Annotated in this window: 57 protein-coding genes (2 of these 57 only partly in view); 36 read left to right on the forward strand and 21 right to left on the reverse strand. The window is 68.1% G+C overall.

Annotation, left to right across the window (positions count from 1 at the left end; all coding sequences use genetic code 11):
• The 11 genes from prmA to AC07V5_RS11560 all read right to left on the reverse strand — a co-directional run.
• Nucleotides 1-483 carry the 5' portion of a 50S ribosomal protein L11 methyltransferase gene (prmA, locus tag AC07V5_RS11510; protein WP_495117054.1) on the reverse strand. It extends 405 nt beyond the left edge of the window, so 483 of the gene's 888 nt are visible here — the first part of the coding sequence; the start codon lies at nucleotides 481-483; its stop codon lies off the left edge, out of view.
• Nucleotides 484-488: 5 nt separating this feature from the next.
• Nucleotides 489-1,838, reverse strand: a complete 1,350-nt coding sequence (gene accC / locus AC07V5_RS11515; protein WP_495115815.1) for an acetyl-CoA carboxylase biotin carboxylase subunit — start codon at nucleotides 1,836-1,838, stop codon at nucleotides 489-491.
• Between the two features lie 9 nt (nucleotides 1,839-1,847).
• The gene (gene accB, locus AC07V5_RS11520; protein ID WP_495115816.1) at nucleotides 1,848-2,303 is read right to left on the reverse strand and encodes an acetyl-CoA carboxylase biotin carboxyl carrier protein; all 456 of its coding nucleotides are present in this window, start codon (nucleotides 2,301-2,303) and stop codon (nucleotides 1,848-1,850) included.
• A gap of 61 nt (nucleotides 2,304-2,364) precedes the next feature.
• Nucleotides 2,365-2,811: a type II 3-dehydroquinate dehydratase gene (gene aroQ / locus AC07V5_RS11525; protein ID WP_495115817.1), complete on the reverse strand. Its 447-nt coding sequence runs from the start codon at nucleotides 2,809-2,811 to the stop codon at nucleotides 2,365-2,367.
• Nucleotides 2,812-2,918: 107 nt separating this feature from the next.
• On the reverse strand, nucleotides 2,919-3,440 hold the full coding sequence (locus AC07V5_RS11530; RefSeq protein ID WP_495115818.1) for a TlpA disulfide reductase family protein: 522 nt from the start codon (nucleotides 3,438-3,440) through the stop codon (nucleotides 2,919-2,921).
• Nucleotides 3,437-4,033, reverse strand: coding sequence for a hypothetical protein (locus AC07V5_RS11535; protein ID WP_495115819.1), 597 nt, complete (start codon nucleotides 4,031-4,033; stop codon nucleotides 3,437-3,439). Before AC07V5_RS11535 ends, AC07V5_RS11530 begins: the two co-directional genes overlap by 4 nt.
• Nucleotides 4,030-4,743, reverse strand: a complete 714-nt coding sequence (mtgA, locus tag AC07V5_RS11540) for a monofunctional biosynthetic peptidoglycan transglycosylase (RefSeq protein ID WP_495117055.1) — start codon at nucleotides 4,741-4,743, stop codon at nucleotides 4,030-4,032. Before mtgA ends, AC07V5_RS11535 begins: the two co-directional genes overlap by 4 nt.
• Complete coding sequence (gene aroE / locus AC07V5_RS11545; RefSeq protein WP_495115820.1) at nucleotides 4,743-5,558, reverse strand: shikimate dehydrogenase; 816 nt, start codon at nucleotides 5,556-5,558, stop codon at nucleotides 4,743-4,745. The genes mtgA and aroE overlap by 1 nt, the downstream gene beginning before the upstream one ends.
• Entirely contained in the window at nucleotides 5,555-6,406 is an 852-nt protein-coding gene (locus AC07V5_RS11550) for a cell envelope integrity TolA family protein (protein WP_495115821.1), read from the reverse strand. The genes aroE and AC07V5_RS11550 overlap by 4 nt, the downstream gene beginning before the upstream one ends.
• A 3-nt stretch (nucleotides 6,407-6,409) precedes the next feature.
• On the reverse strand, nucleotides 6,410-8,437 hold the full coding sequence (locus AC07V5_RS11555; RefSeq protein WP_495115822.1) for a ribonuclease catalytic domain-containing protein: 2,028 nt from the start codon (nucleotides 8,435-8,437) through the stop codon (nucleotides 6,410-6,412).
• 18 nt (nucleotides 8,438-8,455) lie between these two features.
• Entirely contained in the window at nucleotides 8,456-9,046 is a 591-nt protein-coding gene (locus AC07V5_RS11560) for a YqiA/YcfP family alpha/beta fold hydrolase (protein ID WP_495115823.1), read from the reverse strand.
• A gap of 125 nt (nucleotides 9,047-9,171) precedes the next feature.
• Between AC07V5_RS11560 and AC07V5_RS11565 the strand changes: the two genes are divergently transcribed.
• Together AC07V5_RS11565 and AC07V5_RS11570 are read left to right on the forward strand one after the other, a co-directional pair.
• A complete protein-coding gene (locus AC07V5_RS11565; RefSeq protein ID WP_495115824.1) occupies nucleotides 9,172-11,832 on the forward strand; it encodes a zinc-dependent metalloprotease in 2,661 nt (886 codons plus the stop codon).
• An 84-nt stretch (nucleotides 11,833-11,916) separates the two neighbouring features.
• A complete protein-coding gene (locus AC07V5_RS11570) occupies nucleotides 11,917-12,327 on the forward strand; it encodes a PaaI family thioesterase (protein ID WP_495115825.1) in 411 nt (136 codons plus the stop codon).
• Between the two features lie 85 nt (nucleotides 12,328-12,412).
• Here AC07V5_RS11570 and mpl read toward each other — a convergent pair whose 3' ends face one another.
• The 3 genes from mpl to thiD are packed head-to-tail and all read right to left on the reverse strand — an operon-like array spanning nucleotide 12,413 to nucleotide 16,056.
• Entirely contained in the window at nucleotides 12,413-13,774 is a 1,362-nt protein-coding gene (gene mpl / locus AC07V5_RS11575; protein ID WP_495115826.1) for a UDP-N-acetylmuramate:L-alanyl-gamma-D-glutamyl-meso-diaminopimelate ligase, read from the reverse strand.
• Between the two features lie 29 nt (nucleotides 13,775-13,803).
• Entirely contained in the window at nucleotides 13,804-15,090 is a 1,287-nt protein-coding gene (gene hemL, locus AC07V5_RS11580; protein WP_495115827.1) for a glutamate-1-semialdehyde 2,1-aminomutase, read from the reverse strand.
• Nucleotides 15,091-15,108: 18 nt separating this feature from the next.
• Nucleotides 15,109-16,056: a bifunctional hydroxymethylpyrimidine kinase/phosphomethylpyrimidine kinase gene (gene thiD / locus AC07V5_RS11585; protein WP_495115828.1), complete on the reverse strand. Its 948-nt coding sequence runs from the start codon at nucleotides 16,054-16,056 to the stop codon at nucleotides 15,109-15,111.
• 182 nt (nucleotides 16,057-16,238) lie between these two features.
• Here thiD and AC07V5_RS11590 point away from each other — a divergent pair, with 182 nt between their 5' ends.
• The 11 genes from AC07V5_RS11590 to AC07V5_RS11640 all read left to right on the forward strand — a co-directional run bounded on the left by AC07V5_RS11590 (nucleotide 16,239) and on the right by AC07V5_RS11640 (nucleotide 31,289).
• The gene (locus AC07V5_RS11590) at nucleotides 16,239-16,391 is read left to right on the forward strand and encodes a rubredoxin (RefSeq protein ID WP_119043521.1); all 153 of its coding nucleotides are present in this window, start codon (nucleotides 16,239-16,241) and stop codon (nucleotides 16,389-16,391) included.
• Between the two features lie 61 nt (nucleotides 16,392-16,452).
• Complete coding sequence (locus AC07V5_RS11595; RefSeq protein WP_495115829.1) at nucleotides 16,453-16,857, forward strand: response regulator; 405 nt, start codon at nucleotides 16,453-16,455, stop codon at nucleotides 16,855-16,857.
• Between the two features lie 13 nt (nucleotides 16,858-16,870).
• Complete coding sequence (locus AC07V5_RS11600) at nucleotides 16,871-17,236, forward strand: response regulator transcription factor (RefSeq protein WP_495115830.1); 366 nt, start codon at nucleotides 16,871-16,873, stop codon at nucleotides 17,234-17,236.
• 6 nt (nucleotides 17,237-17,242) lie between these two features.
• Nucleotides 17,243-17,773 (forward strand): chemotaxis protein CheW, encoded by a 531-nt coding sequence (locus AC07V5_RS11605; protein WP_495115831.1) that lies wholly within the window; start codon nucleotides 17,243-17,245, stop codon nucleotides 17,771-17,773.
• A 72-nt stretch (nucleotides 17,774-17,845) separates the two neighbouring features.
• Entirely contained in the window at nucleotides 17,846-20,218 is a 2,373-nt protein-coding gene (locus AC07V5_RS11610) for a methyl-accepting chemotaxis protein (RefSeq protein ID WP_495115832.1), read from the forward strand.
• A gap of 38 nt (nucleotides 20,219-20,256) precedes the next feature.
• Nucleotides 20,257-26,211 carry a hybrid sensor histidine kinase/response regulator gene (locus AC07V5_RS11615; RefSeq protein ID WP_495115833.1) on the forward strand — a complete coding sequence of 1,985 codons (5,955 nt, stop codon included), beginning with the start codon at nucleotides 20,257-20,259 and terminating at the stop codon, nucleotides 26,209-26,211.
• Between the two features lie 8 nt (nucleotides 26,212-26,219).
• On the forward strand, nucleotides 26,220-27,257 hold the full coding sequence (locus AC07V5_RS11620) for a GGDEF domain-containing protein (protein WP_495115834.1): 1,038 nt from the start codon (nucleotides 26,220-26,222) through the stop codon (nucleotides 27,255-27,257).
• 239 nt (nucleotides 27,258-27,496) lie between these two features.
• The gene (locus AC07V5_RS11625) at nucleotides 27,497-28,876 is read left to right on the forward strand and encodes a CHASE3 domain-containing protein (RefSeq protein WP_495115835.1); all 1,380 of its coding nucleotides are present in this window, start codon (nucleotides 27,497-27,499) and stop codon (nucleotides 28,874-28,876) included.
• Complete coding sequence (locus AC07V5_RS11630; RefSeq protein WP_495115836.1) at nucleotides 28,873-29,508, forward strand: response regulator; 636 nt, start codon at nucleotides 28,873-28,875, stop codon at nucleotides 29,506-29,508. The genes AC07V5_RS11625 and AC07V5_RS11630 overlap by 4 nt, the downstream gene beginning before the upstream one ends.
• A gap of 114 nt (nucleotides 29,509-29,622) precedes the next feature.
• Nucleotides 29,623-30,462, forward strand: coding sequence for a response regulator (locus AC07V5_RS11635; protein ID WP_495115837.1), 840 nt, complete (start codon nucleotides 29,623-29,625; stop codon nucleotides 30,460-30,462).
• 38 nt (nucleotides 30,463-30,500) lie between these two features.
• A complete protein-coding gene (locus AC07V5_RS11640; protein WP_495115838.1) occupies nucleotides 30,501-31,289 on the forward strand; it encodes a hypothetical protein in 789 nt (262 codons plus the stop codon).
• On the opposite strand, the gene AC07V5_RS11645 is transcribed toward AC07V5_RS11640, so the two are convergent.
• Entirely contained in the window at nucleotides 31,270-32,703 is a 1,434-nt protein-coding gene (locus tag AC07V5_RS11645; protein WP_495115839.1) for a cryptochrome/photolyase family protein, read from the reverse strand. The genes AC07V5_RS11640 and AC07V5_RS11645 overlap by 20 nt on opposite strands.
• A 23-nt stretch (nucleotides 32,704-32,726) precedes the next feature.
• On the opposite strand from AC07V5_RS11645, the gene AC07V5_RS11650 reads away from it, so the two are divergent.
• Genes AC07V5_RS11650 through AC07V5_RS11675 form a run of 6 tightly spaced genes read left to right on the forward strand, consistent with a single transcriptional unit; the run spans nucleotide 32,727 to nucleotide 37,167 of the window.
• Nucleotides 32,727-33,305 (forward strand): YqgE/AlgH family protein, encoded by a 579-nt coding sequence (locus AC07V5_RS11650; RefSeq protein ID WP_495115840.1) that lies wholly within the window; start codon nucleotides 32,727-32,729, stop codon nucleotides 33,303-33,305.
• Complete coding sequence (gene ruvX, locus AC07V5_RS11655) at nucleotides 33,305-33,703, forward strand: Holliday junction resolvase RuvX (protein ID WP_495115841.1); 399 nt, start codon at nucleotides 33,305-33,307, stop codon at nucleotides 33,701-33,703. Before AC07V5_RS11650 ends, ruvX begins: the two co-directional genes overlap by 1 nt.
• Nucleotides 33,700-34,188 (forward strand): bifunctional pyr operon transcriptional regulator/uracil phosphoribosyltransferase PyrR, encoded by a 489-nt coding sequence (gene pyrR / locus AC07V5_RS11660; protein WP_495115842.1) that lies wholly within the window; start codon nucleotides 33,700-33,702, stop codon nucleotides 34,186-34,188. Before ruvX ends, pyrR begins: the two co-directional genes overlap by 4 nt.
• Nucleotides 34,188-35,150, forward strand: coding sequence for an aspartate carbamoyltransferase catalytic subunit (locus AC07V5_RS11665; protein ID WP_495115843.1), 963 nt, complete (start codon nucleotides 34,188-34,190; stop codon nucleotides 35,148-35,150). The genes pyrR and AC07V5_RS11665 overlap by 1 nt, the downstream gene beginning before the upstream one ends.
• Entirely contained in the window at nucleotides 35,147-36,451 is a 1,305-nt protein-coding gene (locus tag AC07V5_RS11670; RefSeq protein WP_495115844.1) for a dihydroorotase, read from the forward strand. The genes AC07V5_RS11665 and AC07V5_RS11670 overlap by 4 nt, the downstream gene beginning before the upstream one ends.
• Nucleotides 36,448-37,167: a lysophospholipid acyltransferase family protein gene (locus tag AC07V5_RS11675; RefSeq protein WP_495115845.1), complete on the forward strand. Its 720-nt coding sequence runs from the start codon at nucleotides 36,448-36,450 to the stop codon at nucleotides 37,165-37,167. The genes AC07V5_RS11670 and AC07V5_RS11675 overlap by 4 nt, the downstream gene beginning before the upstream one ends.
• Here the strand turns inward: AC07V5_RS11675 and AC07V5_RS11680 are convergent.
• Nucleotides 37,151-37,924 (reverse strand): hydroxypyruvate isomerase family protein, encoded by a 774-nt coding sequence (locus AC07V5_RS11680; protein ID WP_495115846.1) that lies wholly within the window; start codon nucleotides 37,922-37,924, stop codon nucleotides 37,151-37,153. The two genes, AC07V5_RS11675 and AC07V5_RS11680, sit on opposite strands and share 17 nt — an antisense overlap.
• On the reverse strand, nucleotides 37,921-38,535 hold the full coding sequence (locus AC07V5_RS11685) for a DUF4254 domain-containing protein (RefSeq protein ID WP_495115847.1): 615 nt from the start codon (nucleotides 38,533-38,535) through the stop codon (nucleotides 37,921-37,923). The genes AC07V5_RS11680 and AC07V5_RS11685 overlap by 4 nt, the downstream gene beginning before the upstream one ends.
• 51 nt (nucleotides 38,536-38,586) lie before the next feature.
• Here AC07V5_RS11685 and AC07V5_RS11690 point away from each other — a divergent pair, with 51 nt between their 5' ends.
• The gene (locus AC07V5_RS11690; protein ID WP_495115848.1) at nucleotides 38,587-39,549 is read left to right on the forward strand and encodes a glycosyltransferase family 9 protein; all 963 of its coding nucleotides are present in this window, start codon (nucleotides 38,587-38,589) and stop codon (nucleotides 39,547-39,549) included.
• On the opposite strand, the gene gpmA is transcribed toward AC07V5_RS11690, so the two are convergent.
• Nucleotides 39,534-40,277, reverse strand: coding sequence for a 2,3-diphosphoglycerate-dependent phosphoglycerate mutase (gene gpmA / locus AC07V5_RS11695; protein WP_495115849.1), 744 nt, complete (start codon nucleotides 40,275-40,277; stop codon nucleotides 39,534-39,536). The two genes, AC07V5_RS11690 and gpmA, sit on opposite strands and share 16 nt — an antisense overlap.
• Nucleotides 40,278-40,442: 165 nt before the next feature.
• Here gpmA and AC07V5_RS11700 point away from each other — a divergent pair, with 165 nt between their 5' ends.
• The 4 genes from AC07V5_RS11700 (at nucleotide 40,443) to AC07V5_RS11715 (ending at nucleotide 42,781) form a co-directional block, all read left to right on the forward strand.
• Nucleotides 40,443-40,781 carry a rhodanese-like domain-containing protein gene (locus AC07V5_RS11700; RefSeq protein ID WP_495117056.1) on the forward strand — a complete coding sequence of 113 codons (339 nt, stop codon included), beginning with the start codon at nucleotides 40,443-40,445 and terminating at the stop codon, nucleotides 40,779-40,781.
• A gap of 68 nt (nucleotides 40,782-40,849) precedes the next feature.
• A complete protein-coding gene (grxC, locus tag AC07V5_RS11705; protein ID WP_495115850.1) occupies nucleotides 40,850-41,110 on the forward strand; it encodes a glutaredoxin 3 in 261 nt (86 codons plus the stop codon).
• A gap of 116 nt (nucleotides 41,111-41,226) precedes the next feature.
• On the forward strand, nucleotides 41,227-41,706 hold the full coding sequence (gene secB / locus AC07V5_RS11710) for a protein-export chaperone SecB (RefSeq protein ID WP_495115851.1): 480 nt from the start codon (nucleotides 41,227-41,229) through the stop codon (nucleotides 41,704-41,706).
• 76 nt (nucleotides 41,707-41,782) lie between these two features.
• Nucleotides 41,783-42,781: an NAD(P)H-dependent glycerol-3-phosphate dehydrogenase gene (locus tag AC07V5_RS11715; RefSeq protein WP_495115852.1), complete on the forward strand. Its 999-nt coding sequence runs from the start codon at nucleotides 41,783-41,785 to the stop codon at nucleotides 42,779-42,781.
• A 2-nt stretch (nucleotides 42,782-42,783) separates the two neighbouring features.
• On the opposite strand, the gene trmL is transcribed toward AC07V5_RS11715, so the two are convergent.
• Both trmL and AC07V5_RS11725 read right to left on the reverse strand, forming a co-directional pair.
• Nucleotides 42,784-43,254, reverse strand: coding sequence for a tRNA (uridine(34)/cytosine(34)/5-carboxymethylaminomethyluridine(34)-2'-O)-methyltransferase TrmL (gene trmL, locus AC07V5_RS11720; RefSeq protein ID WP_495115853.1), 471 nt, complete (start codon nucleotides 43,252-43,254; stop codon nucleotides 42,784-42,786).
• 26 nt (nucleotides 43,255-43,280) lie between these two features.
• Nucleotides 43,281-44,036 carry a ComF family protein gene (locus AC07V5_RS11725; protein ID WP_495115854.1) on the reverse strand — a complete coding sequence of 252 codons (756 nt, stop codon included), beginning with the start codon at nucleotides 44,034-44,036 and terminating at the stop codon, nucleotides 43,281-43,283.
• Nucleotides 44,037-44,059: 23 nt separating this feature from the next.
• Here AC07V5_RS11725 and AC07V5_RS11730 point away from each other — a divergent pair, with 23 nt between their 5' ends.
• The 7 genes from AC07V5_RS11730 (at nucleotide 44,060) to AC07V5_RS11760 (ending at nucleotide 49,934) form a co-directional block, all read left to right on the forward strand.
• On the forward strand, nucleotides 44,060-44,983 hold the full coding sequence (locus AC07V5_RS11730) for a class I SAM-dependent methyltransferase (RefSeq protein ID WP_495115855.1): 924 nt from the start codon (nucleotides 44,060-44,062) through the stop codon (nucleotides 44,981-44,983).
• Between the two features lie 174 nt (nucleotides 44,984-45,157).
• Nucleotides 45,158-46,342 carry a cytochrome c oxidase subunit II gene (gene coxB, locus AC07V5_RS11735; protein ID WP_495115856.1) on the forward strand — a complete coding sequence of 395 codons (1,185 nt, stop codon included), beginning with the start codon at nucleotides 45,158-45,160 and terminating at the stop codon, nucleotides 46,340-46,342.
• 28 nt (nucleotides 46,343-46,370) lie between these two features.
• Nucleotides 46,371-48,029 (forward strand): cytochrome c oxidase subunit I, encoded by a 1,659-nt coding sequence (ctaD, locus tag AC07V5_RS11740; protein ID WP_495115857.1) that lies wholly within the window; start codon nucleotides 46,371-46,373, stop codon nucleotides 48,027-48,029.
• Between the two features lie 5 nt (nucleotides 48,030-48,034).
• On the forward strand, nucleotides 48,035-48,145 hold the full coding sequence (locus tag AC07V5_RS11745; RefSeq protein WP_235537733.1) for a cytochrome oxidase small assembly protein: 111 nt from the start codon (nucleotides 48,035-48,037) through the stop codon (nucleotides 48,143-48,145).
• 1 nt (nucleotide 48,146) lies between these two features.
• A complete protein-coding gene (locus AC07V5_RS11750) occupies nucleotides 48,147-48,761 on the forward strand; it encodes a cytochrome c oxidase assembly protein (protein WP_495115858.1) in 615 nt (204 codons plus the stop codon).
• Between the two features lie 17 nt (nucleotides 48,762-48,778).
• The gene (locus AC07V5_RS11755) at nucleotides 48,779-49,000 is read left to right on the forward strand and encodes a DUF2970 domain-containing protein (RefSeq protein ID WP_495117057.1); all 222 of its coding nucleotides are present in this window, start codon (nucleotides 48,779-48,781) and stop codon (nucleotides 48,998-49,000) included.
• Nucleotides 49,001-49,049: 49 nt separating this feature from the next.
• Nucleotides 49,050-49,934 (forward strand): cytochrome c oxidase subunit 3, encoded by an 885-nt coding sequence (locus AC07V5_RS11760; RefSeq protein ID WP_495115859.1) that lies wholly within the window; start codon nucleotides 49,050-49,052, stop codon nucleotides 49,932-49,934.
• A gap of 67 nt (nucleotides 49,935-50,001) precedes the next feature.
• Here the strand turns inward: AC07V5_RS11760 and AC07V5_RS11765 are convergent, their stop codons facing one another.
• Complete coding sequence (locus AC07V5_RS11765) at nucleotides 50,002-50,220, reverse strand: DUF2909 domain-containing protein (RefSeq protein ID WP_495115860.1); 219 nt, start codon at nucleotides 50,218-50,220, stop codon at nucleotides 50,002-50,004.
• 30 nt (nucleotides 50,221-50,250) lie between these two features.
• On the opposite strand from AC07V5_RS11765, the gene AC07V5_RS11770 reads away from it, so the two are divergent.
• The 5 genes from AC07V5_RS11770 to AC07V5_RS11790 all read left to right on the forward strand — a co-directional run.
• On the forward strand, nucleotides 50,251-50,961 hold the full coding sequence (locus AC07V5_RS11770) for an SURF1 family protein (protein ID WP_495115861.1): 711 nt from the start codon (nucleotides 50,251-50,253) through the stop codon (nucleotides 50,959-50,961).
• Complete coding sequence (locus AC07V5_RS11775; protein WP_495115862.1) at nucleotides 50,909-51,610, forward strand: SCO family protein; 702 nt, start codon at nucleotides 50,909-50,911, stop codon at nucleotides 51,608-51,610. Before AC07V5_RS11770 ends, AC07V5_RS11775 begins: the two co-directional genes overlap by 53 nt.
• Nucleotides 51,611-51,683: 73 nt before the next feature.
• The gene (locus tag AC07V5_RS11780) at nucleotides 51,684-52,772 is read left to right on the forward strand and encodes a COX15/CtaA family protein (RefSeq protein WP_495115863.1); all 1,089 of its coding nucleotides are present in this window, start codon (nucleotides 51,684-51,686) and stop codon (nucleotides 52,770-52,772) included.
• Nucleotides 52,773-52,774: 2 nt separating this feature from the next.
• Nucleotides 52,775-53,680: a heme o synthase gene (gene cyoE, locus AC07V5_RS11785; RefSeq protein WP_495115864.1), complete on the forward strand. Its 906-nt coding sequence runs from the start codon at nucleotides 52,775-52,777 to the stop codon at nucleotides 53,678-53,680.
• On the forward strand, nucleotides 53,677-54,239 hold the 5' portion of the coding sequence (locus AC07V5_RS11790; RefSeq protein WP_495115865.1) for an SCO family protein. It continues 52 nt past the right edge of the window; the window shows 563 of its 615 coding nt (coding positions 1-563); its start codon is at nucleotides 53,677-53,679; its stop codon lies off the right edge, out of view. Before cyoE ends, AC07V5_RS11790 begins: the two co-directional genes overlap by 4 nt.

A 54,239-nucleotide genomic window follows, 5' to 3' on the forward strand; every position in this document is an offset into this window, starting at 1 on the left:
GTTGCGGGTCGCGATCCAGCGCAGGCACATCCGCGTCGTCGGATGCGTACCGGTGCCGAAGGCCAGGCCCGGGTCGAGGCGCATGACTCGCTGCGCTTGTGGCGGCGCCTGGTGCCAGCTCGGCACGATCCAGAACTCGGGCGTGATCTCGACCGGCGCGAACTGGCTTTGCGTGAGGCGCACCCAGTCCTGCTCGGGCACGGCCTGGATGGCCTGGACATGCACGTCCGTCGCCCAGTCCTGCGCCAGGATCAGCGTCGCGGCCTCGGTGGCCTCGGGCTCCGACGGGAAGAGCGCCTTGACGACCGAGCGCTCCCAGCCGGCCTTGGGGGCTGGCATGCCGGGCTCGCCGAACAGGGCCTGCTCGGCGTCGGTGTCGGCGTCGGCATCTTCAACGGACACCGCGAGCGCGTCGATCTCCATCAGCGCATCGCTGACGATCTCGACGTCGGCCTCGCGGCACACCAGTGCCAGTTCAAACAGGTTGCTCATCGCTTGTGGGCAGCCATCCAGCCTTCAAGATAGTGGATGGACGTGCCGCCTTCGATGAACTTGGCGTCCGCCATCAGCTCGCGGTGCAGCGGGATGTTGGTCTGGATGCCTTCGACGACCGTCTCGCTCAGCGCGATGCGCATGCGGGCCAGGGCCTGCTCGCGGGTGTCGCCGTGCACGATGATCTTGCCGATCATGGAGTCGTAGTTGGGCGGCACGAAGTAGTTCGTGTACGCATGCGAGTCCACGCGCACGCCGGGGCCGCCGGGTGCGTGCCACATGGTGATGCGGCCAGGCGAGGGCACGAACTTGACCGGGTCTTCCGCGTTGATGCGGCATTCGATGGCGTGGCCGCGCATCTCGATCTGGCGTTGCGTGAACGGCAGCTTCTCGCCGGCCGCGATCTTGATCTGCTGCTGCACGATGTCGATGCCGGTGACCATCTCGGTGACCGGGTGCTCCACCTGCACCCGCGTGTTCATCTCGATAAAGAAGAACTCGCCGTTTTCGTAGAGGAACTCGAAGGTGCCGGCGCCGCGGTAGCCCATCTTCTTGCAGGCCGCGGCGCAGCGGTCGCCGACCTTCTCGATGTTGCGACGCGGGATGCCCGGTGCCGGCGCTTCTTCGATGATCTTCTGGTGGCGGCGCTGCATGGAGCAATCGCGCTCGCCCAGCCACACGGCGTTCTTGAACGTGTCGGCCAGGATCTGGATCTCCACATGGCGCGGGTTCTCGAGGAACTTCTCCATGTAGACCTCGGGGTTGCCGAAGGCTGCCCCCGCCTCGGCGCGCGTCGTCTGCACCGCGTGCACCAGGGCCGCTTCGGTGTGCACGACACGCATGCCGCGCCCGCCACCGCCGCCCGCCGCTTTGATGATGACCGGGTAGCCCACCGAGCGGGCGATCTTGATGATCTCCTTCGGATCCTCGGGCAGGGCGCCCTCGGAGCCGGGCACGCAGGGCACGCCGGCGCGGATCATGGCCTGCTTGGCCGACACCTTGTCGCCCATCATGCGGATGGACTCAGGGCTCGGGCCGATGAAGGTGAAGCCGCTGCGCTCGACGCGTTCGGCGAAGTCGGCGTTCTCGCTCAGGAAGCCGTAGCCGGGGTGGATGGCCTCGGCGTCGGTGACCTCGGCCGTCGCGATGATGGCCGGCATGGACAAATAGCTTTGCGCGGACGGTGCGGGGCCGATGCAGACGGCCTCGTCGGCCAGGCGCACGTACTTGGCGTCGCGGTCGGCTTCGGAGTAGACGACGACGGACTTGATACCCAGCTCGCGACATGCGCGCTGGATGCGCAACGCAATCTCGCCCCGGTTGGCGATGAGGACTTTCTTGAACATCCGAAGTCCTTATTCGATGACGAACAGCGGTTGTCCGAACTCTACGGCTTGGCCGTTCTCGCACATGACCTTGGTGATCGTGCCGGACTTGTCGGCCTCGATCTCATTCATGATCTTCATCGCTTCGATGATGCAGATGGCCTCGCCTTCCTTGACCTGCTGGCCCACGTCGGCAAACGGCTTGGCGTTCGGGCTGGACGCGCGGTAGAACGTGCCGACCATCGGCGACTTGACGATGTGACCGGTTTCGACAGGCGCGACGGGGGCTGCGGCGGCCACGGGCGCGGCGACTTGGGCCGGCGCACTGGCGGCCGGCGCGGGGGCGTAAACCGGCTGCACGGCCACGGCTGCGGCCGGGTCAGCCTTGACGATGCGGACCTTGCCATCGGCCTCGGTGATTTCCAGCTCGGAAATATTGGATTCCGAAACCAGGTCGATCAGGGTTTTGAGCTTGCGAAGGTCCATCTTGGCTCCAGGCGATGTTGTTGTTGTGGGGGAAAGAGAAAAGGCGGTGCCAGACCAGAAGTCAGGCGCCGGCTTCCAACGATTCGAGGGCGTGGCGCAGCGCGAGGCGATAGCCGTTCGCGCCGAGGCCGCAGATGACGCCCACCGCCAGCTCACTCATATAGCTGTGATGGCGGAAGGCCTCGCGGCGGTGGATGTTGGACAGGTGAACTTCGATAAAGGGCAGTGCCACGGCCGCCAGCGCGTCGCGGATGGCGACGCTGGTGTGGGTGTAGGCGGCCGGGTTGATGATGATGAAGCGCGTGCCGTCGGTGCGCGCGGCCTGGATGCGGTCCACCAGAGCACCCTCGTGGTTGCTTTGGAAACTGCTCAGCGTGGCGCCGGCTTCTTGGGCGATCGTGCCAAGTTCGGCGTCGATCTGCGCGAGAGTCTGCGCGCCGTAGACCTCAGGCTCGCGGGTGCCGAGCAGGTTGAGGTTGGGGCCATGCAGGACGAGTACTTGCATCAAACATGTGTCGGCACCAGCAACCCGAGGGTCTAGAGAGCCGCCACTAAATTGAGGAAGGGCGAACTTTACGCGTTTTGCCCCCGGTTTCCCGCCGGATAGGGAAATTCTCAGGTTTTGGCCAGCAGGCGCAAATCTTCCAGGCGACTGACGCCCAAACGCCGCCAGCTGATCTCGCCGGTCTCGTCGAAGACGACGGAAAAGGGCAGGCCGCCGGCCGGATTGCCCAGTTCGCGCACCAGCCCCAGGCCTTCAGGCCCGGCCAGCGCGACGGCAAAGTCCAGCGGCGTCTTCTGCAGGAAGGCCTTGACCGGCTCCGCCTGGTCCACCGCCAGCCCCAGCACCTGCCAGCCCTTGGCTTTCGCTTCTTTATAGAACTGGTTGATCTCCGGCAGTTCCTTGACGCAGGGCGGGCACCAGGTCGCCCAGAAATTGACGAGCAGCGGCTGGCCGCGCCAGCGGGCGACGTCCAGCTCGGCGCCGTCCAGGCCCGGAAAGCGGCGTGCCCAGAAGGCTTGGGCAACGGCTGAGGCCACGGGCGGGTTCAATTGGCGCCAGGCGAAGGAGGCGCCCAGGGCGGCGGCGCCAAGGCCACCTCCGGCGAGGATGAGGCGGCGAGTGATGGGGTTCATGCGGGGGCGTCCAGCAGGTTTTGCAGTGCGGCCAGGTCGCCGCGCTCGGTCAAGCCGCGCGCATCGGGCTTGAGGGCGCCACGCAGATCGTCGAAATCCAGGATGGTCAGGCACAGCGTCACCCGCTCGCCCAGGGCAGCGCAGGGAGCGTCGAGGATCAGCATGTCGACCTGTTTTCCGCGGCCGGCCGTCGTCTCGGCCACATCGAAGTTGATGCCGCGGTCCAGCAAGGCGATCTCGGCAGCCTTGCTGTCGTCGCAATACATCTGCAGATGGACGTTGGACAGCCGGGTTGCCGTGCCGCGCCAGACGGCGCCGGTCAGGTGGGGGCGGAACTCGGCCAGCCGCGCCATCCACTGCGCCGCCAGTTCGCGCAGCGCGCGCAACTCGGCGGGCTGGGTGTCGGCGTGGAAGATGGCGATGTGCTCGCGCACGGCATCCTCGACCTCGTCGTTGCCCGGCAGGGCCGCGCGCGGCGCGCCCAGGTCGCGGGCGGCGCGCTGCTTGGCGGGCCCCCAGTCCATGCCTTCGTCGACGATGAGCCGAGCAGCCATGGCGGCGATCTCGGCGGTGATGTCCCCTGGGTCACTCATGGAAGCTGGGCACCGTTCATGCGGCCGGCGATGACGCCGGCCCGGCCCATCACATAGGCCGACCCCGGTTGGCGCTCGAAACGCTTGGGCGCCGGCAGCATCACCGCCAGCCGCGCGGCTTCGAAGGCGCCCAGGCGTGCCGCGTCGACGCGGAAATAGTGGCGCGCGGCGGCCTGGGCGCCGAACAGGCCCTCACCCCACTCAACGCTGTTCAGATAGATCTCCAGGATGCGGCGCTTGTCGAGCAGGCCTTCCAGCATCAGCGTGAGGATGAGCTCCTGGCCCTTGCGCAGCAGCGTGCGCTCGCCGGACAGGAACAGGTTCTTGGCCAGCTGCTGCGTGATGGTCGAGCCGCCGACGACCTTGGCGGTCGGCTTGCCGCGCGCCTCGGCACGGGCTTGCGCCTTCTCGTTCTTCTTCCAGGCGCCCTTGAGCGCGTCCCAGTCGACGCCGCCGTGCTCGGCGAAGGAATCGTCCTCGCTGGCGATGACGGCGCGCTTCAGCGTTGTGGCCAGCTGGGCATCGTCCACCCATTGCTGGCTCCAGGCCACCTGCTGCTTTTCCTTCAACAGGCGCAGGGCTTCGCTGCGCTGGAAGCTCGTCGATTGCGGGGCGACAAAACGCATCATCAGGATGCGGCCGGCAAACCAGAGCTGCAGGCACAGCACGGCCAGGGCCAGCACGGCCACGAGGCGGCCGACGTGGCGGATCACAGCGAAGCCCTCAGCGCCTTCAACGCCGGCGCCGTGTCCGGTCGCACGCCGCGCCAGAAGAAGAAGGCTTCTGCGGCCTGCTCGATGAGCATGCCCAGGCCGTCGCGCGGTTCGGCGCCGTGAGCGGCGGCCCAGTCGAGGAAACCCTGCGCCTTGGGGCCGTACATCATGTCCAGCGCCAGCGCGCCGCGTGCCAGCACGCCGGCATCGACCGGCGACGCGGCGCCGGCCAGGCTGGTGCTGGTGGCGTTGACGAGGATGTCCTGGGCGGCGGGCGCGTCGGCCAGCGTGGCGGCGGCGAGGGGCACGCCGAGGTGGGCGTGGCTCGTGACCAGCGCCTGCGCCTTGTCGACCGTGCGGTTCACGACGGTGATGCGTGCCGGCTTTGCGGCGATCAGGCTGCCCAGCACGCCGGCCGCCGCGCCGCCAGCACCCACGAGCAGCACCTGCAGGCCGGCGAGGGGTCGGCCGGCGTTGCGCTGGATGTCGTTGACGAGGCCCGCGCCATCGGTGTTGTCGCCCGTCCAGCCGTCGGTGTCGAAACGCAGCGTGTTGACGGCGCCGCCGAGCAGCGCGCGCTCGGTGCGCCTGGCAGCCAGCGCAAACGCATCGAACTTGAACGGCACGGTGATGTTGCAGCCCTTGGCGCCGGCCGCGGCAAAGGCGCGCAGCGTGGCCTCGAAGCCGTCCAGCGGCGCCAGCAGGCGTTCGTAGGCCAGGTCCTGCCCGGTCTGCTGCGCAAACAACGCGTGGATGGCCGGCGAGCGGCTGTGCTCCACCGGATTGCCGACCACCGCATATCTATCTGTCATGGCTGTCCCGTCAAAGTCGTTTCCAGCCCTTCGTCGCGCGTGAACTTGAAGCGCGACGTGATGACCAGCACCTCGGCGCCCTTGAGCATCTCGTTGCTGAAGTTGCCGAAGGGCGATGCGGCCTGCACGATGGCGATGGCGCGGCGGTCCAGCGTCGGGTTGCCGCTGGAGGCCACCACCTCGGTCTCGATAACGCGGCCCTTGTGGTCGATGTGGATGTTCATCGTCAGCTCGCCGTAGAGCTTCTTGCCGCGGTACTCGGGGAAGTCGCGCGTGCCGCGCTCCTCGATGCGTCGGCGCAGGCCGTCGTAATACTGTGCATAGACGACCTCGCGCGTGGCCGGGCTGATGTAGCGCTTGCGCGGCCTCGCACTCTCGTCGTTGACGCGTTTCTCGATCTCGGCGAGCAGGTCGACGAGTTGGCGGCGCTTCTCGGCCTGGGCGCGCTCGGTCGGGTCGCTCTTCTCGCGCTTGGGGTCGGGCGGTGGCAGCAAGGCCAGTTCGCGCCTCACCTGGGTCAGCAGTTGCTGCTGCTGTTCCTGCAGCTTGGTGATCTGCGTGTGCTGCGCCTCGGCCGCATCGCCGGTTTCACTGCGCCGCGCCGGCGGCAGCGGCGACGTGGCTCGGCCGGTCTCCATGTTGCCGCCGCCCGCCAGGTTGGCCTGGGCCAGGGCTGCGGCCTTGACAGGAACCTCGTTGGAGCGCGTGTTGACGAGGACGACCTCCAGCGGCGTGTCCTGGAAGATGCGGTTGAAGGCCTCGGGCGCGGCAATGCGCAGGCTCAGCAGTGCAGCGTGCGCGCCGAGCGAGACCGCGAGCGCGATTTGCAGCGTGCTCGGGCGGCGCATCGGTCAGGCTTGCGTCGCGGCCTCGGCCGTCTCGCCCTCGTTGACGTCAATCGCGAGCGTCAGCGGCGCTGCTGCGGCTTCGAGTTCATCCTCATCGCCTTCCGGCTCCTCGGCCGGTGCCGTTTCGTCCAGTCGATCGGTCAGCGTGGCGTGCACGTCCAGCGTCATCTCGTCCAGGCCGGTGATGCGCACCTTCACGTGGCTGCCGCGCGGCAGGTTCTCGCAGCCCAGGGCCTTGAAGACCAGCGGCAGGTCATCGGCGCGCACGAGGCCGTCCTTCATGACGGTGGCGGTCAGCTCGGTCGTGCCGTTCTGCTGCAGGTACCGCAGCGTCCAGAAGCGCTCGATGCCATTCTGGAAGCCGTTGTAGGCGGCGTAGGCCGACTCGAAGCCCGAGATGATGGAGAACAGCGCCGCGTCCTTGGGCTTGAACGGTGCGGCCAGCGCAGCCGTGCGGCCGTGGCGGGCGCAGGCAATGATCTGCCACTGGTTGACCAGGTCCACGTAGCGGCGCAGCGGCGACGTGGCCCAGGTGTACTGCGCCACGCCCATGCCGGCATGCGGCAGGGCCTTGGTGCCCATGCGCACCTTGATGCCGGGCGCCAGGCTGGCCTGGCTGCGGTAGATGCCGGGCAGGCCCAGCTCGGCCAGCCAGCCGCCCCAGGCGGAGTTGGCCAGGATCATGGCCTCAGCCACGATGAGGTCCAGCGAACTGCCACGGGCGCGCACGCCGATCTCGACGGACTCGGTGCCGTTGGGCGCTTCCGAGCGCTCGCCGGCGAGGCGGAAGTTGTAGTCCGGGCGGTTGAAGTTCTCGGGCTTGCCGCGCACCACTTCGCGCTGGGCCTTGAGGTGCTTGGCCAGGCGCCAGGTGAAGGCGAGTTCGGTCGCGAAGGCGTAGTCGGCCGGGGCCTCGCCGGACAGCGTGGCGTCGGTGACGATGCCGTCGAGCTTGTCGTGGCGCAGGTTGGCGGCGATGTGCACGCGTTCCAGCTTGGTCTCGCGCGCCTTGATCTCGAACGTCGCTTCGTCGAACGTGAAGTAGATGGACACGGCCGGGCAGTCGCGGCCTTCGATCAGCGTGTAGGCCTGCACGACGTCGTCGGGCAGCATGGTCAGCTTCCAGCCCGGCATGTAGACGGTGGACAAGCGGTCGCGGGCGACTTTGTCGACGGCCGAGTCCGGCGTGATCGCCAGGCCGGGTGCGGCGATGTGCACGCCGAAGGTGACGGTGCCGGTGCCCAGGCCCTGCACCGACAGCGCGTCGTCGATCTCGGTCGTCTGCGAGTCGTCGATGGAAAACGCCTGCGCCGTGCTCAGCACCAGCTCGTCCTTGATCTCGGGCGCCGTCAGCGCGGGGAAGCCCGCGCCCTTCGGGAAGTTCTCGAACAGGAAGCGCTTCCAGTGGAACTGGTAGGCGCTGGTGATGGCGCCGGCACTCTGCAGCAGGTCCAGGGGGGCCTTGTGCGACTTCTTGCTGGCCTCGACGACCGCCTTGTATTCAGGGCCGTTCTTGTCGGGCTTGAAGAGGATCTTGTAGATCTGCTCCTGGATGGGCGCGGGGCAGGTGCCTGCCGCGAGCTCGTCGGCCCAGGACTCGATCTGCAGCAACTGCTGCCGTTTGCGCTCGATGCCCAGCAGCGCGGCCTTGACGATCTCCTCAGGCGCCTTCTTGAACTGGCCCTTGCCGGCGCGGCGGAAGTAGTGCGGTGCGTCGTAGAGGCGCAGCAGCGCGGCAGCCTGCTGCACGGTGCCCGCCTTGGCGTCGAAATAGTCTCGCGCCAGGTCGGCAAAGCCGAACTCGCCCTCGGGCGCGAACTCCCAGGCGAGGTCGAGATCAATGTCGTCGGCCATCGCGCGCGCCTCGCTCAGCAGCGCGGCCGGGGCCGGCTTCTCGAACTTCAGCAACACATTGGCCGACTTGACCTTGACTCGCTTGCCCGAGTCCAGCTCGATCTGCAGCGAGGCATCGGCCTCGGACATCACACGGCCGGCGAGAAACTTCCCGGCGTCATCAAACAGCGCAAACATAGGAGAGGGATTGTCGCCTCACCCTTGCAAGTGTTTGAGAAGACCCGGCAGATGGTCTTCGAAGTCCGTGAGGCCATGGTCGCTGCCTTCCAGCACCTCGCCGTCGCAGCCGGCGTAGCGGGCCAGCATTTCGCGCCAATCCAGCAGCTCGTCGCCCTTGGCGATCAGCGCGTAATAGCGCAGCGGCTTCGTCAGCCGTGCCGGCGGCGTCAGCGCGGCGAGCTCGGCCACGTGCTGGGCCGTGAAGTCGAACTTCAGGTCGGGGTCGTGCCAGGCGGTCAGCGTGCCGATGTGGTGGGACAGGTCGCGCGCCGGGTCCACGGCCGGGTTCAGCACGGCGACGCGCCAGCCGCGGTGGGCACGCTGCTCGGCCAGTGAGGTGGCATAGAAGCCGCCCAGCGAGCTGCCGATGACAGCGGCGCCTTCAGCCGGCCAGCCAGCCACGAGGCTGTGCACCAGGGCCATGGCTTCGAGCGGGGAGGGTGGCAGCTGCGGGCAGGCGAAGACGAGGCCGGGTTGCCCGGCCGCCCAGGCGGCCATGCGGCGGGCCTTGGCCGAGGCCGGCGAGGATCGAAAACCATGCAGATAGAGCAGATGCGTGAGCGCCATGTCGGAAGTTTTGCGTGAAATTTTGCAGCCCTACGACGGGGGAGGGCTCGGATTGACTCGAGTGTCGCTGCCCGCCACAGTGGCCGCCTTTCCATTGTTTCCTCCGGACACACCTCATGATTCCGATGTCCCGCAACGCACTGGCCACCGCCGCTCTGCTCGCGCTGGCCGCTGCCGCTCAGGCCCAGACTCCCCCCGCCGCGCCGGCCGGCGCCGCCTCTGGCCCCGCGGCCGCCCGCCCGCCCGCCGACCCGACGGCACCCAAGCCCTTTGCCGACATCATCAAGGGTGCCAAGGAGCAGCCGGGCCTGTTCCCGATCTGGCGCAAGGACGAGAAGGTCTGGATCGAAATCCCCAAGGAAGCCTTCAACAAGCCCTTCCTGTTCAGCGTCAACGTCGCCAACTCCATCGGCGAGCGCGGCCTGTACGCCAGCCAGATGCTGGGTGACGAACTGGCCGAATGGCGCCGCATCGGCAACCAGGTGCAGCTGATCGCGCTGAACACCAAGTACCGCTCCGACAACGCCTCCAGCAAGCTCGCCCTCGAGCAGGCCTTTTCGCCCAGCCTGATCGCGGGCGTGCCGGTGGCCAGTGCCGATCACCCGGACCGCAAGTCCGTGCTGGTGGAGGCAAGCGGCCTGCTGCTGGGCGACATCCCTGGCTATTCCACCCGTCTGGAGATGGCCTACCGTCTGCCGTTCGCGCCCGACCGCGCCAACTCCTTCATCGAAGCGACCCGTTCCGACGCGCAGATCTCGACGCTGACGTCGCGCGTGCACTTCGCCACGCCGCGCATCCCGGCGCCGCCGCTGGTGCCCGTGCCTGTGCCGGTGCCCACGCCGCCCCAGGCCACGCCGGACCCGCGCTCGATGTTCTTCAGCTTCGTCTACAGCTTCCGCGCGCTGCCTGAAGCGCCGGCGGCCGTGCGCCATGCCGACCCGCGCCTGGGTCACTTCATGGAGAGCTACAGCAACCTTGGCGACGACCTCAAGGCCAACCCGCGCGTGCACATGATTGCCCGCTGGCGCCTGGAAAAGAAGGACCCGAGCGCGGCGCTGTCGGAGCCGGTGCAGCCCATCGTCTACTGGATGGACAAGAACATCCCCGCCAAGTACCGCGAAGCGGTCAAGGCCGGCATCGTGGAGTGGAACAAGGCCTTCGAGAAGATCGGCTTCAAGGACGCCGTGCAGGCCAAACAGCAGCCCGACGACGCCGACTGGGACAACATGGACTCGACGCACGCGTCCATCCGCTGGTTCACCGGCTCGGACGTGGGCTTCGCCATCGGCCCGAGCAACCGTGACCCGCGCACCGGCGAAATCCTCGATGCCGACATCGGCATGAGCGACGTGTTCGGCCGCGGCTCGCGCCGCCTGGCGTCGGACGACGTGCTGGGCTTCCACGGCCACGACCACGCCGCCAGCAACTGGATGGGCGAACGCAGCCTGCGCCTGTCCGAGCAGCAGTGCAGCTACATGGCCGACCAGGCCAACGAGTTCGGCTTCGCGCTGGACCTGCTGGCCCTGCGCGACGGCATGGACATGGACGGCCCCGAGGCCGAGGCGCTGGCCCAGGCCGTCATCAAAGACGTCGTCATGCATGAGGTTGGCCACACGCTGGGCCTCAAGCACAACTTCCGCTCGTCCACGACCGTCACCCAGGCCCAGCTCAAGGACAAGGCCTACACCGAGGCCCATGGCATTTCCAACTCGGTGATGGACTACAACGCCTACAACTTGCCGCTCAAGGGCGAGGCCAAGGCCAGCCTGACGAACACGACGCTGGGCGCCTACGACTACTGGGCCATCGAGTACGCCTACAAGCCCATCGCGGTGGAGCAGGAGGTTGCCGAACTGGCCAAGATCGCCGCGCGCTCGACCGAGGCCCAGCTGGCCTACGGCGACGACTTCGACCAGGGCGTTGGCGGCCCCTACGACGGCTTCGACCCGCGCACCAACCAGCGCGACCTGGGCGACGACCCGCTGGCCTACGCCAAGAAGCGCCTCAAGCTCAGCCAGGAACTGTGGGAGCGCGTGCAGTCTCGCCAGGCCGCCGTGGGCGACGACCCGCTGCGCAACCGCCGCTCGGTGGCCGAATCCTTCCGCCAGCTCGGCATGACGGCCAACAACGTCGGCAAGTACGTGGGCGGCCTGCAGGCCGAGCGCGTGGTGCCGGGCGTCACGACGGCCCCGGCCTTCAAGCCGGTCGACAACGCGCAGCAGCGTGAGGCCCTGCGCTTCATCGCCGCCGGCCTGCTGTCCAGCGACTCGTTCAAGTTCAAGCCCGAGTTCCTCGTCACGCAGACGGTGGACTACAACGAGTGGGACCGTGGCCTGCCGCTGTCCATCCCCGACAGCGTCAGCACGCTGCAGGGCCGTGTGCTGGACCGCCTGATGTCGCCCAACACGGCGCGTCGCCTCATCGAGCAGAGCGGCTATCTGCCCGAAGCCCAGCGCAAGAGCGCGGTGTCGCTCAGCGAGGTGTACGGCACGCTGCAAGGCGCGATCTTCAGCGAGCTCAAGACCGGCGCCGAGATCGACCGCATGCGCCGCAGCCTGCAGCGCGAATACCTGCGCCGCCTGCAAGCCCAGCTGAACCGTGCGACGAATGGCGCGACGGTCTACGCCGACGCCTTCTCGATGGCCCGCTACCACGCGACGCTGCTCGCCAACGACCTGCGTGTGGCCTCTGCCAAGCCGGGCCTGTCGGTCGAGACGCGGGCCCATCTGGCCGAGACGCTGGACATGCTGAACAGCATGCTGAAGGCGACGCTGGTGCGCAGCTGATCGGCTTCTCGCTTCGTCAAAAGGCCGGCTTCATGCCGGCCTTTTTTCTTGTCTTAGCATGGCCGCCACTTCGAGGATTCGCCCATGTCCACACCCGACAAACTCAATCAATTCGGCGCCAAGAACCTGCCCGGTTACCTGGGCATCGTCTTCACCCAGGCCGACCCCGCCGAGATCAAGGCTGAGCTGGTGGTGCGTGAGGAGCTGATGGCGCCCAACGGCTACCTGCATGCCGGCAGCATCGTGACGCTGGCGGACAGCTGCGCCGGCTACGGCTGCATCGCCAACCTGCCGCCGGGCGCGGTGGGCTTCACGACCATCGAGCTGAAGTCCAACCACCTGGGTACGGCGCGCGAGGGCACGATTGCCTGCGTGGCTCGGCCGGTTCACCTGGGGAAGACGACTCAGATCTGGGATGCCGTGGTGACGAACAAGGACACCGGGAAGACGATGGCCTTGTTTCGGTGTACGCAGATGGTGCTGTACGGGAAGTGAGTAGGCCCGGTTTGGTTTTGCGACGTACTTGTCTGCTCGTTGCATTGCCGGGCGGGACTCCCGGCTGGGCCTCACGATGAAGCGGCTACTTGGCTAAAGCAGCCAACAGCTTCTCGTGAATGCCGCCAAATCCGCCATTGCTCATGCATAGCAGATGGTCCCCAGGCTTGGCCGCCTTGACGACTGCGGCAACAAGCGCATCGACATCCGCGCCGACAAAAGCCTGCTGACCCATCGGCGCTAACGCCTCCTTCGCGTCCCAGCTCAACCCCTGCTGATTGCAGAACGCCAGATCGGCTTCTTCCAAAGCCCACGGCAACTGCGCCTTCATCGTGCCCAGCTTCATCGTGTTGGAGCGCGGCTCGAAGATGGCGAGGACGCGTTCGGCCGGCGCGATGCGGCGGCGCAGGCCGTTGACGGTCGTGCGGATGGCCGTCGGGTGATGCGCGAAGTCGTCGTAGACCTTGATGCCCCGCACTTCGCCACGCAGCTCCATGCGCCGGCGCACGTTCTGGAACTCGCTCAGCGCCGCGGCCGACTGCTCGGGCGACACACCGACATGCTCGGCCGCAGCAATCGCAGCCAGCGCGTTCAGCTGGTTGTGTTCGCCGATCAGCCCCCATTCGACGCGCGCGACTTTCAGGCTGCCGCGCAGCACGTCGAAGGCCTGGGGCTCGCCGCGGGCGCGCAACATACCGGCCTCTTCCTTCTTGGCGCCGAAGCGCAGCACCTCGCTCCAGCAGCCGCGGGCGATGACGCGCTGCAGCGCCTCCTCGCGGGCGTTGACGACGAGGCGGCCGCTGGCCGGCACGGTGCGCACGAGGTGGTGGAACTGCGTCTCGATGGCGGTCAGGTCCGGGAAGATGTCGGCGTGGTCGTGCTCGAGGTTGTTCAGGATGGCCGTGCGCGGCCGGTAGTGCACGAACTTGCTGCGCTTGTCGAAGAAGGCGGTGTCGTATTCGTCCGCCTCGATGACGAAGGTCTTGCCTTCGCCCAGGCGCGCGGACACGCCGAAGTTCTGCGGCACGCCGCCAACCAGGAAGCCCGGCTTCAAGCCGGCATGCTCCAGGATCCACGCCAGCATGGAGGTCGTCGACGTCTTGCCATGCGTGCCGGCCACGGCCAGCGTGTGCCGGCCCTGCAGCACGTGCTCGGCCAGCCATTGCGGGCCGGACGTGTAGGGCAGGCCGGCGTCGAGGATGGCTTCCATCAGCGGGAAGCGCTCACCGCGCGTGACGACGTTGCCGATGACGAAGACGTCGGGCTTGAGCTCCAGCTGCTCGGCACCGAAGCCGGTGATGAGCTCGATGCCCAGCGCTTCCAGCTGGGTGCTCATCGGCGGGTAGACGTTGGCGTCGCAGCCGGTGACCTTGTGGCCGGCTTCGCGCGCCAGCGCCGCGAGGCCGCCCATGAAGGTGCCGCAGATGCCGAGGATGTGGAGATGCATGTCGGTGGCGCCCCGAGAGGCGCGAGAGATCAGCGCAGGGCGGTGCGCGCGGCCGCGAGCGTGGCGTCGATATCGGCCTGGCTGTGGGCCGCCGACACGAAGCCCGCTTCGTACAAGGCCGGAGCAAGATAGATGCCGGCATCCAGCATCGCGTGGAAGAAGCGGTTGAAGCGCTCCTTGTCCGTCGTCATGACGGTGGTGTAGTTCTGCGGCAGCTCCGGCATCAGGAAGAAGCCGAACATGCCACCTTCGCTGTCGGCGCTGAAGGGCACGCCGTTGTCGGCTGCCACCGACTTGAGGCCGTCGACGAGCTGGCGGGTCTTGGCTGAAAGAGCGTCGAAGAAGCCCGGCTTCTGGATCTCGCGCAGCGTTGCCAGGCCGCAGGCCGTGGCGACCGGGTTGCCGGACAGCGTGCCCGCCTGGTAGACCCCACCGAGAGGCGCCAGGTGCTGCATGACTTGGCGCTTGGCGCCAAAGGCGGCCAGCGGCATGCCGCCACCGATGACCTTGCCGAACACCGAGATGTCTGGCGCGAAGCCGGGGATGAGGCCGGCGTAGTGCGCCTGCGCGCTGCCCAGGCCGACTCGGAACCCTGTCATCACCTCGTCCAGCACCAGCAGCGCGCCGTGCTGCGTGCACAGGCGGCGCATCGCGCTCATGAAGGGCAGGGACGCGCGCACGAAGTTCATGTTGCCGGCAATCGGCTCGACGATGACGCAGGCCAACTCGTGGCCGTACTGCGCAAAGGCTGCTTCGAGCTGCTCGACGTTGTTGTATTCCAGGACGACCGTGTCGGCTGCCGCGCCAGGCGTGACGCCGGCGCTGGTCGGGTGGCCAAAGGTGGCCAGGCCCGAACCGGCCTTCACGAGCAAGGCGTCGGTGTGGCCGTGATAGCAGCCCTCGAACTTGATGAACTTGGCCCGGCCGGTGGCGCCGCGCGCCAGGCGGATGGCGCTCATCGTCGCTTCGGTGCCCGAGCTGACCAGGCGCACCTGGTCCATGCTGGGCACGAGCTTCAGGATTTCCTCGGCCAACTCGATCTCGCGTTCCGTCGGCGCGCCGAAGGAGAAGCCTTCGGCCGCGGCCTTGGTCACGGCCTCCAGCACGGCCGGGTGGCCGTGGCCGAGGATCATCGGCCCCCAGGAACCGATGTAGTCGACATAACGCTTGCCTTCGGCGTCATAGATATGGGCGCCTTCGCCACGAGCGATGAAGCGCGGGGTGCCGCCGACGGCGCGGAAGGCGCGCACGGGCGAGTTCACGCCACCGGGGATGACGCGCGAGGCGCGCTCGAAGAGCTCTGAATTGCTGGCCATGAGAACGAAATCAGGGAGTCAGTGCATGCGCCGCGGCGATTTAGGCGGCTGCTCGGGTTCGGGGTCGGGCTCGAAGTCGGGCGGCTCGCCGCCTTCCTCGTCCGCTGCGGGCAGGGCCCAGAAGAAGCGGTCCGGGATGACGTTGCCCATGCCGGGGCGAAAGCCCGCGTCCAGCGATTGGTCCAGGAAGGACAGGGCTTCGCTGACGGCCGAGTGCAGTTCGGCGCCGACCGACAGCAGGGCCGCCAGCGCCGCCGACAGCGTGTCGCCCGCGCCGACGAAGGCGGTCTCGAAGCGCTCGAACTTCTCGCCGGTGATGGGCCCCTGGGCGTTGGCCAGCACGTTGTCCACGAACTGGTTGGGCAGTTGCATGCCGGTCACCAGCACATGCTGGGCGCCCGCCTGAGCGGCGGCGACGGCCAGTTCGCGGGCCGACGGTGCGCGCTCGTTGTCCCAGTCGGGCAGCAGGAAGTCCGTCATCGTCTTGTGGTTGCCCACCAGCACGGCCGTCTGCGGCAGCACCAGCTCGCGCAGTGCGTCCAGGTATTGCTGCTGCTCGTCCTCGTCGATCCAGGCGACCGAGGGCAGATAAGTAACCAGAGGTACGTCGGGGTAGTCGCTCAACACCTCGGCGACGGCGCTGACGGCCTCGGCATTGCCCAGGAAACCGACCTTCCAGGCCGTGATGGGCACGTCCTCAAGAATGTGGCGGGCCTGCTCGGCCACGGTGTCGGCGTCGAGGTTTTCATGCTCGAAGATCTCGGCCGTGTCGCGCAGCACCACGGCCGTGACGACGGGCAGGCAGTGCGCGCCCATGGCCGCAATCGTGGCCACGTCACCGGCCAGGCCGCCTGCGCCGGAGGCGTCGCTGGCGTTGAAACTCAGCACACACGCGGGCGGTGGGCTTTCCTGTTCGGTTTGAGGGGCATCGACCTCGGGGTCGGCGGAAGGGGAGGTTGGGCTCATGGGGAGGTCATGGCGGGCGCGGTCAAAGAGCTGCCGCAAAGCGTGGAGTCTGCCGCTAAAAGGGCGCTTCCGAGGCCCTCGGCACAGGCGTTTGCCCTCAGCATTGCGCTCTCAGGCCCTGGCTAGAATGAGTCGATTGTAGTGAGCAAACTCTAAGCACCGTGAGCGAACCCAGTACCTGGATGTGCCTGATCTGTGGATGGATCTATGACGAAGCAACGGGCGATCCCGAGCACGGCATCGCGCCGGGCACCGCGTGGGCCGATGTCGACATGAACTGGACCTGCCCCGATTGCGGCGCACGCAAAGAGGATTTTGAGATGGTGCGTATCTGACTCGGCCTCACCGGCGGCCGAAAAGGCCCGGTCCCGGGCTGATGTTCCGAGGAGACGACGTTTGAACGAGCAAGTTTCCAGTGCAGGACCTACCCGCATCCTGGTCATCGACGACAGCAACACCATTCGCCGCAGTGCGGAGATCTTCCTGAAACAGGGCGGCCACGTGGTGGCCCTGGCCGAGGATGGCTTCGACGCGTTGGCCAAGCTGGGCGACTTTCAACCTGATCTCGTGTTCTGTGACATCCTGATGCCCCGCCTGGACGGCTATCAGACCTGCGCCATCATCAAGCGGAACCCGCAATTCTCGGGAGTGCCGGTGATCATGCTGTCGTCAAAAGATGGCCTTTTCGACAAGGCCCGCGGGCGCATGGTGGGCTCGCAGGACTACCTGACCAAGCCTTTCACCAAGGACGAACTGCTCCAGGCCGTGCTGCGGCACGCGCGCCAGGAAGCACGCACCTAGAGAGACAACTGCCATGAGCATTCACAACATCCTGCTGGTTGACGATTCCAAGACCGAGCTGCACGCGCTGTCTGAAATGCTGGTCAAGCGCGGCTTCACCGTCCGCACGGCCGAGAACGCCGACGAGGCGATGAAGCGCCTGGCCGAGGAAAAGCCCGACCTGATCCTGATGGACGTCGTCATGCCCGGCCAGAACGGCTTCCAGCTGACCCGCGCCATCACGCGCGACGAACGCTATGCCGGCGTGCCCGTCATCATGTGCACCAGCAAGGGCCAGGAGACCGACAAGGTCTGGGGCATGCGCCAGGGCGCCAGTGACTACGTCGTCAAGCCCGTCAAGGCCGAAGAGCTGATGGCCAAGATCAAGGCCCTGGGCTGATCAGGCATGGCCAACAAGACCGCCCTTCGCGAACTCCAGCAGCGCCTCGCTGAGCGCATGCAGGCTGCGCGCGAGCAGACGCTGATTGCGAACTGGCTGGCCGTGGAGTGCGCGGGCGTCGGCCTGCTGTTCTCGCTAAAGCAGGCCAGCGAAATCTTCGCGCCCGTGCCGATCAAGCCTGTGCCGTATGCGAAGCCCTGGCTGGCCGGCGTGGCCAATCTGCGGGGTGGCCTGTTCACGGTGGTCGACCTTGCCGTCTACCTCGGCCTGCGCGAGCCGTCGCTGAACCGCGGCGTGGCGCCGCAAAGCCGGCTGGTGTCGCTGGGCAGCGACCTGAATCTGAACTGCGCGCTGCTCGTGGACAAGCTGGCAGGCCTGCGCAGCGACGAGCAACTGCCGCTCGCACCGCAGCAGCCCGCCGGGCCGCTGCCCCGTTTTGCTGGCGCGCTGCGCCGCGACGAAGCCGGTCGCAACTGGCAAGTGATCAATCTCGAGGCACTGGCGCGGCAGGAGAACTTCCTGCACATCGTCGCGTGATGCTCGCATCCGTTTCAAGCTCCAAGCCGCGCGCGAGTGCGGACATCACAAACACTGAAGGACGAGGGTGAGATGAGCCTGCTGGACAAAATCAGGGGAAAGTCCGAAGCCGATGAGCTGCCGCTGGCACCGCCGGAAGGTGTCGACACGACCATCGATTCGCGCAGTGGTGTTGGCTTCGACGCCACCCGCAACGCCGAGTCCACCCTCGCCGGCGTCGAGATCCCGTCGCGCGCGGAGGTTTATCCGCGCACCGAGGTTCAGTCCATCATTTCGCAGGCTGTGCCGACCGAGCCTGGCCCGAACAGTGAGTTCCAGGCCAGCAGCACGATGAACTTCGCGCCGACGACGCAGGCCGCTGACCCCACGATGCTGCCGCCTCCGGCGGCTACCGGCGCCGAGAAGCTTGGCGACCTCTTCGGTCGTCACCGCCAGCGTGTGCTGACCGGCCTCGTGGCCTTGGGCATTCTGGGTACGGCGGTTTCGGTGTTCTTGGTGCTGAACAGCTCCAACCGCAGCGCGGCCCAGGTGCGTGCCTCGGGCCAGGCCTTGATGCACTCGCAGCGTATGGCCAAGTCCGTGTCCGCGGCCCTGGTCGGCAACCCCACCGCCTTCGCGGAACTGCGGGAGTCCGTCAGCACGCTGAGCGGCGTTGTCAACAACCTGCGCACGGGCGAAGGCGATCTTGCCGTCGCGCCGGCCGCCGTGCAGCCGACGCTGGATGGACTCAAGCCCCTGGTCGAGCGCGCCGAGAAGAACGGCAAGGTCGTGCAGTCGCAGGAAAAGATCCTGACCCAGGTCGGCCAGGCGCTGCGCGCCATCAACCGCCAGTCCAGCGACCTGCTGGAAAGTGCCGAGGCCGTATCGTCTCAAGCCCTGCAGATCGGCTCCTCGGCCGGTGAAGTCTCTGCGGTCGGTCAGCTCGTCATGCTGACGCAGCGTATCGGCAAGAGCGCCAACGAATTCCTGACGCAGGAAGGCGTGAGCCCCGAGGCCGTGTTCCTGCTGGGCAAGGACCTGAACTCCTTCAAGCTCATCACCGAGGCCTTGATCAGCGGCAGCCCCGAGCTGCGCCTGAATGCTGCGCGCGATCCGCAACTGAAGGAACGCCTGCAGACCCTGCTCAAGCAGTACGAGCAGACCCGCACGCAGGCCTCCGCGATTCTGGGCAACCTGCAGGGCCTGGTGTCTGCGCGTGAAGCGCAGACCGCCATCCTGAACGACTCCGAACCGCTGCGCAAAGGCCTCGAGCAGGCTTCGGCCGAGCTGGAGAAGTCTGGCGGCGCCGGCTGGGGTTTGATCTCGTTCCTGAGCCTGTCGCTGATCGCGCTGGTCGCGGGTGCCGTCGGTTTCCTGCGACTCTTCGTGTCCGACCAGTCCGAGCGCGCTGCCCTCGCTGAATCGCAACGTCGCGAAGCCGAAGCGCAGGAGCAGGAAGCCAAACGCGTCAACGACGCCAACCAGGCCGCCATTCTGCGGTTGATGAACGAACTGGCCAGCGTCGCTGAAGGCGATCTGACACAGCAGGCCACGGTGACGGAAGACATCACCGGCGCCATCGCCGACTCCGTGAACTACACGGTGGAGGAGCTGCGCAACCTCGTCGGCCAGGTGCAGGCGACGGCTGCCCGCGTGACGGACACGACCGGCGCGGTGGACCAGACGTCCACCGACCTGCTGGCCGCATCGAAGGAACAGCTGCACGAGATCCGCGCCACCGGCGAGGCCGTGCTGGGCATGGCGAGCCGGATTACCGAGGTGTCCGCGCAGGCGCAGACGACAGCCGGCGTGGCGCGCCAGAGCCGTCAGGCCGCCGAGCAAGGTTTGTCTGCGATGCAGAACAACATCGCCGGTATGAACACCATCCGCGACTCCATCCAGGAAACCTCCAAGCGCATCAAGCGCCTGGGCGAGTCGTCTCAGGAAATTGGCGAGATCACGGAGCTGATCTCGGATATTACGGAACAGACGAACGTGCTGGCCTTGAACGCGGCCATTCAGGCGGCGTCCGCCGGTGAAGCCGGTCGCGGCTTCTCGGTGGTTGCGGAAGAAGTGCAGCGCCTCGCGGAACGCTCCGGCGACGCGACGCGGCGAATCGCCGCACTGGTGAAGACCATTCAGACCGACACCCACGATGCCGTGGCCGCCATGGAGCGCTCGACGCGCGGTGTGGTGGAAGGTACGCAACTGTCTGACGCGGCCGGCAAGGCGCTGGAAGACATCGACAGCGTGTCCCGCCAACTGGACGGCCTGATCGGACAGATCTCGACGCAAGCCCAGCAGGAAGCGGTGAATGCCAACGAGGTGGCCTCGAACATCCAGCACATCTTCGCGGTGACTGAGCAGACCTCCGAGGGCACGCGCTCCACGGCCCAGATGGTGCATGAGCTGTCCCGGTCCGCCGAGGCGCTGCGTACCTCCGTGTCCCGATTCAAGGTCGCCTGACCGGCCCCGCATACCGCACCGAGCGAGAAAGCCCACGCATGGACAGCTCCCTGCGAGACTCCGAACTCCCGGCCGACCTCAGCCCATTGGCCTGGGTGCAGGAGGAATTGCGCCGCTCCCTGGAGTCGGTGCACAAGACCCTGCGCCGCCTCGTTCGCGAGGGTGGCGACAACCGGCTCGCCGCCTTCGGTGGCGACGCCCAGCCCAGCCTGCCGCTGCAGCAGGCAGCCGCCCAGCTGCACCAGGTCAGCGGCGTGCTGTCGCTCGTCGGCCTGCCTGCGGGCGCCAGCGTGTTGCGCGCAGCCGAGGCCGCCGTTGCGCGCCTGGCCGAGCGCCCGCTGGAAGTCGACACCAACACCGTCGACATCATCGAGCGCGCCGACTTTGCGCTGCTGGCCTATGTTGCCCGCCTGCTGGCAGGCAACAAGACGTCGTCGCTGGCCCTGTATCCGAGCTACCGCGCCCTGCAGCAACTGAACAGCGCGGAGCGCATCCACCCGGCCGACCTCTGGCAGGTCGATTGGGCCTGGCGCAGCATCCCGCCCGAAGCTGGCGTTTCGCCGCGTTCTCCCGAAGCCGTGCGCGCACCCTTCGAGGCCGCGCTGCTGCGCCAGATGCGCGAGCCCAGCTCCGCGCACGCAGCCAATCTGTCTGGCCTGTGCGCCGGCCTGGCCGCCGCATTGCCGGCGGGCCAGGAGCGCACGGTGTGGCAGCTGGCCGCCGCCGTATTCGAGGGTCAGGCGCTCAAGCTGCTGGGCAGCGATGGCTACACCAAGCGCCTGTCCTCCAAGCTGCTGCATGAACTCAAGGCCATCGGCCATGGCGAGGCCTCCGAGCGCCTCGCGCAGGACCTGCTGTTCTTCTGCGCCCAGTGCCGCATCACCCGGGGTGCCGGTCCGCGCCTGACGTCCGTGCACGAGGCCTACCGCCTGACCGACGATCAAGCCGGCGACTACGAAGACGCCGGCCTCGGCCGCATCGATCCGGCCTGGGTTGCCCAAGCCAAGCGCCGCGTGCTCGCGGCCAAGGAAAGCTGGTCCAGCGCCGCCGAGGGCGACCAGCATCGCCTCGCGAGCCTGGATGAGCAGTTCGCCGCCCTTGCCGAATCGCTCACCCGCCTCTTCCCCAGCGGCGAGGTGCTCGCCCAGACGCTGCAGCGCGCTGTTGTCGCGACCCTGCGCTCGCGCAGCACGCCGCCGCCGGCGCTGGCGATGGAAGTCGCCACCAGCCTGCTCTACGTCGAAGCCGCGTTGGAAGACGCCGCCTTCGACCAGCCTGAACAAGCCGACCGCGTGCGCCGCCTTGCGCGCCGCGTCGAGGCCGTTGCCCATGGCCAGCCCGCAGAGCCGCTGGAAGCCTGGATGGAGGACCTGTACCGCCGGGTTTCCGACCGCCAGACCCTGGGCAGCGTCGTGCACGAGCTGCGCGCCAGCCTGTCCGAAGTCGAACGCCAGTGCGACGAATACTTCCGCGACCCGTCCCAGCGTGCGCTGCTGATCCCCGTGCCCGGCCAGTTGCAGGCCATGCGCGGCGTGCTCAGCGTGCTGGGCCTGGATCAAGCGGCCCAGGCCACCGTCCGCATGCGTGACGAGGTCGATGGCCTGGCCAACACGGAGATCGACTTCAACCGCCCCGGCGCGCGCGATGTCTTCGAGCGCCTCGCCAACAACCTCGGCGCCCTTGGTTTCCTGATCGACATGCTCAGCGTGCAGCCGCAGCTGGCCAAGCGCATGTTCCAGTTCGACGAGGCCAGCGGCCGCCTGGATGCCGTCATGGGCCGCCGCGAAGGCGCCGTCGAGTTGCCGGACTTCGAGGCCAGTGGCTTCCATGTCGACCTGGGTGACGAGCCGCGCGAGGAGACGTACTCCCACGAGGCCACGCAGCCGCTGCATGTCGACTTCGGTAGCCTGGATCTGCCCGACCTCAGCCTGCCCGACGTCGACCTGTCCCAACCCGCGCTCGCGCCGGCAGCAGCCGTCGCATCGCCGCCGCCCGCGCCCGCCTCCGCGCCCAGCGTCGCCGACGACCCGGAGATGCGCGAGATCTTCCTGGAAGAGGCCGACGAGGTCATCGGCAACGCGCGTGCTGCGCTGGCCGAGTTGCGCGAGCAGCCAACCGACCACGGCCAGCTCACCATCGTGCGCCGCGCCTTCCACACGCTCAAGGGCAGCGCCCGCATGGTCGGTCTGGACCCCTTCGGCGAAGGCGCCTGGGCCTGCGAGCAGCTCTACAACGCGCGCCTGGCCGATGCCACGCCGCAGGCCGACGCAGCCCTGCTCGGCTTCACGGCCGAGGCCTTGGACTATTTCGCCCACTGGCGCAACCAGATTGCCGGTACCGAGCCGGGCCACAGCCTGCCCGACCCGGTGCGCCGCAGCGCCGACTCGCTGCGACTGCACGGCCAGCCGTTGCCGCTGGACTGGCCGGCGGAAGCTTCCGCGGCCGATGGCATCGACCTGCCGCTGGACGACGTGGCCCTGCCCGAGGTCATCGAACGCGGGCCCGAAGCCTTGGCCCAGCCGGAGCCCGAGCCGGTGGTTGCCGCGATGCCGGTCGAGTTGGAGGAGCGCCCGCCGTTGGTGCCCGACTTCGTGCTCGAACTGGACGCGCCTGTCGCCGAGGCCAGCCTGCCGGTTCCCGAGGTGACGCTGGATCTCGACCCGACCCTGCTGGACGAGCCCACCATTGATTTCGACGCTGCCCACGCGCCGACCGAGCCCCTGCCGCTGCCCGAGGCACCGCAGGAAGAACCGACGCTGGCCAACTTCGGCGTCATCCTGGACCTGGACGAACCCGAGGTCACCGAGATTGACCTGCCGGTCGAGCCCCTGGCCGAACCGCCGGCCAAACCCGAGGAAGTCACGCTGGCGCTGCCCAGGCTAGTCGTCGACAACGAGGCTGCTGCGATCGAACCGGAGCCCGAGCTTGAGTCCGTCGACCCCGACGAAGGCTTCAAGGTCATCGGCTCGCTGCGCATCAGCATCGCCCTCTTCAACATTTTCCTGAACGAGGCCGATGAGCTGTCGCGCAAGCTCTCCGTCGGCTTGGCCGAATGGGCGGCCGAGCTGAGCCAGCCCGTGCCGCAGAGCTGCGAGGTGCAGGCCCACGCGCTGGCCGGCAATGCCGCGACGGTCGGCTATGAGGATCTGTCCGCACTGGCGCGCGAGCTGGAACACGCCCTGGGCCGCGCCCATCGCGCCGTGCGATACGAAGAAGCCGATGCCGAGCTCTTCGTGCGCGCCGCTGACGACATCCGCCGCTTGCTGCACCAGTTCGCCGCCGGCTTCCTCAAGCCCAATGACGCCGACGTCATCGAGCGCCTGCATGCCTACGAGCCGCAGGAAGAGTCTTTCACCGCTGCTGCGTCGCTGGACGAGGCCCCGGTGCTGTCTCTGCACGACACGGCGGTTGGCGACCTGGATGTGCCGGCCACCGAGGCCGGCGCGCTGCCCGAGGCCTTCATCGACGCCACGGTGACGGAAGTTGCCGAGCCGGTGGCTGCTCCCGAGCCGGAGCCCGAGCCTGTCGTCACGCTCGCCGCCGAACTGGAGCCCGAACCCGAGCCAGGCCTGCCCGACAACATCGAGCCCGACCTCTATCCGATCTTCGAAGAGGAAGGCCGCGACCTGCTGCAGCAACTGCACGGCGCCCTGCGCGACTGGCTGGCCCATCCGGCCGAGCTGGGCCGTTCCGACGCCTGCATGCGCGCCCTGCACACCTTCAAGGGCGGTGCCCGCTTGGCCGGCGCGATGCGCCTGGGCGAGCAGGCTCACCACCTGGAGTCCGCCATCGAGGCGCTGCTGCGCGCCGGCAGTGCCGATTTCGGCCAGGTCCAGACGCTGCAGCACGAGGGCGATGCGCTGGAGCTTGCCTTCGAGAAACTTGGCCGCAGCCTGATGGCGCCGGCACCTGCCGCGCCGACCCTGGTTGCGCCGCCGCCGCCCGCACCGGAGGCCGCCCCCGCGGTCAAGCCGCCGGCCGAGGCACCCGCGCCAGAGCCGGTCGTCGAGGCACCGGCCCAGCCCGCTGCGGCGGTTGTGGCCGCGGACAAGCCCGCCGAACCCGCCCGCGAGATCGACTGGGGTCGTTTCACCGACACCGCCGAGGTTGCCGCAGGCAGCGACAACCTGGCGATCGGGCAGGCGCTGGTGCGCGTGCGCGGCAGCCTGCTGGAGCGCATGGCCACGCAGGCCGGTGAGGTCAGCATCCGTCGTGCGCGGATGGAGTCTGAGCTGGTCCAGATGAAGGGCGCGCTGCTCGACCTGGACGACAACCTGGAGCGTCTGCGTACCCAGCTGCGCGAACTGGACCTGCAGGCCGAGGCCCAGATGCACGCCCAGCAAGAGGCAGCACAGCAGGGCGGCCGCGAGTTCGACCCGCTGGAGTTCGACCGCTATACCCGCTTCCAGGAACTGACCCGCATGCTGACCGAGTCGGTCGGTGACGTGGCCACCTTGCAGCGCACCCTGGGCCGCAACGTCCAGACCGGCGAAGACGAATTGGCTGCGCAGTCGCGGCTGACGCGTGAACTGCAGGATGACCTGCTGCGCACCCGCCTCGTCGAGTTCGACTCCATAGGCGAGCGCATGCACCGCGTCGTGCGCCAGGCCGCGCGCGACAGCGCCAAGCAGGTCAAGCTGGAAATCAGCGGTGGCCAGACCGAGCTGGACCGCTCGGTGCTGGAACGTACCGCCGGCGCCTTCGAGCACTTGCTGCGCAACAGCGTGGCACACGGCATCGAGACGCCCGAGGCGCGCACCGCAGCTGGCAAGGACCCGATGGGCACCCTGCGCATCGAGGTCAGCCAGCATGGCAATGAAGTGCTGCTGAACTTCGCCGACAACGGCGCCGGCCTCAATCTCGAACGCATCCGCGAGCGCGGGCTGCAGCTCGGCCTGATCTCGGCCGACGCCGAGCCCGACGAGGCCCAGCTCAAGCGCCTGATCTTCGCGCCGGGCTTCTCGACGGCCAGCCAGATCACCGAGCTGAGCGGCCGTGGCATCGGTATGGACGTCGTGCGCGCCGAGGTCGGCACGCTGGGCGGCACCATCGAAACCACATCGGCCGCCGGCCAGGGCACCAGCTTCCTGCTGCGCCTGCCGCTCACCACCGCGCTGACGCAGGTCGTGCTGCTGAAGAGCTCCGATCAGATCATCGCCGTGCCCGCGGCGCTGATGCAGTCGGTGCAGCGCGTGCCGGTCGATGCAGTCGAGGCGGCCTACGCCACCGGCAAGCTGCAGCATGGCGGCGCCGAGCTGCCCTTCTACTGGCTGGGCGGCTTGCTCGGCCACGCCGGCCGCGGCCACCCCCATGGTCGCCACACCCACGTCGTGCTCGTGCGCAGCGCCCAGGGCGCCCTGGCCCTGCACGTCGACGAAGTGATCGGCAATCAGGAAGTCGTCGTCAAGAACCTGGGCGCCCAGCTCAACCGCGTGCCGGGCCTGGCGGGCATCAGCCTGTTGGCCTCGGGCGAGGTGGCGCTGATCTACAACGTCGTGGCACTCGCCGACTGGTACGGCGTCGACGCCCAGGCCCGCCTCGCGGCGGCCTATGCCCAGTCGCAGTCTTCGACGCCGCTGCAGGCCGTGCCTGTTGCCGAGACGATGTCTCAGGCGCCGCTGGTGCTGGTCGTCGACGATTCGCTGACGGTGCGCCGCGTGACGCAGCGCTTCCTGGAGCGTGTCGGCCTGCGCGTCATGCTGGCCAAGGACGGCCTGGATGCGATGGAGAAGCTCTCCGGCGACGAGTTGCCTTCCGTCGTGCTGTCGGACATCGAGATGCCTCGCATGGACGGCTTCGACCTGGTGCGCAACATGCGGGCCGACTCGCGGCTGGCGAAGTTGCCGGTCATCATGATCACCTCGCGCATCGCGCAGAAGCACCGCGACTACGCAGCTCAGTTGGGCGTGGACCACTACCTCGGCAAGCCCTATGACGAGGAATACCTGCTCGGCCTGATCCAGCAGTACACCCAGCGGGCCCTGGCGGCCTAGGAGAGACTGTGTCCCAGGTTGTCGACCATCTTGCCGAGCTGACCGGTTTTCGTGACCGGGACGTCATGGACGTCACGCTCGTCATGGCCTTGCGCGACCTCCTGGAACCTGAATCGGTGGCCATCTATCGCAGCGTCGGCGAGCCCGGTGACGAGCGCTGGCTGACCCGTGCTCACCTGCGCGCAGGTGATGCCGTCGCTTCGGCCGACCCGCTCTGGGCCAAGCCCGCGACGCTGCCGAAGGCGATCGACCACCCGCTGCGGCTGGAAGCCATGCGCACCCGCAGCGTGACCCAGGTGGCACAGGGTGGCCAGTGGCTGTACCTCTTTCCCATCGCCACGGATCGCGACGTCATCGGCGTCATCGAGATCCTGTCGACGCGACGCCTGGGCACCGGGGCGCAGCGCATGGTCAGCAGCGTGCTGCGGATTTATCACAACTTCCAGGGCCTGCTCGACTACTCCGAGCGTGACACGCTGACCGGGCTGCTCAACCGCAAGACCTTCGACGAGAGCTTCCTGAAGGTGCTCTCCGACATCCCGCGGCGGCCTGATGCCAGCCACGAGGCCGAGGACCGCCGCCACGAGACGGCTACCCAGCACTATGTGCTCGGCGTCATCGACATCGACCACTTCAAGTCCGTCAACGACCGCTTCGGCCACTTGATTGGCGACGAAGTGCTGTTGCTGCTGTCGCGCCTCATGCGCGGCTCCTTCCGCTTCCACGACATGCTCTACCGCTTTGGTGGTGAGGAGTTTGTCGTGCTGATGCGCTGCGACGAAGAGATCCACGCCGGCGAGGCCTTCGAACGCCTGCGCCTGAACACCGAGCGCTACGCCTTCCCGCAGGTGGGCCGCATCACCGTCAGCATCGGCTTCACCGAAGTGCGCGCCGGCGACGGCCCGGCAGACGCCTTCGAGCGCGCCGACAAGGCCGTGTATCACGCCAAGGGACATGGCCGTAACCAGGTCCACAACTACGCAGCCCTGGTGGCCAGCGGCGTGATCCTGGAAGCCACGCAGCTCAGCGACGTCGAGCTGTTCTGAGGCTGGCTGCGCTAACGCGCCGATCGCGCGCGGCAAGACCGCGGCTTGCTTTTTGGAGCCCCCGGCCATAGCCTAGCGACAGGTTGCCCGACCGATGCGCAAGAGATGTCGGCGGGAGGCCCATGTTTTGGGTGGTGTGGGCTCTCCGTTGTCATCGCTCGGCGCAGCCAAGTGCGCTAGCGGCGAGTCCATGGTTCGTGGCTTCGCTGCAGCTCGAGATGCGCTATTCCTGGCTTCCATTGAGCCTCCTGATCGCGGCCTTCCTGGCTTTTGTCGGCACGGCCGTGGGCGCGTCCCAGAGCCTGGCGGAGCTGCTGGAGCGCGATGCCGAACGCAGCCAGGCACTTCGCACGCAGACCGAGCTGCAGCGCCTGTTGACGCTGCTCGTGGACGTCGAGACCGGCCAGCGCGGCTTCATCATCACGGGCCAGCAGCCATTCTTGCGACCCTACGAGGAGGCGCTGGGCGAGCTCGGCGACGTGCGTGTGAGCCTGCGCGAGCGCATTCCCCGCCAGGGCAGGAACGCGCTGACGTTGGCGCGACTGGACGCGCTCATCGACGAGCGGCTGACCCAGACCCGTGCAACCATTGCCCGCCGCCTCAGTCAGGGCGAGGCTGCAGTGCACGATCTCAGCGCCTATGTCGACGGCAAGCGCGTCATGGACGAGTTGCGCTTCCAGATCGAGCAGCTCGGCCGCGACCAGCAGCTCGCAGTGGCCGCGGCCGACGAGGCCACGCACGCCGTGCAACGGCGCACGACGCAGCTCACCCGGCTGCTGCCGGGCATCGGTCTCGTCATGCTGGTCGTGGCGCTTGCGCTGATGCTGCGGGAGCGCCGCCTGCGTGACCGGGCCGAGGCCGCGCTGCGCGATGCCAACGCCGGCCTGGAACAGCAGGTGGCCCAGCGCACCGAGGCGTTGAGCCATGCGCTGGCAAGCATCCGCAGCTTTGCCGTCGAGATGGACCGTGGCATCGAGGCTGAGCGCCGCCGGCTCGCGCGCGAGGTGCACGACCAGGTCGGCCAGGTCGGCACGGCGATCAAGATGCTGACCCTGTCGCTGCGCGCCAAGCTCGCTCCGCGCAGCGAACCGCTGGTGGACGAGCTGCAGGGCATGGCCGATGAGGCCATCCGCGCGGCCCGCCAGATTTCCGCCGAGCTGCGCCCGCCGCTGCTCGACGAGCTGGGTCTGGAAGCGGCGCTGGACCACTATCTGCGAACACTGCAACGCCAGTCCGGCGTGACGACGGCGCTGGCCCTGAGCGAGGCGGATGCCCTGCCGCCCGAGCAGGCCAGCCCGCTGTTCCGCATCATCCAGGAGGCCTGCACCAACGTGCTCAGACATGCCCAGGCGCAGACGCTGCGCGTGGTGGGGCGTATCTCGGCAACCGACGATCGGGATGGGTATGAGCTCCAGGTTCTCGACGACGGCCGCGGCCCCGGTGGCATCAGGCCTGATGCCTCGGGGCTGCGTAACATGCGCGAACGAGCGGAATTGAGCGGCGGCCATTTCGACTTCGGGCCGGCGCCCGGCGGCGGCACCTGCGTGCGCGTCTGGCTGCCGCTGAACTCGCCCATGCCCGCCACCACGGCGCCCGCGCAAGAGGAGACCTGGCTGTGAGGCTGCTCATCGTCGACGACCACCCGCTGATGCGCATGGGCATCACCCAGCTCGTGATGCAGGAATGGCCCGACGCCCACATCGACGAGGCACCCACGATTGCCGAGGCGCTGGCGCGCATTGCCACCGCGCGGCCGGACCTCGTCACCCTGGACCTCTCCCTGCCCGACGCCCGTGGCACCGAGGGCGCGAGCCGGCTGCTGCGCGTGCTGCACGGCGTGCCGCTGCTCGTGCTCAGCCTGAACGCCGAGGCGGCCTATGCGGCGCGGCTGATGCAGATGGGCGCTTCTGGCTATCTGCCCAAGGACCGCGCGCCTGAAGAGCTGCGCGTCGCGCTGCGCCGCCTGTCCGAGGGCGGGCGCTACGTCACCGCCTCCATGGCCGACCATCTGCTCGGGCTGCTCAGCGGCAAGGCGCCGGATGCGCTGCCGCACGAGCAGCTGTCGACGCAGGAGCACCGCGTCATGCTGCTGATCGCTGCCGGCCAGACGCCGGCGCAGATTGCCGAGGCCATGCACCTGTCGGTCAAGACCATTGGCAGCTATCGCGCCCGCATCCTGGAGAAGGCTGGCTGGGCCAACAACACCGAGCTGACGAAGTACTGCGTCCAGCACGGCTTGACCGAGGCTTGATGCCTGATGCCGACGTGTAGGCAATTTGCCTACACGAGGTCGCGGAGATCCCGCTGCCGTGCTGCCGTCATCGCCCGCTGCCGGCCAGAAGCCATCCGGCCGACGATGGCGGCCATGAACATATTCATCGTCGAAGACTCTGCCTCCATCCGCCGCCTGCTGGTGCGCCGCCTGGATGCGATGCCCGGCATGCGTGTCGTCGGCGAGGCCGCCGGCGAGCGCCAGGCCCTGGCGCTGATCCAATGGACCAAGCCGGATGTCGTGCTGCTGGACCTGTCGCTGGCCAACGGCTCGGGCCTGGGCCTCGTCGCCCAGCTGCGCCGCGCGGGCTTCGCCGGCCGCATCGCCGTGCTGACGGCCCAGGATGTGGACGCCTACCGCCGCGCCTGCCTGGACGCTGGTGCCGATGCCTTCTACGACAAGGCCAGTGGCCTGGAGACGCTGTTCGACGACCTCGTCGAGTTCGCGGCCACCCGCCCGGCGACGCTGGACGACAAGCCCGCCGTGCAACTGCGCGACGGCTTGACGGGCCTCTTCAACGAAGCGGCGTTGCACGAGCGCCTGGACCAGGTCTCGCGCTGCGCGACGCGTGACGGCGTCGACCTGGCCGTCTACGTGCTGCGCCTGGCCGGCCTGACCGATCTGCCCGCCGACATCGCGAACGCGCTGGCCCGCCAGGTGGCGCTGCGGCTGAAAGAGGCCAGCGCCGAGTCGGACATCGTCGCTCGCAGTTCGGCGGACCAGTTCGCCGTCGTGCAGACGCGACTGGACCAGGCCGAGCAGGCGGCCGCCCATGCCCGCAGCCTGGTCACGCTGATGAGCGAGCCCTTTCACGTGGCGGGCCGCGACTACACCCTGGGCATCGAGCTCGGCATGGCGCTTTTCCCTGCCGACGCGGTTTCGCCACGCGGGCTGCTGACGCTGGCCCAGGCGACGGCCTTCGGCGCGCTTTGAGCCACCTGCGTGCGTCTCGCCGTGGGACGATGATCCTCATGAAAATCGGCAACAGCTTGCGTCGGTTCGCGGCCTGCTTGATCGGCGCCATCGGCATGCTGGCGCAGCCGACCCAGGCCCAACCCGTGCCGGTCAAGGTCTGCCTGCCGGACATCGACGCGCCGCCCTACTTCTATCGGGACGCCCAGAAGCCGGGCGTGTTCGACCGGCTGTTGGTGGATGCCGGGCGCCAGGCCGGCCTGGCCGTGTCGGTGCTGCGCCTGCCCAGCGCGCGCTGCCGCCTGGCATTGGCCAGCGGTGAGGCCGACGCGATGCCGCTGCCGGCCATTCCCGCCTATCTGGAGCAGTTGGAATTCCCGCTTGGCGCCCAGGGCCAGCTCGACAGTGCGGCCCGCATCGGCCGCATCCAGTTCCTGCTGTTGCGCCGGCGCGGCGAGACCACCGACTGGGACGGCCAGCGCCTGAGCCCGCCCGGCATCGTCGTCGGCGTGCGGCGCGGCGTGACGACGCTGGCCGAAAAACTGCAGGGCCTGGGCGTCGTGCTGGACGATAAGGCCTCGGCCAACGAGCAGCTGCTGAACAAGCTGCTCGCCAAGCGCATCGATCTGGCCGCGATGAGCCGCGAGGAATTCCTGGCCGTGGCGGCCACCCAGCCCACCATCGAGGCGCTGCCCCTGCCGTTGATCAGCACCGATCTCTACCTGGCCGTCGGCCGCCGCCTGCCCGAGGGCACGCGCGAGCGCGTGCCGGCGTGGCGCGAGCAGGTCGTGAAGTTGCGCGACACGCCGGCCTACCGACCCGAGGAACTCAGGGCGCGCGGGCCTTGACGACGGCGTAGCGGGCCAGCGTGCGTTCGCGTGCCACGGCGTGGTCGACGACGGGGCGCGGGTAGGAGCTGCCCTGCATCTCCAGCGGCGCGCGCTCCCACGGCGCGTGGATGGCCTTGGGCGACAGCTCGGCCAGCTCCGGGCAGTAGCGGCGGATGAAGCGCCCCTCGGCGTCGAACTTCTCGCTCTGGCTGGTCGGGTTGAAGATGCGGAAATAGGGCTGGGCATCACAGCCGCTGCTGCTGGCCCACTGCCAGCCGCCGTTGTTGGCCGCGAGGTCGAAGTCCAGCAGCAGCTGGGCAAAGTAGGCCTCGCCACCGCGCCAGTCGAGCCCCAAGTCCTTGGTCAGGAAGCTGGCCACCACCATGCGCAGGCGGTTGTGCATATAGCCGGTCTGGTTGAGCTGGCGCATCGCGGCGTCCACCAGCGGGTAGCCGGTGCGGCCCTCACACCAGGCGGCAAACAGCGCGTCGGCTTCCCCGCCGGTCTCCCAGCGGATGGCGTCGTACTCGGGCTTGTAGGCCGACGTCATGGCGTGAGGGTGGTGGTGCATGACCTGGTGATAGAAATCGCGCCAGATCAGCTCCGACAGCCAGATCTCGGCGCCATGGTCGCCGCCCTGCATCAGCTGGTGGGCGATGCGCGCCAGGCGCCGGATCGACACCGTGCCGAAGCGCAGATGCACGCTCAGATAGCTCGGCCCCTTGACGGCCGGGAAGTCGCGCTTCTTGTCGTACTCGTCGATGCGGTCCAGGAAATCGTCCAGCAGCGCCTCGGCGCCGCGGCTGCCCTGGCCGACGTGCGCGGTCAGCCCGGCGGGCTTGAAGCCGATGTCTTCCAGCGTGGGAACACCGGTGGCCCGTTGGCTTTTTGCGAGTGCCTGGGCATGGCGCTCCACGGGGTAGCTGCTCAGGTAGAACTCGTCCACCTTGCGCAGCCAGGCGTTCTTGTAGGGCGTGAACACGCCGTACGGCCCGCCGGCGGCCGTCATCACCTCGCGGCGCTCGAAGATGACGTGGTCCTTGAAGGTGCGCAGCTCGGCGTTGAAGGGCTTCAGCAGGTCGGCCACCTGTGCGTCGCGCATCAGCGCCTGCGGTTCGTCGTCGTGGTTGATGAAGACGGCCTGCACGCCGAGCTCTGCGGCCAGGCGCGGGATCTCGTCCGCGGCAAAGCCGTGCCGCACGATGAGCACGCCGCCGAGCTTGCGCAAGTCCTCGTCCAGCACCGTCAGCGCACCCAGGATGAACTCGACGCGCCGGTCCGCGCGAGGCAACGGGTCCAGGATGTCGCGGTCCAGGACGAAGACGCAAAAGACCTCGTCCGCGCTCTTCAATGCCTGATAGAGAGCGGCCTGGTCATCAACACGCAAATCGCGGCGGAACCAGACCAAGGCGCGGTCAATGTGGGTGGTCATGGGGCACAGAATAAAATGCTTCCATGCCCGCCGACCGGATCGTCCTGACCAACCAGTTCCTCATCGCCATGCCCGGCATGGCCGACGAGGCCTTCGCAGGCACGGTGGTCTACCTCTGCGAGCACAACGACAACGGCGCCCTGGGCCTCGTCATCAACAAACCCATCTCGCTGACGCTGGGCAATCTGTTCGAGAAAGTCGAGCTGAGCCCCCCCGCCGACCCGCTGGCCGACACGCCGGTTTTCTACGGTGGCCCGGTGCAGACCGACCGCGGTTTCGTGCTGCACGAGCCGCTGGACGAGGAGGGTGGCCACTACAACGCGACGCTGGCCGTGCCCGGCGGCCTGGAGATGACCACCAGCCGCGACGTGCTGGAGGCCCTGTCCAACGGCGCCGGCCCCCGGAAGATCCTCGTCACGCTCGGCTACAGCGGCTGGGCCGCGGGTCAGCTCGAAGAAGAGATTGGCCGCAACGGCTGGCTGACGGTGGATGCGACGCCCGAGATCATCTTCGACACGCCGGTGGAGCAGCGCTACGAGCGCGCGCTGGCGCTGCTGGGCGTGGATCCGCGCATGCTCAGCTCGGACGCGGGCCACGCGTGATGGCAGCCGTGATGGCGCCTTCCTCGCTTCAGTCTTTTCTTGCTTTTGATTTCGGCACCCGCCGCATTGGCGTGGCCTCTGGCACGCGCCTGCTGGGCGCCGCCGAGCCGCGTGCGACGGTCAAGAGCGGCGACTTCGACGCGATCGCCGCCCTCATCAAGACCTGGCAGCCCGACGCCCTCGTCATCGGCGTGCCGCGCTACCCCGACGGTGCGCCGCACGAGATGACGGCGAAGGCACAAAATTTCGGCCGACGGCTTTCCGGGCGCTACCACCTGCCGGTCTTCGAGGTGGACGAGCGCTACACCAGCGTCGAAGCTGAAGCCGAAGGCGCGCACGATGTAGATGCCGCCGCCGCCGCACTGATCCTGGAACAGTTTTTTCGAGAACACCCATGAGCGACCTCAAGTTGGATGCCGAGGCCCTGTACCTCGAGCTCAAGCGTGGCGTGCAGCGACTGCTGACCGCCGACACCGCCCTCGTTGGCATCTGGAGCGGCGGCGCCTGGCTGGCCGAGCGGCTGGCCGTTGACCTGGGCCTGGCCGACGCCGGCACCATTTCCAGCGTGCTGCACCGCGACGACTTCGGCTCCCGCGGCCTCGCCAAGGCCGACCACACCTCGCTGCCCTTCGACGTCAACGGCCGCGACATCCTGCTGATCGACGACGTGCTCTACACCGGCCGCACGACGCGGGCCGTGCTCAACGAGCTGTTCGACTTCGGCCGCCCGGCGAGCGTGCAGCTCGCCGTGCTGGTGGACCGCGGCGGGCGGCAGTTGCCCATCGAGCCGGCGTTCTCCGCCGCCCGCGTGACGCTGTGCCCGGACCAGAGCTTGCGCCTCGCTCGTGGCGACGACCGACGATTCACGTTCGAGGTGAAGTGATGCTCAGCAAACGAAACCCTCAACTCAACAAGCACGGCGAGCTCATCCACCTGCTGTCCGTCGAAGGCCTGCCGCGCGCAGTCATCGAGCAGATCCTGGACACGGCCGGCAGCTTCCTGTCCGTCAACGACCGCGAGGTCAAGAAGGTGCCGCTGCTGCGCGGCAAGTCGGTGTTCAACCTGTTCTTCGAGAACAGCACCCGCACCCGCACCACTTTCGAGATCGCCGCCAAGCGCCTGAGCGCCGACGTCATCAACCTCGACATCGCCCGCAGCTCCACGGCCAAGGGCGAGACGCTGCTGGACACGGTGGCCAACCTCAGCGCCATGCACGCCGACATGTTCGTCGTGCGCCACAGCGAGAGCGGCGCGCCCCACCTGATCGCCCAGCACTGCGCGCCTCACGTGCACGTGGTGAACGCCGGCGACGGCCGCCACGCGCACCCGACGCAAGGCCTGCTCGACATGTACACGATCCGGCACTTCAAGCAGGACTTCCGCAACCTGACGGTGGCCATCGTCGGCGACATCGTCCACTCGCGCGTGGCCCGGTCCGACATCCACGCGCTGAACATCCTGGGCGTGCCCGAGATCCGCGCCGTCGGACCCAAGACGCTGGTGCCGGGCGACCTGCGCGACATGGGCGTGCGCGTCTGCCACGACATGGCCGAGGGCGTGAAGGACGCCGACGTCGTCATCATGCTGCGCCTGCAGAACGAGCGCATGAACGGCGGCATGCTGCCCAGCAGCGGCGAGTTCTTCAAGCACTTCGGCCTGACGCCGGAGAAGCTGGCCCTGGCCAAGCCCGACGCCATCGTCATGCACCCGGGGCCCATCAACCGCGGTGTGGAAATCGCGTCCGAGGTGGCCGACGGCAAGAGCAGCGTCATCCTTCCTCAAGTGACATTCGGCATCGCTGTCCGAATGGCTGTCATGGCCATCCTCGCAGGGAACGAAGCATGAAGATCCTCATCAAGAACGGCCGCCTCATCGACCCCGCCTCGGGCCTGGACCGTGTTGGCGACCTGGCCGTGGCCAACGGCCGCATCGTGAAGCTGGGCGAGGCTGGCGAATTCACCGCAGACCGCACGATCGACGCGGCAGGCCTCGTCGTCGCGCCCGGCCTCGTCGACCTCTGCGCGCGCCTGCGCGAACCCGGCCACGAGCACGAGGGCCTGCTGGAGAGCGAGCTGGCCGCTGCCGCGGCCGGCGGCGTGACCAGCCTGGTCTGCCCGCCCGACACCGACCCCGTGCTCGACGAGCCCGGCCTCGTTGAGATGCTGAAGTTCCGCGCCCGCAAGCTCAGCCGCTGCCGCCTTTTCCCGCTGGGCGCGCTGACCCGCAACCTCGAAGGCAAGGCCCTGACCGAGATGGCCGAGCTGACCGAGGCCGGCTGTATCGGCTTTGCCCAGGCCGAGGAGCCCATCCGCGACACCCTGGTGCTGCACCGTGCGCTGCAGTACGCGGCCACCTATGGCTACACGGTCTGGCTGCGCCCGCTGGACGCCTGGCTGGGCGGCGGCGTGGCTGCCAGCGGCGCGGTCGCCACGCGGCTGGGCCTGTCCGGCGTGCCGGTCAGCGCCGAGACGGTGGCCCTGCACACCATCTTCGAGCTGGTGCGCGCCACCGGCGCCCGCGTCCACCTCTGCCGCATCTCCAGCGCCGCCGGCGTCGAGCTGGTGCGCGCGGCCAAGCGCGAAGGGCTGCCGGTCACGGCCGACGTCTCCATCAATTCGCTGCATCTCAGCGATGTCGACATCGGCTACTTCGACTCCGCCATGCGCCTGACGCCGCCGCTGCGCCAGGGTCGTGACCGCGACGCGCTGCGCGCCGGTCTGGCCGATGGCACGCTGGACGCACTGGTGTCCGACCACATGCCCGTCACCGTCGACGAGAAGGCCGTGCCCTTCGCCGAGGCCACGCCGGGCGCGACGGGGCTTGAGCTGCTGCTCAGCCTGGCCATGCGCTGGGCGACCGATTCCGGCCTGCCGCTGCAGCGCGCGCTGGCTGTCGTGACCGCCGAGCCGGTGCGTGTGCTGGGCAGCGCTTTAGGCTCGCTGTCCGCCAGCGCCGGCCGCCTCGTTGAAGGTGGCGTGGCGGATGTCTGCGTCTTCGATGCCGGCGCGAGCTGGGCCGTCACGCCCGAGATGCTGGCCAGCCAGGGCAAGCACACGCCCTTCGAGTTCTCACGCAGTGGTTTCGAGTTGCCGGCGCGGGTGCGCTGCACGCTGGTGGCCGGGCACATCGCCTACGAGGCCGAATGACAGCCATCTGGCGCCTGCTGCGTCTCGTGCCGCATGTGCTGCACGGCCTGTGGATCGTCAGGCGCCGCTTCGAATTGTTGACGGCGACGGAGCGGCATCAGCTCATCCAGTGGTGGTCGGTCAAGACGCTGCGCATCCTCGGCATCGAGCTGAAGACCGAGGGCATGGCCTTGGCCGACGGTCATCTGCTGGTGGCCAACCATGTCTCGTGGCTGGACATCGCGGCCGTGCACGCGGTGCTGCCGCAGGCGCGCTTCGTCTCCAAAGCCGACGTGAAGCACTGGCCGCTGGTGGGCGCCCTCGTCGAAGGCGCCGGCACGCTGTTCATCGAACGCACCAGCAAGCGCGACGCGCTGCGCGTGGTGCACCAGGCCGCGGCTGCGTTGCAGGCGGGCGACTGCGTGGCCGTCTTCCCCGAGGGCACGACCGGCGCTGGCCCGCAACTGCTGCCCTTCCATGCCAACCTGCTGCAGGCGGCCGTCTCCACCGGTGCGCCGGTGCTGCCCGTCGTGCTGCGCTGGCACGAGCCGGGCGAGCGCTACAGCTCGTCGGCCCGCTTCATCGGCGACATGACGCTGGTGCAGAGCCTGTGGTGTATCGCGTCGGCACGTGGCCTCGGCATTGCCGTGCAAATCCTGCCGAGCGTGATGGCCGAAGGACAGGACCGCCGCGCGCTGGGCGAGACGCTGCGCGGCGTGATCAGCGCGCGGCTCTGATCCAGGCCAACCCGGCCGAGGTGTCGCCCCGGGGGCGGTACTCCAGGCCGACGGCGCCGGGCCAGCCGCGCTCTTCCAGCAGGGTCAGTTCCGCCGCGAACTCATCGGCCTCGGGCTCGCGCCTCCCCGCGACGCCGGCCACTTGTACATGGCCCAGTCGGCCGAGATCAAGCGCTCGTGCCAGATGCGTCAATGACTCGCCTTCGTCTTCCGCCACGCGGCAGTGGTACAGGTCGAGTTGCAGCTGCACGCGCGGCGAGTTCAAGGCCGCCAGCAGTTCCAGTGCCTGGGCCTGGCGGTGCAGGAAATAGCCCGGCATGTCGCGGCGGTTGATGGGTTCGACGACAAGCGGCAGCGTCGACTGCCCGGCCGCCCAACCGAGATTGGCCAGCCAGGTGGCGCGGGCGTCGGCGGTGTCATCGGCGAGGCCCGACAGCAGGTGCACGCGAGTCGCGCCCAGGCGCTCGGCCAGGTCCAGACCGCGCAGCGTCGCATCGCGGAAGTCCGCCTCGCGGCCGGGCAGGGCCGCAAAGCCGCGCTCGCCCGCGGCCCAGTCGCCGGCCGGCGCGTTGATGAGGACGACGCGCAGACCGGCCAGCGAGGCCCTCAGCGCCGTGGCGTCGTGCAGATGCGGCTGCTGCAGCTCCACGGCGGCAAAGCCGTCGGCGCGGGCGGCTGCGGCGCGGTCGAGGTAGGTGTGCTCGGTGTAAAGCCAGTCGAGATTGGCGGCGAAGCGCCGGGGAATCACTGGAGTCACTTGGACTCGGCCACCAGCGCCGGGTTCAGCCGCGGGTCGTTGTACATCTTGAACTGGCGGTAGACCTTGAAGTAGGCCCGGCCGGCGCGGGCGTCGGCCAGCAGTTCGTCGTAGCAGCTGCCGAGGTCGGCGCGCTGCTGGGTCAGGCGCTCCAGCCGCTCGGTGCAGGCCTGGCGATGCGCGTCGTCGACGTCCTGGCGCAGCGTCTGCTCGCGCATCGCGGCGATCTTCAGGCCGAGGATGGAGATGCGGTCCAGCATGGAGCCGGCTGTCTCGCTGTTGAGCCGCGCGCCGGGCGCGACGGTGGAGCGGGGCAGGGCGGTGCCGATGGTGGCCGGGTCGACGAGGCCCAGCGCCGACAGCAGGAACTCGTCGATGCGTTCGATGGCGTCGTTGCGAGCCTGGTTGTGGCGGTCGATGGCGCGTTTGTTGGCGACGATCTCGGCGTCGGGCGCCTGGGTACGGCGGGCCAGGTCTTCCTGGGCCCACAGGCTGCGATTGTGGAAGTGGTTGGCGGCGATGCAGCCCGGCAGGTCGGTCGCGTCGGCCGCCACGGGCGCGGACGCGAGAGCCTGGTCGTGAGCGGCGATGACTTCGGCAGATGAGGGCATTGAGGTCATGAAAGGGGGTGGAGAATCCCGCGCCACTTGGAAGATCTGCCGATGATAGAAGCGCAACCGCTGACAAGACCGTTGATCGTGCGCCTGCGCAACTTCGTGGGCGACACCGTGCTGAGCATTCCCGCACTTCGGTTGCTGGAAAGCCACGGCTATCGGCTGGAGCTGGTCGGCAAGGGCTGGGCGCGCGGGCTGCTGGAGGCCGAGGGTTGGCCGGTGCACGTGCGGCCCGCCGGCCTGCATGACCGCATCGGGCAGTTGCGTGTGCTGAGGCGCCAACTGGCCGCGCAGGACCCGGGCTTCAACCGGCGCTCCAACACGCTGTTGTTCCCCTACGCTTTCTCCGCCGCCCTGGACGCGCGCTTTGCGGGCCTCAAGCCCGAAGGCCACGCGGGCGATGGCCGCACCTGGCTGCTGCGGCGCGGCCACCCGCGCCGCGAGGGGCGGCACACGCTGGTGGAGTACTGGGAGCTGGCCTGCGATTTCCTGGGCATCCAGGCCGAGCCGCCGACGGACATCGGCATGCAGGTGAGCGAGGCCCAGCGCGAGCAGGCACGGGCGCTGCTGGCCGCGCATGGCGTGGAGCCGGAGCGCTGCGTGCTGATCTGCCCGTTCGCGAACGGGCGCGTGGAGTTCCTGGACCGCAGCTGGCCGGCTTTCCCGGACTTCGTGCGGCGGGTGCACGCGGCGGGCCGCCCGGTCGTCATCGTGCCGGGGCCGGCCGAGGTGGAGGGTGCGAAAGACCTCTACCCGGACGCGATACGCCTGGACGGCGTGGGCTTGGGTGTCTACAACGCGCTGCTGCAGCTGGCGGGTGTCGTCGTCGCCAACGACACCGGCCCGGCCCACATGGCCGCGGGCGTGGGCGCGCGGCTGTTGAGCATCTGGGGGCCGGTGGACCCAGCCCGGTGGGCGCCCTGGGGCTCGACGGTGACGCTGATGCGACGCCAACCCGGCTGGGTCGGCGTCGACGAGGTCATCTCAGCGGTCGATCAGGCCTTGCCCTGATTCGCTACCGCCGCCGCGGCTTTGGCTGCAGCTTCGGCGTCGCCCAGGTAGTAGCTCTTGATCGGCTTCAGGTCGGCGTCCAGCTCATAGACCAGCGGGATGCCGTTGGGGATGTTGACGCCGACGATGGCGTCGTCGGCGATGCCGTCGAGGTACTTCACCAGCGCGCGGATGCTGTTGCCGTGCGCGGCGATCAGCACGCGCTCACCGCCCTTGATGGCGGGCGCCACGGTCTCGTTCCAGAACGGCAGCACGCGGGCGACCGTGTCCTTCAGGCACTCGGTCAGCGGGATGTCGCTCTCGTCCAGGCCACGGTAGCGGCGGTCGCCGCGTTCGCTGCGGGGGTCGGTCGCTTCCAGCGCGGGCGGCGGCGTGTCGTAGCTGCGGCGCCAGACCAGCACCTGCTCGTCGCCGTACTGCTTGGCCGTCTCGGCCTTGTTCAGCCCTTGCAGGCCGCCGTAGTGGCGCTCGTTCAGGCGCCAGGCGTGGCGCACCGGCAGCCAGGTGCGGTCCATCTGGTCCAGGCAGTGCCACAGCGTCCAGACGGCGCGCTTCAAGACCGAGGTGTAGGCGATGTCGAAGTCGTAACCCGCTTCCTTCAGCAGCCGGCCCGCCGTCTTGGCCTGCTCGACGCCGGTGGGCGTGAGGTCCACGTCGGTCCAGCCGGTGAAGCGGTTTTCCAGGTTCCAGGTCGATTCGCCGTGGCGGATGAGGACGAGCTTGTACATGGGGCAGGGCGCACAGGTGGTGGAAGGCGGCGGATTATCGGACCCAGCGATAATCACCGGCTTCGTTGAATTACACGGGATGGTTGCTTGGACTTCTTTCTTCAGCCTTTGAATCTAGGCCTGATCGTCGCCGCGCTGGTGTCGGGCGCTTTGCTGCTCTGGCCCATGCTGGTGTCGGGCTCCCAAGGTGGCGGCGTCGGCCCCGCCGAGGCGGTGCAACTGATCAACCGCGAGAAGGGCGTGCTGATCGATGTCAGCGAGCCCGAGGAATTCGCCAAGGGCCATGCCGTTGGCGCGCGCAACATCCCCTTCGGCCAGATCGAGGGCCACAAGTCCTTGCCGTCCAACAAGGCCCTGCCGCTGGTGTTGGTGTGCCCGACGGGCGCACGCGCCGGCCGCGCCGCGGGCATGCTGCGCAAGCTGGGCTACGAGAAGGCCCAGGTGCTGGCGGGCGGCCTCAAGGCTTGGCGGGAGGCCAACTTGCCGGTCGAAAAAACTGCGTAAGCAGTTTTTCGCCAGACTGGCTTGGTTTTGTTTGCTTCTGGCAAAAAGACTGCGTAAGGAGATCGGCAATGGCTGCCGTCAAGATGTACACGACCCTGGTCTGCCCGTTCTGCGTGCGCGCCAAGATGCTGCTCAAGCAGCGCGGCGTTGACCAGATCGACGAGGTCCGCGTCGACCTCAATCCCGTCGAGCGCCAGGAAATGATGGCCAAGACGGGCCGCCGCACGGTGCCGCAGATCTTCATCGGCGACACCCATGTCGGGGGGTGTGACGACCTCATCGCCCTCGACCAGAAGGGCGGATTGCTGCCCTTGCTCCAGGCCGCGTGATTTCAAGCCCGGGCAAGCCCCGGGCGGTTTGTCACGGGGCCTCGCCCATAATCCAGTTACCGCCCGCAGCACGCCGCCTGCGGGCTTTTGTTTGACGTTCCGTTCGAAAGAATCCCATGGCCGACGAGATCCAAGCCCAACAAAGCCCCGAGGGCGTCCCCGTGTTCCAGATTCAGCGCATGTACCTGAAGGATCTGTCGCTGGAGCAGCCCAATGCGCCGCACATCCTGCTGGAACAGCAGCAACCCCAGGTCGACATCAACCTGACGCTGTCGGCCGAGAACGTCACCGACGGCATCTTCGAAGTCTGCGTGACGGCCACCGTCAACACCAAGGTCGGCGACAAGACGCTGTTCCTGGTCGAGGCCAAGCAGGCCGGCATCTTCGAGATCCGCAACGTGCCGCAAGATCAGGTCGAGGGCATCCTCGGCATCGTCTGCCCGCAGATGGTCTACCCGTATCTGCGCGCCATCGTGTCGGATGTCTGCACCCGCGCCGGCTTCCCGCCCGTGCTGCTGACCGAAGTGAACTTCCAGGCCATGTTCGAAGCCCAGCAGGCCCAGCGCGCCGCGCAAGGCGGCCAGGCCGTCAACTGAGTCCGGCTTCTGCCAAGACGACGCCCCGCCCCGAGCGGGGCGTTTTACTTGGTGGACACTTCCACGCATGACGACGATGAAGATCAGCGTTCTGGGCGCCGGTGCCTGGGGCACAGCCCTGGCCATCCAGGCGGCCGACGCCGGCCACGAGGTCTGCCTGTGGGGCCGCGACGCGGCGGCCATCGAGCAGATGCGTGCAAGCCGCCGCAACGCAGACTATCTGCCGGACAGCCCGCTGCCTCCCGCGCTCGGCCTGAGTGCCAACCGCGGTGAAGCCATCGCCCACGCGGCCGATGGCCTGACCATCATCGCGACGCCGATGTCCGGCCTGCGCGAGACGCTGGCTGCCCTGCCTTCGAGCCAGCGCGTGCTGTGGCTGTGCAAGGGCTTCGAGGCCGGCACCGGGCGGCTGGGCCACGAGATCGCGCGTGAGCTGCAACCGGCCATGCGGGTCGGGGTGCTGTCCGGCCCGAGCTTTGCGCAGGAGGTTGCCGCCGGCCGGCCGACAGCCCTGGTGGCGGCCAGCGAGAACGCCGACCTCGCCCAAGCCGCGGTCGATGCCTTTCACGGCGAGCGGCTGCGCGTCTACACGTCGAGCGATCCCGTCGGCGTGGAGGTCGGCGGCGCGGTCAAGAACGTCATGGCCATCGCCGTGGGCGTCTGCGATGGGCTGTCCGGCTCGGCGCCCGATGCGCCGGGGTTGAATGCGCGCGCCGCGCTGATCACGCGCGGGCTGGCCGAGATGCTGCGCCTGGGTGTGGCGCTGGGCGCCAAGGTCGAGACCTTCATGGGTCTGTCAGGCCTGGGCGACCTGGTGCTCACGGCGACCGGCGACCTGTCGCGCAACCGGCGTGTCGGGCTGATGCTGGCCGAGGGCCTCGCGCTGCCGGAGATCCTGGCGCGGCTGGGCCATGTTGCCGAGGGTGTCTACAGCGCCCCAACGGTGCTGGCGCGGGCGCGTGAAGTCGGCGTCGAGATGCCCATCACCGAAGGCATGGTGGCCCTGCTGGAAGGCCGGCTGCGCGTGGGCGAAGCCGTCGAGCGCCTGATGGGCCGCGAAGCCCGTCCTGAATAGGCTCAGCCGCCGCCGGCGTACCCGTTCTGCCGCCAGGCCTCGAACACGGCCACGGCCACGCTGTTGCTCAGGTTGAGGCTGCGCTGGCCTTCGAGCATCGGCAACCGAACTCGCTGTTCGAGCGCAAAGCCATCGCGCAGCGCGGGCGGCAGGCCGGCCGTCTCGCTGCCGAAGACGAAGTAGTCGCCCGGTTGCCAGGCCACCTCGCCGAAGGGCCGGCTGCCGCGCGTGGTGAAGGCGAACATCCGTGCGGGGTCAGGCGACTCGGCCGCAAGGAAGGCCGCCCAGTCGGCATGGCGCTGCACGCGGGCGTACTCGTGATAGTCCAGGCCGGCGCGCTGCAGCAGCCGGTCTTCCATCGAGAAACCCAGGGGCTCGATCAGGTGGAGGCTGCAGCCGGTGTTGGCCGCGAGCCGGATCACATTGCCGGTGTTGGGCGGAATCTCCGGCTGGACGAGGACGATATGGAACATGGGCGGAAGTATCCCGCTCCGTCCAGCTACTCCTCGCCGGGGTCGGGCGTGCGCGCGATGACCCAGGCCTGCACGCTCATGACGCCGGCCTGCAGCAGCACGTCGGCGAGTTCGAACAGCGTCGCGCCGCTGGTCATCACGTCGTCCAGCAGGGCGACGCTGGTGCCTCGCAACTCCCCCGCGCGCAGCGGGTCGACGGCGAAGACGCCGCGTACGTTGGCCGCGCGTGCCTCCAGTTTCAGGCCGGCCTGGCGCTCGTTGTGGCGCACGCGCAGCAGCAGCTCGGGCTCGCAGCGCAGGCCGCGCCGCCTCGCCAGCGCCTTGGCGAGTTCGTGCGACTGGTTGTAGCCGCGCTCGCGCAGCCGCTCGACCGACATCGGTACCGGCAGCAGCCAGTCGGGCGCGTCTACCTCGGCCGCGCTGAGCGCCGTGTTCAGTCTCTCCAGCAGGCTCTCGCGCAGGTCCAGTGCCTGGTGGTACTTGAAATGCTGCAGCAGCCCGTCCCAGGGGAAGCGGTAGTCCAGCGCGGCGACGGTGCGGTCCAGCGGCGGCGGCTCGCGCAGGCAGTGCCCACACTGCGGCCGCGGCCTGCCTGCGAGTTCGAGCGGCAGCCGGGCCGCGCAGGTCCAGCAGCGCGGCTGGGGGCGGGCATACAGGGCGAGGCAGCTCTCGCAGATGGTCTGGTGGCTCCAGGCGCGGCAGACGGCGCACTGGCCGGCGCAGCGCAGCAGAACCTTCTCGATCGATGCGGGCTTGGGGTCCGACAGGGAACGCTCGGGCATCGGCTCAATATACTGACCAGCCCATGAGTGAGCCGGTCTCGACCCCTACTTCAAACAAGGGGCCGCGGCCCCAGGATCTCGATGCGGCCGCGCTGCGCCATCAGGCCCGGCGCCTGGCGAAAGCCGAGCAGCCGCCCTGGCTGCATGCCGAGGTGGCGCGCCGTATGGCCGAGCGCCTCAGCTACATCAAGCTGCAGCCGGCCCGTGTGCTCGATGCCTCGCCCGCACTGGGCGCGAGCGCGGAACTGCTGCGCCTGGCCTACCCGAACGCTGAAGTGCTGTGGCATGAGGCCGATGCCGAGCTGGCCGCGCGTGCTGCACAGGCGCGGGCGCTGAACTGGTGGCGCAAGCTGCGCGGCGCATCGATGGGCCAGGTCAACGCGCTGCCGGTGCGCCCCGAGGTGGACCTGCTGTGGTCCAACATGGCCCTGCACGCCTGCGCCGACCTGCCCGCGCTGCTTGGCGCATGGCAGGCCAGCATCGCGGTCGACGGCTTCATCATGTTCTCCTGCCTGGGGCCGGACAGCTTCATTGAGCTGCGCCCGCTCTATGCCCGCAACGGTTGGGGCCGACCGGCGCCGGACTGGTGGGACATGCACGACATCGGCGACCTGGCGCTGAAAGCCGGCTTCGCCGACCCCGTCATGGACCAGGAACGACTGCGCCTGACCTGGGCCAGCCCCGAGAGCCTGCTGGCCGATCTGCGCGCGCTGGGTGGCAATCTCGCGCCGGCGCGCTTTCCGGGGCTGCGCGGTCGCGGCTGGCAGCGGCGGCTTCTGGCTGAGCTCGATACCCTGCGCGACACCGAGGGCCGACTGGCGCTGACGATGGAGCTGGTCTTCGGCCACGCCTTCAAGGCCGCGCCGCGGTTGACGATGGCGGCGGAGACCCATGTGTCCATCGACGCCATGCGTGCTTCACTGCGCAAGGGGCGCGAAATGGGATGAAGGGAGTGATTCCCCGGGGCTGGCGCGGATCGGTGCGCGATGCGCGTGGGCTAAAATCTTGCGCCGCATAGAGGGCCTGGGGCAAAACCCGGCCCAATCCACGGAACTTGCGTCTCAAATCCGGCCGTTGGGCCTGATTGCAAGCCCCGCTCTTCAAAGAACCAAGTGACAACCATGACGATGATGAACGCACGAGTGCATAGCGCCTCACGCGCTTTGGCCATGTGGGCCACGGCGGCGGCGGCCCTGGCAGCGGGCCCGGCCCTCGCGGTGAACGACCTCAAGGGCGGCCCGGGCGTCAATCAGCTCAATCTGCACGAACCGGTCACGCGCATCGCGCACGACCAGATGTGGCTGCACAACTTCGTGATGATCGTCTGCGTCGTCATCTTCGTCGCCGTGTTCGGCGTCATGTTCTATTCGATCTTCAAGCACCGCAAGTCCAAGGGCGCGGTGTCGGCCAACTTCCACGAGAGCGTGGCCGTCGAGATCGCCTGGACCATCGTGCCCTTCCTCATCGTCATCGGCATGGCCTTGCCGGCCACCAAGGTGGTCGTCGCGATGAAGGACACCACCAACGCCGACGTGACCATCAAGGCCACCGGCTACCAGTGGAAGTGGGGCTACGACTACCTGAAGGGCGAAGGCGAGGGCATCGGCTTCCTGGCCACGCTGGACGCGGCGCAGCGCGAGTCCTCGAACTCCGGCAAGCCCGAACCGGTGGACAACTACCTGCTGAAGGTCGACAACCCGCTGGTGGTGCCGGTGGACAAGAAGATCCGCATCATCACCACGGCCAACGACGTCATCCACGCCTGGATGGTGCCGGCCTTCGGCGTCAAGCAGGATGCCATCCCCGGCTTCGTGCGCGACACCTGGTTCAAGGCCGAGAAGATCGGTGACTACTACGGCCAGTGCGCCGAGCTGTGCGGCAAGGAACACGCCTACATGCCCATCCACGTGAAGGTCGTGTCCGCCGAGGACTACACCAAGTGGGTGGATGGCAAGAAGAAGGAAATCGCCGCCAAGGCCGACGACCCGAGCAAGGTCTGGGAGCAGGCTGCACTGATCGCCCGCGGCGAGAAGGTCTATGGCGCCAACTGCGCGGTCTGCCACAAGGCCGACGGCAGTGGTGCCGGCCCGATCAAGGCGCTGGACAAGTCGCCCGTCGTGCTGGCTGAAGACAAGCTGCAGCAAGTCCAGGTCGTGCTGAACGGCCGCATGGACAAGGGCATGCCCGCCTGGAAGCAGCTCAGCGACACCGATATCGCCGCCGTGATCACGTACACGAAGAACAGCTGGTCCAACAAGACGGGCCAGACGGTGCAGCCGGCCGAAGTGGTCGCTGCCCGCAAGTAATTCCGAACGCCGAATCAGAGGAATCCAAATGAGTGCAGTGCTCCCACCCCACGGCGTTCACGGCGGCCATGACGGCCATGCCCACGACCACCACGACGATCATCACGACCACCACGCGCCCGCCGGCTGGCGCCGCTGGGTCTTCGCGACCAACCACAAGGACATTGGCACGCTGTATCTGCTGTTCTCGTTCGCGATGTTGATGGTCGGCGGCATCCTGGCGCTGTGCATCCGCGCAGAACTCTTTCAGCCGGGCCTGCAGTTCTTCAACCCCGAACTCTTCAACCAGTTCACGACCATGCACGGTCTGATCATGGTGTTCGGCGCCATCATGCCGGCCTTCGTCGGCTTCGCGAACTGGATGATCCCGCTGCAGATCGGCGCGGGCGACATGGCCTTCGCGCGGATGAACAACTTCAGCTTCTGGCTGCTGATCCCCGCGGCACTGATGCTGGTTGGCAGCTTCTTCATGCCCGGCGGCGCCCCCGCCGCAGGCTGGACGCTGTACGCGCCGCTGACGCTGCAGATGGGCCCATCGATGGACGCCGGCATCTTCGCGATGCACATCATGGGCGCCTCGTCCATCATGGGCTCCATCAACATCATCGTCACCATCCTCAACATGCGCGCCCCTGGCATGACGCTGATGAAGATGCCGATGTTCGCGTGGACCTGGCTGATCACGGCCTACCTGCTGATCGCCGTCATGCCCGTGCTGGCCGGCGCCATCACGATGACGCTGACCGACCGCCACTTCGGCACCGCCTTCTTCAACCCCGCAGGCGGCGGCGACCCGGTGATGTACCAGCACATCTTCTGGTTCTTCGGCCACCCCGAGGTCTACATCATGATCTTGCCGGCCTTCGGCATCGTCAGCCAGATCGTGCCGGCCTTCGCCCGCAAGCGCCTGTTCGGCTACGCCTCCATGGTGTACGCCACGGCTTCCATCGCCATCCTGTCCTTCATCGTGTGGGCCCACCACATGTTCGCCACCGGCATGCCGGTGACGGGCCAGCTGTTCTTCATGTACGCGACCATGCTGATCGCCGTGCCCACGGGCGTGAAGATCTTCAACTGGCTGGCGACGATGTGGCGCGGCTCGATGACCTTCGAGACGCCGATGCTGTTCGCGGTCGGCTTCATCTTCGTGTTCACGATGGGCGGCTTCACCGGCCTGATCCTAGCGATGGCGCCGGTCGACATCCAGCTGCAGGACACCTACTACGTCGTGGCCCACTTCCACTACGTGCTGGTGGCCGGCTCGCTGTACGCGCTGTTCGCCGGCGTGTACTACTGGGGCCCGAAGTGGACCGGCGTCATGTACTCCGAGACCCGCGGCAAGATCCACTTCTGGGGCTCGCTGATCGCGTTCAACGTGACCTTCTTCCCGATGCACTTCCTGGGTTTGGCCGGCATGCCGCGTCGCTATGCCGACTACCCGATGCAGTTCACGGACTTCAACCAGATCGCCTCCATCGGCGCCTTCTGGTTCGGCCTGATGCAGGTCTACTTCTTCCTGTTCATCGTCGTCCCGATGATGCGCGGCAAGGGCGAGAAGGCCCCGCAGAAGCCCTGGGAAGCCGCTGAAGGCCTGGAGTGGGAAGTGCCGTCGCCGGCGCCGTTCCACACCTTCGAAGAGCCGCCCAAGCTGGACGCCTCGGCCACCAAGATCGTGCACGGCCACTGATAGCCATGACGCCCGAACAGCGCAAGGCCAACCGTCGGCTGGGTTTGATCCTGCTGTCGATTGCACTGGTCTTCGGCATCGGCTTCGTCACGAAGATGGTGCTGCTGGCCCACTGACATGCGTTTACTCGCCGCACTGAACCGCGACAACCGTCAGCTCGTCATGAAGCTGGCGGTCATCGTCGCGTTGATGTTCGGTTTCGGCTACGCGCTGGTGCCGCTGTACAAGGCGATCTGCAACGCGCTGGGCATCAACGTGCTGTCGCTGGCCGAACGCCAGACGGTGCTTTCCAGCAAGGGCATCGCCGACGGCAATGGCCAGGTCGACTACAGCCGCGAGATCACGGTGGAGTTCGACACCAACGCGCGCGGCCCCTGGGACTTCAAGCCTGCCGTGCGCCACATGACGGTGCACCCGGGCGAGCTGACCCAGGTGATGTACGAGTTCCGCAACGTGCAGGACCGCACGATGGCGGCGCAGGCCATCCCGAGCTACGCGCCCATGCAGGCGAGTGCGCATTTCAACAAGCTGGAATGCTTCTGCTTCAACGAGTACACGTTGAAGCCGGGCGAGAGCAAGCAGTGGCCGGTCGTGTTCGTCATCGACCGCAAGCTGCCCAAGGATGTGAAGACCATCACCCTGTCCTATACCTTCTTCGAGGTGGCGGGCAAAGGTGGTGTGAAGCTGGGTCAGGCGCCTGAATCACGTTCGGCTGCGGGAGCCTCACTGTGAGCAAGCCGGGTCAGGATATGAAGGACGCCGTGGGCCGCAAGGCCTCGCTGCGCCAGACGATCTCGGCCGTGGCCTGGAGTTTTTTTGGCGTGCGCCGGGGCAGGGATCATGAGCAGGACATGGCCAAGCTCAACCCGGTGCATGTGTTGATCGCGGGCGTGCTTGGCGCGGCCGTGTTCGTATTGATGCTGGTGCTGCTGGTCCGCTGGGTCATCGGCAGTGGCGTGGCCGCGGCCTGACGGCCCGGGCGCAATAAAGTTCAGAACGAGCGAGTACTAGGAGAACAACATGTCGGCAGCGACTACCTCGGGCAAGACCCCGTACTACTTCGTCCCGGCGCCCTCGCGGCACCCGGTGCTGGCCGCCACCGGCCTGTTCTTCGTCATCCTGGGCGCGGGCCAATGGGTCAACGGCCACGGCTGGGGCATGTACTCGCTGTTCGGCGGCCTGGCCTTCTGGGCCTTCGTGCTGCAGCAGTGGTTCCGCCAGGCGATCGGCGAGAGCGAGGGCGGCCTCTATAGCGACCGCATCGACGTCTCCTTCCGCTGGAGCATGGGCTGGTTCATCTTCTCGGAGGTGATGTTCTTCGCCGCCTTCTTCGGCGCGCTGTACTGGGCCCGCGTGCAATCGGTGCCTGAGCTCGGCAACCTGGAGAACGGGTTGCTCTGGCCGGACTTCAAGGCCATCTGGCCCAGCACGGCACCGGGCTTCACCGCCGCACCGGGCGGCACCGTCGAGGCCTTCAGCACGATGGGTCCCTGGCCCATCCCGACGATCAATACCGCGCTGCTGTTGACGTCGGGCGTCACCCTGACGATCGCCCACCACGCGCTGATCGCCGGCCAACGCGGCAAGACCATCGCCTGGATGTGGATCACCGTGCTGCTGGGCGTTACCTTCCTGGGCTTCCAGGCCTACGAATACCACCACGCCTACACCGAGCTCAACCTCAAGCTGACGTCAGGCGTGTTCGGCTCCACCTTCTTCCTGCTGACCGGCTTCCACGGCTTCCATGTCTGCGTGGGTGCGCTGATGCTGCTGTTCATCACGATCCGGCTGATGAAGGGGCACTTCACGGCCGACCGCCACTTCGGCTTCGAAGGCGCGGCCTGGTACTGGCACTTTGTCGACGTCGTCTGGCTGGGCCTGTACGTCGTCGTCTACTGGCTGTAAGGCGCCGCGGCGCCCACAAAGACAAAGCGCCGCGGAAGCGGCGCTTTTTTCATGCTTTCGCCGCCCGTCAGTGCCGCATCGGCAGGCCGCTCGGCTCGATCCAGCCCATGAACCAGCTCAGCAGGATGATGGCAAACAGCGCCACCGATACCGCGACGCGCACCGCCAGCGCACGTGCCATGTTGGGGCTGCGCTTGTCGCCACTGCCTTTGCGCAGCATGAAGAAGCCGGCCGAGGCCAGCGCGCCGAAGATGCCGATGAAGGCGATCAGGATCACGAATTTCATGGCTGGAGATTATCCGCCCGGGGTGATGCCATGCTGAGCCGCAGAGGCTGGGTGGTGCTCGTGGCAGCCCTGCTGAGCGCCGCGCTGACGGCGCGCCTGGGGCTGTGGCAACTCGACCGTGCCGCGCAGAAGCTGGCTTTGCAGGCGGCCATCGAGGCGCAAGCCCAGCGGCCCGCCCTGGGCAATGCCGAACTCGGTGGCGACCAGTTGCACCGCCGCGTCGTGCTGCGCGGCAGCTGGGTCGTCGAGCACACCGTCTGGCTGGACAACCGCCCCATGGACGGCCGGGTCGGCTTCTTCGTCGTGACGCCGCTGCGCCTTGCCGGAAGCACGGAGGCCATCCTCGTTCAACGCGGCTGGGCGCCGCGTCACTCGGTGGACCGCAATCGCCTGCTGCCGCTGGCCACCCCGGCCGGAGATATCGAAGTCGTCGGCCGGCTCGCGGCCTCGCCCTCCCGGCTTTATGAGCTGGGCGAGGGTTCGGCCGGGGCGATCCGGCAGAATCTCGACCCTGCGGCCTTCGGCGCCGAATCCGGCCTGAAGCTGCTGCCGCTGACCGTCGTGCAGACCGACACCAGCGTCGATGATGGCCTGCTGCGCCACTGGCCCGCGCCGGAACTCGGCCTTCACAAACACTATGGCTACGCCTTTCAATGGTTTGCGCTCTGCGCGCTGATCCTGGTCCTCTATGTCTGGTTCCAACTCGTCCGCCCCCGGCTCAAACGCCAGCAGCACGCCTGAGCCGCTGAGCTTCGCGGTGCACAGCCTGCCCAACCCACGCGCGGTGCCGCAGCAACGCGCCGGCCGCTGGAAGATGCTGCTCGTGCTGGCCATGTGCGCAGCGCCGGTCGTCGCGTCCTACTTCACCTTCTACGTCGTCAAGCCCAGCGGTTCTGCCTACGGCGAGTTGATTGCACCCGCCGTCGACATGCCGGCCGACCTGCCGCTGACCGATCTACAGGGCCAACCCGTCGCTCCGGCGTCGCTGCGCGGCCAGTGGCTGCTGGCCGTCGTCCAGGGTTCGGACTGCCCGGCCGCTTGCGAGCGCCAGCTCTTCGTGCAGCGTCAGCTGCGCGAGATGCTGGGCAAGGAGCGGGCACGCGTCGACAAGCTCTGGCTCATTCCAGATGCCGGCACGCCTCGCCCCGAGGTGCTGGCCGCCGTCAGCCAGAAAGGCGCCGAGGTCACCGTGCTGCGCGTGCCGGCCGAGCGCCTGGCCGCCTGGTTGAAGCCGGCCGAAGGGCAGACCCTGGCTGGCCATTTCTACGTCATCGATCCGATGAACCGCTGGATGGAGCGTGCGCCGGCCGAGCCCGAGCCCAAGAAGCTCAAGGCCGACCTCGACAAGCTGCTGAAGGCCAGTGCCAGTTGGGACAACGCAGGAAGATGATGCCCCCACGCTCACTGCGTTCACTGCCCCCCGAGGGGGCGCCAATGCCCTTCGGGCGGCCGGGCGGGCATTGATGACCGACCTGTTGCTCCCCCTCGGCCAGGTCGCTGCCATCGGCGGCGCCGTGGCCATCGGCCCGCTGCTGTGGTGGCGGCAGCGTTCACGCAGCGCGACGCCGGCGGGGCGCCTGCGTGCGCTGACGCTGCTGACGCTGTTCCTGACCTTCGACCTGATCGTGTTCGGCGCCTTCACGCGCCTGACCGACTCGGGCCTGGGCTGCCCCGACTGGCCCGGTTGCTACAGCGCCGCCAGCCCGGTCGGCGCCCAGGCGCACATCGAGGCTGCGCAGGTGGCCATGCCGACCGGCCCGGTCACCCATGGCAAGGCCTGGATCGAGATGATCCACCGCTATCTGGCCAGCGGCGTCGGCCTGCTCATCCTCGTCATGGCAGCCCTCAGCTGGCGGCTCAAGCGCCATGACGGCGAGGCCTCGCCTTCGCCCTGGCTGCCGACGCTGACGCTGCTCTGGGTCTGCGTGCAGGGCGCCTTCGGTGCGCTGACGGTCACGATGAAGCTCTTTCCGGCCATCGTCACGCTGCACCTGCTGTTCGGCATCGGCCTGCTGATGCTGCTGGCCTGGCAGCACGAGGCTTACCAGCCGCGGCCGGTCGCGGCGCCGCCGGCACTGCGCCGCGCGGTTGCAGTCGTCCTCGTGCTCGCGCTCGCCCAGGTCGCTCTCGGCGGTTGGGTCAGCACGAACTACGCCGTGCTGGCCTGCGACGAATTCCCCACCTGCCACGGCGGCCAATGGTGGCCGCATCTGGACTTCGCGCAGGGCTTCCAGCTCTGGCGCCATCTGGGCCAGCGCGCCGACGGCGGCTGGCTGGGCTTCGAGGCGTTGGCCGCCATCCACATGGCTCACCGTCTCGGCGCGGCCTTCGTCTTCGCGGCCATCCTGGCGCTCGCCTGGGCGCTGCGGCGCACTGCACCCGCCTGGACCCGCTGGCTGCTGGCCGCCGCCGCCTGGCAGCTGGCCTCGGGCCTGTCCAATGTCGTGCTCGACTGGCCCATCGCCGCCGCCCTGGCCCACACCGCCGGCGCTGCCGTGCTGCTGGCTCTGCTCACCACCTTGCTCGCGCGCCTGAAGCGCGTCGGACCCTGATCATGGCTTCCACGTCCACCGCCAGCGCCTTCGTGCACAGCCCGCGCTGGCAGCAGTTCTACCAGCTGACCAAGCCGCGCGTCGTTCAGCTCATCGTCTTCTGCGCGGCCATCGGCATGGCCCTGGCCGTGCCCGGCCCGCCAACGCTCGCCCAGGCCCTGACCATGCTCGCGGCCGTCGCCGGCATCTGGCTGGTCGCCGGCGCGGCGGCCGCCTTCAACTGCCTCATCGAGGACGGTATCGACGCGCGCATGAAGCGCACCGCCTGGCGCGCCACCGCCAAGGGCGAGCTCAGCCGCACCCAGACGCTGACCTTCTCGGCGCTGCTGTGCGCGGCCGGCATGGCGCTGCTGGGCTTCTACGTCAACGTGCTGACCATGTGGCTGACCTTCGCCACCTTCATCGGCTACGCCGTCATCTACACCGTCATCCTCAAGCCGATGACGCCGCAGAACATCGTTATCGGCGGCGCTTCGGGCGCCATGCCACCGGTGCTGGGTTGGGCTGCGCTGCGCGGCGACCTGGGCCCCGAGCCCTGGCTGCTGTGCCTCATCATCTTCCTGTGGACGCCGCCGCACTTCTGGGCGCTGGCGCTCTACCGCGCCGAGGACTACGCCCGCGCCGGCCTGCCGATGCTGCCCGTCACCCACGGCAACGACTACACGCGGCTGCAGATCCTGCTCTACACCTGGGTGCTGTTCGCGGCGACGCTGCTGCCCTTCCTGACCGGCATGAGCGGCTGGTTCTACCTGGTCAGCGCCGTCGCGCTCGGCTTGGGCTTCTGCGGCTATGCCTTTAGGCTGTGGCGCTCGTATTCGGAGATGCTCGCGCGGCGGACCTTCTGGTTCTCCATCTGGCATCTGTCGCTGCTCTTCGCGGCCCTGTTGATCGACCACTATCTGCCATGAACACACGCCGTTTTGCACTGGCGGCGCTGACCGCGTTGGCCGCTTTGGCTCTTGCCGGGTGCCAGAAGGCTGGCCCCGACAAGCCCGCCTTCAAGGGCATCGAGCTGACCGGCGCCGACTACGCCAAGCAGCTGAACCTGACCGACCAGGACGGCCGCGCCCGCTCGCTGGCCGACTTCAAGGGCAAGGTGTTGGTGGTCTTCTTCGGCTACACGCAGTGCCCGGACGTCTGCCCGACGACGATGGCCGAGGTGGCCGAGGTCAAGCGCGGCCTGGGCGCCGACGGCGACAAGGTGCAGGGCATCTTCGTCACCATCGACCCCGAACGCGACACAGCGGCGCTGCTCAAGCCCTACCTCGCCAGCTTCGATCCCAGCTTCGTCGCGCTGCGTGGGAGCGAGGAGCAGACCAAGGCCGCCGCCAAGGAGTTCAAGGTCTTCTTCGCCAAGGTGCCGGGCAAGACGCCGGAGACCTACACGATGGATCACACGGCCGCCAGCTTCATCTTCGACACCGAAGGCCGCGTGCGCGTCTACGCTCGCTACGGCTCGGGGGCGCA

Source organism: Roseateles sp. GW821-FHT02E12 (genome assembly GCF_059421665.1).

Bases quoted from the DNA above. Each gene is read 5' to 3' on its own strand.
- accC (WP_495115815.1), bottom strand. From the start codon at position 1,838: ATGTTCAAGAAAGTCCTCATCGCCAACCGGGGCGAGATTGCGTTGCGC.
- accB (WP_495115816.1), bottom strand. From the start codon at position 2,303: ATGGACCTTCGCAAGCTCAAAACCCTGATCGACCTGGTTTCGGAATCC.
- AC07V5_RS11530 (WP_495115818.1), bottom strand. From the start codon at position 3,440: ATGAACCCCATCACTCGCCGCCTCATCCTCGCCGGAGGTGGCCTTGGC.
- AC07V5_RS11535 (WP_495115819.1), bottom strand. From the start codon at position 4,033: ATGAGTGACCCAGGGGACATCACCGCCGAGATCGCCGCCATGGCTGCT.
- aroE (WP_495115820.1), bottom strand. From the start codon at position 5,558: ATGACAGATAGATATGCGGTGGTCGGCAATCCGGTGGAGCACAGCCGC.
- AC07V5_RS11550 (WP_495115821.1), bottom strand. From the start codon at position 6,406: ATGCGCCGCCCGAGCACGCTGCAAATCGCGCTCGCGGTCTCGCTCGGC.
- AC07V5_RS11555 (WP_495115822.1), bottom strand. From the start codon at position 8,437: ATGTTTGCGCTGTTTGATGACGCCGGGAAGTTTCTCGCCGGCCGTGTG.
- AC07V5_RS11560 (WP_495115823.1), bottom strand. From the start codon at position 9,046: ATGGCGCTCACGCATCTGCTCTATCTGCATGGTTTTCGATCCTCGCCG.
- AC07V5_RS11565 (WP_495115824.1), top strand. From the start codon at position 9,172: ATGTCCCGCAACGCACTGGCCACCGCCGCTCTGCTCGCGCTGGCCGCT.
- AC07V5_RS11570 (WP_495115825.1), top strand. From the start codon at position 11,917: ATGTCCACACCCGACAAACTCAATCAATTCGGCGCCAAGAACCTGCCC.
- mpl (WP_495115826.1), bottom strand. From the start codon at position 13,774: ATGCATCTCCACATCCTCGGCATCTGCGGCACCTTCATGGGCGGCCTC.
- hemL (WP_495115827.1), bottom strand. From the start codon at position 15,090: ATGGCCAGCAATTCAGAGCTCTTCGAGCGCGCCTCGCGCGTCATCCCC.
- thiD (WP_495115828.1), bottom strand. From the start codon at position 16,056: ATGAGCCCAACCTCCCCTTCCGCCGACCCCGAGGTCGATGCCCCTCAA.
- AC07V5_RS11590 (WP_119043521.1), top strand. From the start codon at position 16,239: ATGTGCCTGATCTGTGGATGGATCTATGACGAAGCAACGGGCGATCCC.
- AC07V5_RS11600 (WP_495115830.1), top strand. From the start codon at position 16,871: ATGAGCATTCACAACATCCTGCTGGTTGACGATTCCAAGACCGAGCTG.
- AC07V5_RS11605 (WP_495115831.1), top strand. From the start codon at position 17,243: ATGGCCAACAAGACCGCCCTTCGCGAACTCCAGCAGCGCCTCGCTGAG.
- AC07V5_RS11610 (WP_495115832.1), top strand. From the start codon at position 17,846: ATGAGCCTGCTGGACAAAATCAGGGGAAAGTCCGAAGCCGATGAGCTG.
- AC07V5_RS11615 (WP_495115833.1), top strand. From the start codon at position 20,257: ATGGACAGCTCCCTGCGAGACTCCGAACTCCCGGCCGACCTCAGCCCA.
- AC07V5_RS11635 (WP_495115837.1), top strand. From the start codon at position 29,623: ATGAACATATTCATCGTCGAAGACTCTGCCTCCATCCGCCGCCTGCTG.
- AC07V5_RS11640 (WP_495115838.1), top strand. From the start codon at position 30,501: ATGAAAATCGGCAACAGCTTGCGTCGGTTCGCGGCCTGCTTGATCGGC.
- AC07V5_RS11645 (WP_495115839.1), bottom strand. From the start codon at position 32,703: ATGACCACCCACATTGACCGCGCCTTGGTCTGGTTCCGCCGCGATTTG.
- AC07V5_RS11650 (WP_495115840.1), top strand. From the start codon at position 32,727: ATGCCCGCCGACCGGATCGTCCTGACCAACCAGTTCCTCATCGCCATG.
- ruvX (WP_495115841.1), top strand. From the start codon at position 33,305: ATGGCAGCCGTGATGGCGCCTTCCTCGCTTCAGTCTTTTCTTGCTTTT.
- pyrR (WP_495115842.1), top strand. From the start codon at position 33,700: ATGAGCGACCTCAAGTTGGATGCCGAGGCCCTGTACCTCGAGCTCAAG.
- AC07V5_RS11665 (WP_495115843.1), top strand. From the start codon at position 34,188: ATGCTCAGCAAACGAAACCCTCAACTCAACAAGCACGGCGAGCTCATC.
- AC07V5_RS11670 (WP_495115844.1), top strand. From the start codon at position 35,147: ATGAAGATCCTCATCAAGAACGGCCGCCTCATCGACCCCGCCTCGGGC.
- AC07V5_RS11675 (WP_495115845.1), top strand. From the start codon at position 36,448: ATGACAGCCATCTGGCGCCTGCTGCGTCTCGTGCCGCATGTGCTGCAC.
- AC07V5_RS11685 (WP_495115847.1), bottom strand. From the start codon at position 38,535: ATGCCCTCATCTGCCGAAGTCATCGCCGCTCACGACCAGGCTCTCGCG.
- AC07V5_RS11690 (WP_495115848.1), top strand. From the start codon at position 38,587: ATGATAGAAGCGCAACCGCTGACAAGACCGTTGATCGTGCGCCTGCGC.
- gpmA (WP_495115849.1), bottom strand. From the start codon at position 40,277: ATGTACAAGCTCGTCCTCATCCGCCACGGCGAATCGACCTGGAACCTG.
- AC07V5_RS11700 (WP_495117056.1), top strand. From the start codon at position 40,443: ATGCTGGTGTCGGGCTCCCAAGGTGGCGGCGTCGGCCCCGCCGAGGCG.
- grxC (WP_495115850.1), top strand. From the start codon at position 40,850: ATGGCTGCCGTCAAGATGTACACGACCCTGGTCTGCCCGTTCTGCGTG.
- secB (WP_495115851.1), top strand. From the start codon at position 41,227: ATGGCCGACGAGATCCAAGCCCAACAAAGCCCCGAGGGCGTCCCCGTG.
- AC07V5_RS11715 (WP_495115852.1), top strand. From the start codon at position 41,783: ATGAAGATCAGCGTTCTGGGCGCCGGTGCCTGGGGCACAGCCCTGGCC.
- trmL (WP_495115853.1), bottom strand. From the start codon at position 43,254: ATGTTCCATATCGTCCTCGTCCAGCCGGAGATTCCGCCCAACACCGGC.
- AC07V5_RS11725 (WP_495115854.1), bottom strand. From the start codon at position 44,036: ATGCCCGAGCGTTCCCTGTCGGACCCCAAGCCCGCATCGATCGAGAAG.
- AC07V5_RS11730 (WP_495115855.1), top strand. From the start codon at position 44,060: ATGAGTGAGCCGGTCTCGACCCCTACTTCAAACAAGGGGCCGCGGCCC.
- coxB (WP_495115856.1), top strand. From the start codon at position 45,158: ATGACGATGATGAACGCACGAGTGCATAGCGCCTCACGCGCTTTGGCC.
- ctaD (WP_495115857.1), top strand. From the start codon at position 46,371: ATGAGTGCAGTGCTCCCACCCCACGGCGTTCACGGCGGCCATGACGGC.
- AC07V5_RS11745 (WP_235537733.1), top strand. From the start codon at position 48,035: ATGACGCCCGAACAGCGCAAGGCCAACCGTCGGCTGGGTTTGATCCTG.
- AC07V5_RS11750 (WP_495115858.1), top strand. From the start codon at position 48,147: ATGCGTTTACTCGCCGCACTGAACCGCGACAACCGTCAGCTCGTCATG.
- AC07V5_RS11755 (WP_495117057.1), top strand. From the start codon at position 48,779: ATGAAGGACGCCGTGGGCCGCAAGGCCTCGCTGCGCCAGACGATCTCG.
- AC07V5_RS11760 (WP_495115859.1), top strand. From the start codon at position 49,050: ATGTCGGCAGCGACTACCTCGGGCAAGACCCCGTACTACTTCGTCCCG.
- AC07V5_RS11765 (WP_495115860.1), bottom strand. From the start codon at position 50,220: ATGAAATTCGTGATCCTGATCGCCTTCATCGGCATCTTCGGCGCGCTG.
- AC07V5_RS11770 (WP_495115861.1), top strand. From the start codon at position 50,251: ATGCTGAGCCGCAGAGGCTGGGTGGTGCTCGTGGCAGCCCTGCTGAGC.
- AC07V5_RS11775 (WP_495115862.1), top strand. From the start codon at position 50,909: ATGTCTGGTTCCAACTCGTCCGCCCCCGGCTCAAACGCCAGCAGCACG.
- AC07V5_RS11780 (WP_495115863.1), top strand. From the start codon at position 51,684: ATGACCGACCTGTTGCTCCCCCTCGGCCAGGTCGCTGCCATCGGCGGC.
- cyoE (WP_495115864.1), top strand. From the start codon at position 52,775: ATGGCTTCCACGTCCACCGCCAGCGCCTTCGTGCACAGCCCGCGCTGG.